The sequence below is a fragment of the Dactylosporangium sp. NPDC000244 genome, assembly GCF_040300725.1.
In the GTDB taxonomy this organism is placed as follows: Bacteria; Actinomycetota; Actinomycetes; order Mycobacteriales; family Micromonosporaceae; genus Dactylosporangium.
The window spans coordinates 1-55,499 of record NZ_JBEPEH010000044.1 but is presented as its reverse complement, the minus strand read 5'-3'; the positions used below and the strand labels follow the sequence as shown (position 1 = coordinate 55,499).

56 protein-coding genes (1 of these 56 running past the window's edge) are annotated in these 55,499 nt (G+C 73.9%); 20 read left to right on the top strand and 36 right to left on the bottom strand.

Features of this window, described 5'->3' with window-relative positions; genetic code table 11:
* The 4 genes from ABT369_RS45970 to ABT369_RS45955 all read right to left on the bottom strand — a co-directional run.
* Positions 1–354, bottom strand: partial view of a cysteine hydrolase family protein gene (locus ABT369_RS45970; protein ID WP_350622854.1) — the 5' portion only. The gene continues 327 nt to the left of window position 1, outside the view; 354 of the gene's 681 nt are visible here — the first part of the coding sequence; it begins with the start codon at positions 352–354; its stop codon lies off the left edge, out of view.
* 11 nt (positions 355–365) lie between these two features.
* Entirely contained in the window at positions 366–1,067 is a 702-nt protein-coding gene (gene biuH / locus ABT369_RS45965) for a biuret amidohydrolase (protein ID WP_350622852.1), read from the bottom strand.
* 70 nt (positions 1,068–1,137) lie between these two features.
* A complete protein-coding gene (locus ABT369_RS45960; RefSeq protein ID WP_350622850.1) occupies positions 1,138–1,776 on the bottom strand; it encodes a GntR family transcriptional regulator in 639 nt (212 codons plus the stop codon).
* 22 nt (positions 1,777–1,798) lie between these two features.
* The gene (locus ABT369_RS45955) at positions 1,799–3,538 is read right to left on the bottom strand and encodes an ABC transporter ATP-binding protein (RefSeq protein WP_350622848.1); all 1,740 of its coding nucleotides are present in this window, start codon (positions 3,536–3,538) and stop codon (positions 1,799–1,801) included.
* 113 nt (positions 3,539–3,651) lie between these two features.
* On the opposite strand from ABT369_RS45955, the gene ABT369_RS45950 reads away from it, so the two are divergent.
* Complete coding sequence (locus ABT369_RS45950; protein ID WP_350622846.1) at positions 3,652–4,287, top strand: hypothetical protein; 636 nt, start codon at positions 3,652–3,654, stop codon at positions 4,285–4,287.
* 78 nt (positions 4,288–4,365) lie between these two features.
* Here the strand turns inward: ABT369_RS45950 and ABT369_RS45945 are convergent, their stop codons facing one another.
* From ABT369_RS45945 to aceB, 4 genes are read right to left on the bottom strand one after another with little or no spacing between them, the layout of a single operon-like run.
* Positions 4,366–5,553 carry a (Fe-S)-binding protein gene (locus tag ABT369_RS45945; RefSeq protein ID WP_350622844.1) on the bottom strand — a complete coding sequence of 396 codons (1,188 nt, stop codon included), beginning with the start codon at positions 5,551–5,553 and terminating at the stop codon, positions 4,366–4,368.
* Entirely contained in the window at positions 5,553–6,746 is a 1,194-nt protein-coding gene (locus tag ABT369_RS45940) for an FAD-binding oxidoreductase (protein WP_350622843.1), read from the bottom strand. The genes ABT369_RS45945 and ABT369_RS45940 overlap by 1 nt, the downstream gene beginning before the upstream one ends.
* 1 nt (position 6,747) lies before the next feature.
* On the bottom strand, positions 6,748–8,202 hold the full coding sequence (locus ABT369_RS45935) for an FAD-linked oxidase C-terminal domain-containing protein (RefSeq protein WP_350622842.1): 1,455 nt from the start codon (positions 8,200–8,202) through the stop codon (positions 6,748–6,750).
* The gene (gene aceB / locus ABT369_RS45930; RefSeq protein ID WP_350622840.1) at positions 8,199–9,758 is read right to left on the bottom strand and encodes a malate synthase A; all 1,560 of its coding nucleotides are present in this window, start codon (positions 9,756–9,758) and stop codon (positions 8,199–8,201) included. Before aceB ends, ABT369_RS45935 begins: the two co-directional genes overlap by 4 nt.
* 256 nt (positions 9,759–10,014) lie before the next feature.
* Here aceB and ABT369_RS45925 point away from each other — a divergent pair, with 256 nt between their 5' ends.
* A complete protein-coding gene (locus ABT369_RS45925; RefSeq protein WP_350622838.1) occupies positions 10,015–10,797 on the top strand; it encodes an FKBP-type peptidyl-prolyl cis-trans isomerase in 783 nt (260 codons plus the stop codon).
* A gap of 57 nt (positions 10,798–10,854) precedes the next feature.
* Here the strand turns inward: ABT369_RS45925 and ABT369_RS45920 are convergent, their stop codons facing one another.
* Positions 10,855–12,057 (bottom strand): hypothetical protein, encoded by a 1,203-nt coding sequence (locus ABT369_RS45920; RefSeq protein ID WP_350622836.1) that lies wholly within the window; start codon positions 12,055–12,057, stop codon positions 10,855–10,857.
* A gap of 65 nt (positions 12,058–12,122) precedes the next feature.
* On the opposite strand from ABT369_RS45920, the gene ABT369_RS45915 reads away from it, so the two are divergent.
* Entirely contained in the window at positions 12,123–13,895 is a 1,773-nt protein-coding gene (locus ABT369_RS45915; protein WP_350622834.1) for a thiamine pyrophosphate-dependent enzyme, read from the top strand.
* Between the two features lie 4 nt (positions 13,896–13,899).
* Positions 13,900–14,160 carry a hypothetical protein gene (locus ABT369_RS45910; protein WP_350622832.1) on the top strand — a complete coding sequence of 87 codons (261 nt, stop codon included), beginning with the start codon at positions 13,900–13,902 and terminating at the stop codon, positions 14,158–14,160.
* A 59-nt stretch (positions 14,161–14,219) separates the two neighbouring features.
* On the opposite strand, the gene ABT369_RS45905 is transcribed toward ABT369_RS45910, so the two are convergent.
* The 5 genes from ABT369_RS45905 to ABT369_RS45885 form a co-directional block, all read right to left on the bottom strand.
* Positions 14,220–14,756, bottom strand: a complete 537-nt coding sequence (locus ABT369_RS45905; protein ID WP_350622830.1) for a gluconokinase — start codon at positions 14,754–14,756, stop codon at positions 14,220–14,222.
* Between the two features lie 92 nt (positions 14,757–14,848).
* Positions 14,849–15,718, bottom strand: coding sequence for a septum formation family protein (locus ABT369_RS45900; protein ID WP_350622828.1), 870 nt, complete (start codon positions 15,716–15,718; stop codon positions 14,849–14,851).
* Positions 15,718–16,041, bottom strand: coding sequence for a DUF952 domain-containing protein (locus ABT369_RS45895; RefSeq protein ID WP_350622826.1), 324 nt, complete (start codon positions 16,039–16,041; stop codon positions 15,718–15,720). The genes ABT369_RS45900 and ABT369_RS45895 overlap by 1 nt, the downstream gene beginning before the upstream one ends.
* Positions 16,038–16,547: a GNAT family N-acetyltransferase gene (locus tag ABT369_RS45890; RefSeq protein ID WP_350622824.1), complete on the bottom strand. Its 510-nt coding sequence runs from the start codon at positions 16,545–16,547 to the stop codon at positions 16,038–16,040. The genes ABT369_RS45895 and ABT369_RS45890 overlap by 4 nt, the downstream gene beginning before the upstream one ends.
* 201 nt (positions 16,548–16,748) lie before the next feature.
* A complete protein-coding gene (locus ABT369_RS45885) occupies positions 16,749–17,747 on the bottom strand; it encodes an LLM class flavin-dependent oxidoreductase (RefSeq protein ID WP_502891911.1) in 999 nt (332 codons plus the stop codon).
* 83 nt (positions 17,748–17,830) lie between these two features.
* Between ABT369_RS45885 and ABT369_RS45880 the strand changes: the two genes are divergently transcribed.
* Genes ABT369_RS45880 through ABT369_RS45870 form a run of 3 tightly spaced genes read left to right on the top strand, consistent with a single transcriptional unit; the run spans position 17,831 to position 20,655 of the window.
* A complete protein-coding gene (locus ABT369_RS45880) occupies positions 17,831–18,673 on the top strand; it encodes a GDSL-type esterase/lipase family protein (RefSeq protein ID WP_350622820.1) in 843 nt (280 codons plus the stop codon).
* A 20-nt stretch (positions 18,674–18,693) separates the two neighbouring features.
* The gene (locus ABT369_RS45875; RefSeq protein ID WP_350622818.1) at positions 18,694–19,830 is read left to right on the top strand and encodes an amidase family protein; all 1,137 of its coding nucleotides are present in this window, start codon (positions 18,694–18,696) and stop codon (positions 19,828–19,830) included.
* Between the two features lie 30 nt (positions 19,831–19,860).
* Positions 19,861–20,655: a hypothetical protein gene (locus tag ABT369_RS45870; protein WP_350622816.1), complete on the top strand. Its 795-nt coding sequence runs from the start codon at positions 19,861–19,863 to the stop codon at positions 20,653–20,655.
* Here ABT369_RS45870 and ABT369_RS45865 read toward each other — a convergent pair whose 3' ends face one another.
* Positions 20,656–21,384 carry a CTP synthase C-terminal region-related (seleno)protein gene (locus ABT369_RS45865; protein WP_350622814.1) on the bottom strand — a complete coding sequence of 243 codons (729 nt, stop codon included), beginning with the start codon at positions 21,382–21,384 and terminating at the stop codon, positions 20,656–20,658. It abuts the gene before it with no gap.
* A gap of 74 nt (positions 21,385–21,458) precedes the next feature.
* Between ABT369_RS45865 and ABT369_RS45860 the strand changes: the two genes are divergently transcribed.
* Positions 21,459–22,325, top strand: coding sequence for a LysR family transcriptional regulator (locus tag ABT369_RS45860; protein ID WP_350622812.1), 867 nt, complete (start codon positions 21,459–21,461; stop codon positions 22,323–22,325).
* Between the two features lie 217 nt (positions 22,326–22,542).
* The gene (locus ABT369_RS45855) at positions 22,543–24,006 is read left to right on the top strand and encodes a PKD domain-containing protein (RefSeq protein WP_350622810.1); all 1,464 of its coding nucleotides are present in this window, start codon (positions 22,543–22,545) and stop codon (positions 24,004–24,006) included.
* A gap of 14 nt (positions 24,007–24,020) precedes the next feature.
* Here ABT369_RS45855 and ABT369_RS45850 read toward each other — a convergent pair whose 3' ends face one another.
* The 4 genes from ABT369_RS45850 to ABT369_RS45835 all read right to left on the bottom strand — a co-directional run bounded on the left by ABT369_RS45850 (position 24,021) and on the right by ABT369_RS45835 (position 27,158).
* A complete protein-coding gene (locus tag ABT369_RS45850) occupies positions 24,021–24,731 on the bottom strand; it encodes a class I SAM-dependent methyltransferase (protein WP_350622808.1) in 711 nt (236 codons plus the stop codon).
* Between the two features lie 16 nt (positions 24,732–24,747).
* Positions 24,748–25,149, bottom strand: coding sequence for a hypothetical protein (locus tag ABT369_RS45845; RefSeq protein WP_350622806.1), 402 nt, complete (start codon positions 25,147–25,149; stop codon positions 24,748–24,750).
* 81 nt (positions 25,150–25,230) lie between these two features.
* Positions 25,231–26,481 (bottom strand): sensor histidine kinase, encoded by a 1,251-nt coding sequence (locus ABT369_RS45840; protein ID WP_350622804.1) that lies wholly within the window; start codon positions 26,479–26,481, stop codon positions 25,231–25,233.
* Positions 26,478–27,158 (bottom strand): response regulator transcription factor, encoded by a 681-nt coding sequence (locus tag ABT369_RS45835; protein WP_350622802.1) that lies wholly within the window; start codon positions 27,156–27,158, stop codon positions 26,478–26,480. Before ABT369_RS45835 ends, ABT369_RS45840 begins: the two co-directional genes overlap by 4 nt.
* A gap of 48 nt (positions 27,159–27,206) precedes the next feature.
* Here ABT369_RS45835 and ABT369_RS45830 point away from each other — a divergent pair, with 48 nt between their 5' ends.
* The 5 genes from ABT369_RS45830 (at position 27,207) to ABT369_RS45810 (ending at position 33,163) form a co-directional block, all read left to right on the top strand.
* Positions 27,207–27,665 carry a hypothetical protein gene (locus ABT369_RS45830; protein WP_350622800.1) on the top strand — a complete coding sequence of 153 codons (459 nt, stop codon included), beginning with the start codon at positions 27,207–27,209 and terminating at the stop codon, positions 27,663–27,665.
* 117 nt (positions 27,666–27,782) lie between these two features.
* The gene (locus ABT369_RS45825; protein ID WP_350622798.1) at positions 27,783–29,519 is read left to right on the top strand and encodes an RICIN domain-containing protein; all 1,737 of its coding nucleotides are present in this window, start codon (positions 27,783–27,785) and stop codon (positions 29,517–29,519) included.
* A gap of 116 nt (positions 29,520–29,635) precedes the next feature.
* Positions 29,636–30,778 (top strand): hypothetical protein, encoded by a 1,143-nt coding sequence (locus ABT369_RS45820; RefSeq protein ID WP_350622796.1) that lies wholly within the window; start codon positions 29,636–29,638, stop codon positions 30,776–30,778.
* Between the two features lie 7 nt (positions 30,779–30,785).
* On the top strand, positions 30,786–31,955 hold the full coding sequence (locus tag ABT369_RS45815) for an AAA family ATPase (RefSeq protein WP_350622794.1): 1,170 nt from the start codon (positions 30,786–30,788) through the stop codon (positions 31,953–31,955).
* Positions 31,955–33,163 (top strand): vWA domain-containing protein, encoded by a 1,209-nt coding sequence (locus tag ABT369_RS45810; protein ID WP_350622792.1) that lies wholly within the window; start codon positions 31,955–31,957, stop codon positions 33,161–33,163. Before ABT369_RS45815 ends, ABT369_RS45810 begins: the two co-directional genes overlap by 1 nt.
* 15 nt (positions 33,164–33,178) lie before the next feature.
* Here the strand turns inward: ABT369_RS45810 and ABT369_RS45805 are convergent, their stop codons facing one another.
* Positions 33,179–34,054, bottom strand: coding sequence for an aldo/keto reductase (locus ABT369_RS45805; RefSeq protein ID WP_350622790.1), 876 nt, complete (start codon positions 34,052–34,054; stop codon positions 33,179–33,181).
* Positions 34,054–34,431, bottom strand: a complete 378-nt coding sequence (locus ABT369_RS45800; RefSeq protein ID WP_350622788.1) for a MarR family winged helix-turn-helix transcriptional regulator — start codon at positions 34,429–34,431, stop codon at positions 34,054–34,056. The genes ABT369_RS45805 and ABT369_RS45800 overlap by 1 nt, the downstream gene beginning before the upstream one ends.
* A 108-nt stretch (positions 34,432–34,539) precedes the next feature.
* Here ABT369_RS45800 and ABT369_RS45795 point away from each other — a divergent pair, with 108 nt between their 5' ends.
* On the top strand, positions 34,540–35,934 hold the full coding sequence (locus ABT369_RS45795; protein ID WP_350622957.1) for an MFS transporter: 1,395 nt from the start codon (positions 34,540–34,542) through the stop codon (positions 35,932–35,934).
* Here the strand turns inward: ABT369_RS45795 and ABT369_RS45790 are convergent.
* From ABT369_RS45790 to ABT369_RS45730, 13 genes are all read right to left on the bottom strand, one after another.
* Positions 35,893–36,492: a hypothetical protein gene (locus tag ABT369_RS45790; protein ID WP_350622786.1), complete on the bottom strand. Its 600-nt coding sequence runs from the start codon at positions 36,490–36,492 to the stop codon at positions 35,893–35,895. The genes ABT369_RS45795 and ABT369_RS45790 overlap by 42 nt on opposite strands.
* Positions 36,489–36,893, bottom strand: a complete 405-nt coding sequence (locus ABT369_RS45785) for a MarR family winged helix-turn-helix transcriptional regulator (protein WP_350622784.1) — start codon at positions 36,891–36,893, stop codon at positions 36,489–36,491. The genes ABT369_RS45790 and ABT369_RS45785 overlap by 4 nt, the downstream gene beginning before the upstream one ends.
* 211 nt (positions 36,894–37,104) lie before the next feature.
* Positions 37,105–37,575, bottom strand: coding sequence for a hypothetical protein (locus ABT369_RS45780; protein WP_350622782.1), 471 nt, complete (start codon positions 37,573–37,575; stop codon positions 37,105–37,107).
* A gap of 13 nt (positions 37,576–37,588) precedes the next feature.
* Positions 37,589–38,401, bottom strand: a complete 813-nt coding sequence (locus tag ABT369_RS45775; protein WP_350622780.1) for an Rv1363c family protein — start codon at positions 38,399–38,401, stop codon at positions 37,589–37,591.
* 18 nt (positions 38,402–38,419) lie between these two features.
* Positions 38,420–39,634 (bottom strand): MCE family protein, encoded by a 1,215-nt coding sequence (locus tag ABT369_RS45770; protein ID WP_350622778.1) that lies wholly within the window; start codon positions 39,632–39,634, stop codon positions 38,420–38,422.
* Positions 39,631–41,001: an MCE family protein gene (locus tag ABT369_RS45765; protein ID WP_350622776.1), complete on the bottom strand. Its 1,371-nt coding sequence runs from the start codon at positions 40,999–41,001 to the stop codon at positions 39,631–39,633. The genes ABT369_RS45770 and ABT369_RS45765 overlap by 4 nt, the downstream gene beginning before the upstream one ends.
* On the bottom strand, positions 40,998–42,161 hold the full coding sequence (locus ABT369_RS45760) for an MCE family protein (protein ID WP_350622774.1): 1,164 nt from the start codon (positions 42,159–42,161) through the stop codon (positions 40,998–41,000). The genes ABT369_RS45765 and ABT369_RS45760 overlap by 4 nt, the downstream gene beginning before the upstream one ends.
* A gap of 1 nt (position 42,162) precedes the next feature.
* The gene (locus ABT369_RS45755; protein ID WP_350622772.1) at positions 42,163–43,134 is read right to left on the bottom strand and encodes an MCE family protein; all 972 of its coding nucleotides are present in this window, start codon (positions 43,132–43,134) and stop codon (positions 42,163–42,165) included.
* A complete protein-coding gene (locus ABT369_RS45750; RefSeq protein ID WP_350622770.1) occupies positions 43,131–44,150 on the bottom strand; it encodes an MCE family protein in 1,020 nt (339 codons plus the stop codon). The genes ABT369_RS45755 and ABT369_RS45750 overlap by 4 nt, the downstream gene beginning before the upstream one ends.
* Positions 44,147–45,412, bottom strand: a complete 1,266-nt coding sequence (locus ABT369_RS45745) for an MCE family protein (protein ID WP_350622768.1) — start codon at positions 45,410–45,412, stop codon at positions 44,147–44,149. The genes ABT369_RS45750 and ABT369_RS45745 overlap by 4 nt, the downstream gene beginning before the upstream one ends.
* Positions 45,409–46,212 (bottom strand): MlaE family ABC transporter permease, encoded by an 804-nt coding sequence (locus tag ABT369_RS45740; RefSeq protein ID WP_350622766.1) that lies wholly within the window; start codon positions 46,210–46,212, stop codon positions 45,409–45,411. Before ABT369_RS45740 ends, ABT369_RS45745 begins: the two co-directional genes overlap by 4 nt.
* Position 46,213: 1 nt before the next feature.
* Positions 46,214–46,963 carry an MlaE family ABC transporter permease gene (locus tag ABT369_RS45735; RefSeq protein ID WP_350622764.1) on the bottom strand — a complete coding sequence of 250 codons (750 nt, stop codon included), beginning with the start codon at positions 46,961–46,963 and terminating at the stop codon, positions 46,214–46,216.
* Positions 46,960–47,895 carry an ABC transporter ATP-binding protein gene (locus tag ABT369_RS45730; RefSeq protein ID WP_350622762.1) on the bottom strand — a complete coding sequence of 312 codons (936 nt, stop codon included), beginning with the start codon at positions 47,893–47,895 and terminating at the stop codon, positions 46,960–46,962. Before ABT369_RS45730 ends, ABT369_RS45735 begins: the two co-directional genes overlap by 4 nt.
* 125 nt (positions 47,896–48,020) lie before the next feature.
* On the opposite strand from ABT369_RS45730, the gene shbA reads away from it, so the two are divergent.
* The 3 genes from shbA (at position 48,021) to ABT369_RS45715 (ending at position 50,572) form a co-directional block, all read left to right on the top strand.
* Positions 48,021–48,593: an RNA polymerase sigma factor ShbA gene (gene shbA / locus ABT369_RS45725; RefSeq protein ID WP_350622760.1), complete on the top strand. Its 573-nt coding sequence runs from the start codon at positions 48,021–48,023 to the stop codon at positions 48,591–48,593.
* A gap of 108 nt (positions 48,594–48,701) precedes the next feature.
* Positions 48,702–49,652: an anti-sigma-D factor RsdA gene (locus tag ABT369_RS45720; RefSeq protein ID WP_350622758.1), complete on the top strand. Its 951-nt coding sequence runs from the start codon at positions 48,702–48,704 to the stop codon at positions 49,650–49,652.
* Positions 49,653–49,813: 161 nt separating this feature from the next.
* Positions 49,814–50,572: a GNAT family N-acetyltransferase gene (locus ABT369_RS45715; protein ID WP_350622756.1), complete on the top strand. Its 759-nt coding sequence runs from the start codon at positions 49,814–49,816 to the stop codon at positions 50,570–50,572.
* Positions 50,573–50,922: 350 nt separating this feature from the next.
* On the opposite strand, the gene ABT369_RS45710 is transcribed toward ABT369_RS45715, so the two are convergent.
* A complete protein-coding gene (locus ABT369_RS45710; protein WP_350622754.1) occupies positions 50,923–51,081 on the bottom strand; it encodes a hypothetical protein in 159 nt (52 codons plus the stop codon).
* A gap of 208 nt (positions 51,082–51,289) precedes the next feature.
* Between ABT369_RS45710 and ABT369_RS45705 the strand changes: the two genes are divergently transcribed.
* Both ABT369_RS45705 and ABT369_RS45700 read left to right on the top strand, forming a co-directional pair.
* A complete protein-coding gene (locus ABT369_RS45705; protein WP_350622753.1) occupies positions 51,290–52,510 on the top strand; it encodes a sensor histidine kinase in 1,221 nt (406 codons plus the stop codon).
* A 412-nt stretch (positions 52,511–52,922) separates the two neighbouring features.
* The gene (locus ABT369_RS45700; protein ID WP_350622751.1) at positions 52,923–53,570 is read left to right on the top strand and encodes a response regulator transcription factor; all 648 of its coding nucleotides are present in this window, start codon (positions 52,923–52,925) and stop codon (positions 53,568–53,570) included.
* Between the two features lie 478 nt (positions 53,571–54,048).
* On the opposite strand, the gene ABT369_RS45695 is transcribed toward ABT369_RS45700, so the two are convergent.
* Positions 54,049–55,323 (bottom strand): ATP-binding protein, encoded by a 1,275-nt coding sequence (locus ABT369_RS45695; protein WP_350622749.1) that lies wholly within the window; start codon positions 55,321–55,323, stop codon positions 54,049–54,051.
* Positions 55,324–55,499 lie beyond the last annotated feature (176 nt).

The following is a 55,499-nucleotide window of genomic DNA, read 5'->3' as shown; positions in this document are numbered from 1 at the left end:
GAGCTCGTCGATGATGCCGTGGCCGCGCTCGCCGCGGATGAGGATGCGGCCCATCGGCCCGGGCGCGCCGATGCGCAGGCTCGGGTCGCCGCGGTTGAGCTTGGCCGGCGGGCAGTCGGACAGGTCGGGCAGGTGCCCTTCGCGGGTGTGCACGACGGTGAGACCGGCCGCGCGGGCGGCCGTGAGCAGGGCGGTGGTCGGGGCGATGGTCCGGCGCAGCTGCCCGACGTCGTTGCCGAGGGTCTCGCCGAAGCCGCCCGGCTCCAGGAAGTCCCGCTGCATGTCGATGACGAGGATCGCGGTGGAGTCCGGGTCGAAGGTGAATTCGGCCGGGGCCGCGGCGAGGGTGGCCACAGTGGACGCCCCTAGCCGGCCGTCGCCGCGATGACGTCCGCGGACGTCGCGACGCAGCCGAAGACGCCGCCCTGCATGGTCACCATGTGCAGCGCGGCGGCGTGGTTGCCGGGGTCGGTGGCGCCGGTGCAGTCGGACAGGATCAGGCACTCGTAGCCGCGGTCGTTCGCCTCACGCATGGTCGTGTGCACGCAGACGTCGGTGGTGATGCCGGTCAGGATCAGGTGCGTGATGCCGTGCGTGCGCAGGACGAGGTCGAGGTTGGTGGCGTAGAAGGCGCCCTTGCCGGGCTTGTCGACGACCACCTCGCCCGGGGCCGGCGCGACCTCGGGCACGATCTGCCAGCCGGGCTCGCCCTTGACGAGGATCCGCCCGCACGGGCCGGTCGAGCCGATCTCCGCGCCGATCCGGGCCGAGCGCCAGCGCTTGTTCGGCGGGAGGTCGGACAGGTCGGGGTCGTGACCCTCGCGGGTGTGCACGACGAGCATTCCGAGGCCGCGGACGTGGTCGAGGAGCTTCGCCGTGGCCGGGAGGCCGGCTCGGGTCAGGCCGATGTCGTACCCCATGCTGTCGACGTATCCGCCCGGTCCGCAGAAGTCCGTCTGCCAGTCGATGCACAGCAGGGCCGTGCGCTCGACCGGGACGCTGCCGTCGTAGGGCCAGGCGTACGGCTGCGCGCCGACGACCGGGCCGATGCTTGCACTACTGGTCATGTCTGTCGATTGTCGACAATTCTGTTACATCGACCGGCATGGCGTGTAACGCGTCGATGTCCGAGTGCTCTTATTCGATGTACGACCGTGCGCCGTGCTCATTCAGCGCGTCCGCCATCGCCCGGACGTCGCGGGCCGAGACGGCGTCGAAGAGGCGCTCGTGGCGGTGCACGCCGTCGTGCGGCCGGGCCACCTCGGCCTCGCGGCGCAGGTTGAGCGCCATGTACAGCTGGATCTTCACCAGCACCGACTCGTAGACGAGCGTCAGCTGGCGGTTGCCGGCCAGCGCCACCACGGCCACGTGGAAGTCGCGGTGCGCGGTCGCCATGTCGAACTGGTCGCCGCGCGCGTCGGCCGCCCGCATCGCCTTCATCGCCGTGGCGATCCCGGCCAGGTCCGCGTCCGGCGGGGTGGCCGCGACCGCATGCCGCTCGAGCACGTCGCGGACCGCGTAGAGCTCCCGGATGTCGGCGTCGGACAGGATCGCCACCCGCACGCCCTTGCGCGGCATGTGCTCGACGAGCCCCTGCTGGGCCAGCAGCCGCAGCGCCTCCCGCAGCGGGGCCCGGCTGATGCCGAAACGCTTGGTCAGCTGCTCCTCGACCAGGCGCTCGCCGGGCTCGGTGCCGCCGCCGAGGATCTCCCGGGTCAGCCGGGACACCGCGAGCTCGACCAGGCTCGCGCTGGCCAGCTCCTCGGTGTCCCTCATCGGCACAGTGTGGCAGACCGGTCTATACCGACTGGAGGCCGTGCAGGCGTGCGAAGAGCCCGCCCCGGGCGATCAGTTCGGCATGGGTACCGAGCTCCGCCAGCCGCCCACCGGCCAGCACGGCGATCCGGTCGGCGTTGCGGATCGTGGCGAGGCGGTGCGCGACGACGAACGTGGTGCGCCCGCGCATGAGCCGCGCCAGGGCCTCCTGCACCAGGGCCTCGGACTCGCTGTCCAGCGCCGAGGTCGCCTCGTCCAGCAGCAGCACCCGCGGGTCGCGCACGAGCGCCCGGGCGATCGCGAGCCGCTGGCGCTGCCCGCCGGACAGCAGCGCGCCGCGCTCGCCGACCATCGTGTCCCAGCCGTGCGGGAGGTCCTCCACGAAGCCCAGCGCGTTGGCGTCGCGCAGGGCCCGCGTGACGGTCTGCTCGTCGAGGTCGCGGCGGCCGTACGTCACGTTCTCCCAGATCGTCCCGTCGAACAGGACGGGCTCCTGCGGTACGACGGAGACGAACTTGCGATAGGTCCGCAGGTCGATCTCCTCCATGTCCCGCCCGTCGAGCCGGACCCGGCCCTCGCTCGGCCGGATGAACCCGATGAGCAGGTTCAGCATGGTCGACTTGCCGGAGCCGGACGGCCCCACGAACGCGATCGTCTCGCCCGCGGCCACGGCCAGGTCGATGCCGGTCACCGCCGGTCCGCCCGACTCCGGGTAGCGGTAGCCGACGCCCTCCAGCACGATCTCGCCGCGCACCGCGCCGACGCGCTCCTTGCCCTCGTTGAGCTCCAGGTCGGGCGCGGAGAGCACCTCGCCGATCGAGCGGATCGACTCGAGGCCCTTGGTCACGATGGGGGCGAGGCCGAACAGGCCGATGACGGAGCTGGTGAGCACCGCGAAGTACGTGCTGAGCAGCACCACGTCGCCCGCGCTCACCGGCGCGACGCCCGTCCACGCGGCCCAGCCCGCGCCGACCAGGCAGGCCGCGCCGAGCAGCTGGTAGGTCACCCAGGACATCGCGCCGAACCGCCCGTTGACCATGTCCAGGCGCAGGCCCGCGGTGCGGACGTTCTCGACGGTGCCGCGCAGCCGGTGCACGGCCTCCTGCTCCAGCGCGTGGGCGCGGGTGATCGGCATCAGGTGGGCCATCTCGTCCACGCGCGCGGAGAGCTCCTCGACCCGCCGCCGGAACTCGGCGTTGCGCGCCCCGGACCGGCGGCGCACCATCGCCACCAGCGCCGCGGTGCACGGCACGACCAGCAGGAACAGCGGCACGAACTGCGGCACCCGCATGGCGGTGAGCGTGAGCGCGCCGAGCAGGGTGAGCACCGCGGAGGTGCCGGAGGCCGCCACCTGCTGCAGCATCAGCTCGACGTTCTCCACGTCGCGCACCAGCTTGGTCTGCAGCAGGCTCGCGCCCGCCCGGGCGTGGAAGGCGATCGACAGCTGCTGCAGCCGCCCGGCGAGCTCGGAGCGCAGGTCGGTGCCGAGGTGGCGCACGATCAGGCTCATCTGGCGCACCCACAGCATGTGCATCGGGATGTTCTGCAGCAGGATCACGGCGAGCACGGCGGCGTTGAGCCACAGCTGCGCGATCGGCCGGTGCTGCACCACGACGTCGATGATGTTGGCGGTGAGCAGGGGCAGCAGCCAGATGGGGCTGTCCTTCACGGCGAACGCGAGCGTGGCCAGGAGCAGTCGCCACTTGCCGGGCGCGAGCAGGCGCATGGTCGTGCGCACCGGACGGCGCCCGTCGAAGTCCATGGGGGTCATTCTTTTCGGTGCTCCGCGACGTCCGGAAGTCGTCCCGGACGTCGACCGCGTCATACCCGAACGCGGGGCGAAAAACGGCGTACCGGCGTTGTAGCCTGCACGTCATGACGCAGCCACCGTATGGAACTCCCAATCCGTATGGGCAGCCGGATCCGTACGGTCAGCAGCCGCCGTACGGTCAGCAGCCGGTGCCGTACGGGCAGTCCGACCCCTACGGTCAGCCCGCGCTGCCCGCCCTGCCGCCGCCGATGTCCGCGCCCCCCGCGTCGGGCGTGCCGGCGTCGGGCCAGCCCTACGGCACCTCCTACCAGCTGCCGCCGGTCTCGGGCGCCCCGGCCTCGGGCGGCGCGTACGCTCCCTACGGCCAGGCCGGATACCCGCAGGCCGCCTACGGCCAGCCCGCGGCCTACCCGGTCACCGTGGCGGCCTACGACCCGCTGACCGGCCAGCCCTACTCTGACAAGAGCAAGCTCGTCGGCGGCCTGCTGCAGCTGCTGCCGGGCCTGTTCTTCTGCCTCGGCGGCATCGGGCGGCTCTACGCGGGCAACATCGCGCTCGGCGTGACCCAGCTCGTGCTGAGCGTCGTGGTCGGCTGGACGTCGATCGTCTGCGGCTGGATGCTGTTCTTCGTTCCGTGGCTGGCGGCCATCGGCCTGTGGCTGTGGTTCGTCATCGACGGCATCATGATGCTGGCCGGGCGCCCGGTCGACGGCCAGGGCCGCCCGCTGCGCCCGAACTGAGCACCGCCGCACGACGTGATGCCGGGGCCGCGCCCGTTCGCGACCCCGGCGTCGTCGTGTCCGGCCTCCGGCGGCGGGTCAGGGGCGCACGCCGCGGATCGAGGCGTCCAGGACCTCGGCGGTGTGGGCCAGGCGGATCGAGGCGCCGGCTCGCCGTACCGCGGCCGCGATCTGCATCAGGCAGCCCGGGTTGGCGGTGACGAGCAGCGACGCGCCCGTCGACAGGACGTCCCGCGCCTTGCGGTCGCCCAGCTCCGCGGCCGGGCCGGGGTTCAGGACGTTCCAGATGCCGGCCGACCCGCAGCAGATCTCCGCGTCCGGGATCTCGCGCAGGTCCAGTCCCGGGACGGCGCGCAGCAGCGCGCGGGGCTGGGCGCGCACGCCCTGGGCGTGGCCCAGGTGGCAGGCGTCGTGGTACGCGGCGGTCACCGGCACCGGATGCCGGGGCGCGACCGGGCCGAGCTCCACCAGAAACTCCGACAGGTCCCGGGTCCGCGAGGCCAGCTCCCCGTGCTCCTTGAGCGACGAGCCGCACCCGGCCGCGTTCACCACCAGCGCGTCGACGTCCGCGAACACGCGATCGAGGTCCGCCGAGAACTTGTCGGCCTCGGCGGTGCGGCCGCTGTGCCGGCTCAGCGCGCCGCAGCAGCCCTGCTCCGGCGGGATCACCACTTCGCAGCCCTCGGCGGCCAGCACCCGGGCGGTCGCGGCGTTCACGCCGGGGAAGAACGCCTGCTGCACGCAGCCGGTGAGCATGCCGACCCGCGCGCGGCGGCGGCCCAGCGCCGGGACGACCGCGGGGAGCCGGACCGACCGGCGCGGCGCGGGGGCCAGGTCCAGCAGCGTGCGCACGGTCGCGGGGAGGTTGCGGCGGAAGGGGCTGCCCATCCATCGGTACCCCACCAGGGGCGCCTTCGCCGCCTCGAGCCGGCGCCGGTACGGGAAGAGGGCGAACACGGCCGCCCGCAGTGCCCGGCCCGCGGGCGGGCGCACCTGCTCGACCATCGCGCGGGTCTCGGTGATCAGCTTGTCGTACTGCACCCCCGACGGGCACGCGGTCACGCACGCCATGCAGCCCAGGCACGCGTCGAAGTGCCCGGTCATGGCGGGCGTCAGCGGCTCGCCCTCGGTCTGCTGGAGCATGAGCTGGATGCGCCCGCGCGGCGAGTCCATCTCCTCGCCCCACAGCACATAGGTCGGGCAGGTCGGCAGGCAGAACCCGCAGTGCACGCAGTCGCCGATGAGGTCCCGCCGCTCGTCGCTCATCAGATCCCCCCGACGAACCGGCCCGGCGCGAGGGTGCCGGCCGGGTCGAACTGCTCCTTGACCCGCCGCATGAGGTCGAGCCCGTCGACGTGGCCCCAGACGTCGACCCGCGTGCGGACCGGCGGCGGGGCGGTCAGCACCACGCAGTGCCCGGCCCCGGCCCGGGTCGCGGCGCGCAGGTCGCTGATCACCCCGGCCACGACGCCGGGGTCGGTGTCGCCGGGCAGGCCCGCGTAGAGCACCCCGGTGCCGGCCGAGCCGCGCACGCGCACCGGCACGTCGTGCAGGCGCGCGGTGACGCCGGCCGCGGTGAGCAGGTACGGCACCCGCGACAACGCGCAGGTGAGCTTGATCCCGACGTCGCCCGGCGCCCACGGGTAGGTGCCCCAGCACGGCGGCGGCGACTCGGCCTGCTCGGTCTCCTCGCCGAGCAGTTTGCGCAGGTCGGCGGCGCGCCGGTCGACGCCCGCCGGCACCCCCTCGACGAGCGCGGTCACCGTGAGCGGGCCCTCCCCGGCGGCCATGTCGACCTCCAGCGCGCTCGGCACCACCTGTGCGGCGAGCACGGACGCCACCGCCCGGCCGGCCTCGTCGGGCCCGGCCGCGGGGGCCGAGACGTAGCGGGCCGCGGCGGGCAGCGGGTGCAGGCGGAAGGCGCACTCGGTGATGACGCCGAGGGTGCCGTACGAGCCGGCGACGAGCTTGCCGAGGTCGTAGCCGGCGACGTTCTTGACGACCTTGCCGCCGGCCTTGGCCACGACCCCGTCGGCGCGCACCACGGTGACGCCGATGAGCAGGTCGCGGACGGTGCCGTAGAGCATGCGGCGCGGGCCGGACGCGTTGACCGCGACGGTGCCGCCCACGGTCGCGCCCGGCAGCGGCTCGTCGAGGGCCAGCTGCTGCCCGGCCGGGCGCAGGGCCTCCTGCACCTCGCGCAGCGGCGTCCCGGCGCGCACGATCGCCACCAGGTCCCCGGCGGCGTGCTCGACCAGGCCGCACACCCCGCCCAGGTCCACGATCAGGTCGAGCCGCTGCGGCGGCAGCGCCCAGTCCTGCCGCGTGCCGGCCCCGCGCACCACGAGCGCGAGCTCGTCGGCGGCCGCGCCGCGCACGACGTCGGCCACCTCCGCGGTCGAGGCCGGCTCGGCCACCGCGGCCGCGGGGACTCCGGCGATCTCATCGACGACCGTCACCTCAGAACACCTCCACGCCCGCGTCGTGCCAGGGGTTCGGTCCTTTGCGCCGGCCGGGCACCTCGCCGCACAGCCGCGGGGTCGGGAACACCTTGCCCGGGTTCGCCAGGCCCCGCGGGTCGAACGCGCACCGCAGCAGCTGCATGGTGTCGAGGTCGGCCTCGGTGTACATCCTCGGCATGTGCTTGGCCTTGTCCACGCCCACCCCGTGCTCGCCGGTGATCGACCCGCCGTGCTCGACGCAGATGTCCAGGATCGCCCCGGACACCGTCTCGGCCCGCTCGGCCTGCCCGGCCACCGCCTCGTCGAAGAGCACGAGCGGGTGCAGGTTGCCGTCGCCGGCGTGGAAGACGTTCGCGACCCGCACGCCGTGCTCCCGGGCCAGCTCGCCGATGCGCGTGAGCACCTGCGGCAGCGCGGTGCGGGGGATGACCCCGTCCTGCACGATGTAGTCGGGGGAGATGCGCCCGACCGCGGCGAACGCGGACTTGCGGCCCTTCCAGAACAGCGCCCGCTCGGCGTCGTCGGCGGCGATGCGGATCTCGAACGCGCCGTGTGCGCGGCAGAACTCCTCGACCGCGGCGAACTGGGCCTCGACCTCGGCCGCGGGGCCGTCGAGCTCGACGATGAGCACCGCGCCCGCCCCGGCCGGGTAGCCGCAGTGCACCGCGGCCTCCGCCGCCTCGATCGCCAGGGCGTCCATCATCTCCACGGCCGCGGGCACCACGCCGGCCGCGATGATCGCCGAGGTCGCCGCGCCGGCCGCGTCCGTGCCGGTGAACGCGGCCAGCAGGGTGCGCACGGTTTCGGGCAGGCGCACCAGCCGTACCGTCACCTCGGTCGCGATCCCGAGCGTCCCCTCGGAGCCGACGAACGCGCCGAGCAGGTCGTAGCCGGGCGCGTCGGGAGCCCGCCCGCCCAGCCGCACCAGCTCCCCGTCGGGCGTCACGATCTGCACGCCGGTGACGTGGTTCGCCGTGAAGCCGTACTTCAGGCAGTGCGCCCCGCCCGAGTTCTCCGCCACGTTGCCGCCGATCGAGCAGATCTGCTGGCTGGACGGGTCGGGGGCGTAGTAGTACCCGTGCGGCGCGGCGGCCTTCGAGACCTGCAGGTTGATCACGCCGGGCTCCAGCACGGCCCGCTCGTCCTGGGGCGCGACCTCGCGGATGGCGCGCAGCTGGGAGGTGACGATGAGCGCGCCGTCGGCGTGCGGCAGCGCGCCGCCGGACAGGCCGGTGCCGGAGCCGCGGGCCACGAACGGCACCCCGTGCGCGACGCAGGCCCGGACCACGGCCGCGCACTCCTCGGCCGTGCGCGGCAGCAGCACGATCCCCGGCACGACCCGGTAGTGGGCCAGCCCGTCACATTCGTACGTCCGCAACCGGGCCCGGTCCGTGATGATCTGATCTTCGGCCAGCCGGCTGTGCATCGCCGTAGCGAGCGCGCCGATGCTCATGGCATCCGTTCGTACGCCGGAATCGTCAGGAAGTCCACGAATTCGTCGGCCACGGCCACCTCCATGAACAAATCGCGCGCCGCGCTCAGGTCGCCGCCGAGCCCGGCCAGCTCCTCGTCCGCGATCCGCTCGACCAGCTCGCGGGTCACCAGCTCCCCGGTGTCGTCGAGCTTGACGCCGTTGTGCAGCCACTGCCACACCTGCGAGCGGGAGATCTCCGCCGTCGCCGCGTCCTCCATCAGGTTGTCGATCGCGACGGCGCCGCTGCCCCGCAGCCACGCGTCGAGGTACTGCACGCCGACGCTCACCGCGCTGCGCAGCCCGGCCTCGGTGCGCCGCCCGGGCGTGGCCGCGACGTTGAGCAGGTCGGCCTCGGTGACGCTCACGTCCTCGCGGAGCCGGTCGAGCTGGTTGGGCCGATCCCGCAGCACGCCGTCGAAGATCTCCCGGCAGACCGGGACGAGATCGGGGTGCGCGACCCAGGAACCGTCGAAGCCGTCGCCGGCCTCACGGGTCTTGTCCGCGGAAACTTTCTCGAACGCGGCCCGGTTCACGGCGGCGTCGCGGCGGCTCGGGATGAAGGCCGCCATCCCGCCGATCGCGTGCGCGCCGCGCTTGTGGCAGGTGCGCACGAGCAGTTCGGTGTACGCCCGCATGAACGGCACCGTCATCGTCACCGAGTTGCGATCGGGCAGCAGGAAGTCGCGGCCGCGCGTGCGGAACTTCTTGATGACGCTGAACATGTAGTCCCAGCGGCCCGCGTTCAGCCCGGCGGAGTGCTCGCGCAGCTCGTAGAGGATCTCCTCCATCTCGAAGGCGGCCGGGAAGGTCTCGATCAGCACCGTGGCCCGGATCGTGCCGGTCGGGCGGCCGAAGCGCTCCTCGGTGTGGGCGAACACCTCGTTCCACAGCCGGGCCTCGAGGTGCGACTCCATCTTGGGCAGGTAGTAATACGGCCTGGTGGCGAGGTGGTTGTGGAAGAAGTAGAGCCCGAAGTCGGTCAGCGAGCCCGACGTGGGCTGCCCGTCGACCAGGATGTGCTTCTCCGGCAGGTGCCAGCCGCGAGGGCGCACCACGATCGTCGGCCGGGGGCCGTCCGTCAGCCGGTAGTCCTTGCCCTCCGGCGACGTGAACGCCAGCGTGCCGGCCACCGCGTCGCGCAGGTTGAGCTGGCCCTGGACCACGTTGTGCCACAGCGGCGTGTTGGCGTCCTCGTGGTCGGCCAGCCACACCTTCGCGCCCGAGTTCAGGGCGTTGATGGTCATCTTCGCGTCGGTCGGCCCGGTGATCTCGACCCGCCGGTCGGTCAGGCCGGGCGCCGGTTCGGCCACCCGCCATTCGGCCTCGCGCACGCCGAGGGTCTCGGGCAGGAAGCCCAGTGTGCCCCCGGCCTGCAGCGCCGCCTCGCGCTCGTCGCGCAGCGCGAGCAGCTCCAGCCGGCGCGCGTCGAAGCGGCGGTGCAGATCTGCCAGGAAACTCAGAGCCTCTTCGGTCAGGATCTCAGCGAAGCGATCGCCGAGCGGTCCGGTAATCTCGACGCCCGTAGCGTTGCCCATACGACCGACCTTAGGCCATATCGCGGCCTACCCCGGTGCGTGCCGCGAGGCGTGTGGTATGGGAAGCTTCGCCGAACGAAACTCAGGTCCGTCTGTGTGCGGGGCCGTCCACCAGGGGAGTCGACGAATCGTGAGCGATCGGGGCAGGAACCGCCGCCCGGCAAGGTCGACCAAGGCCACCCCGCCGAAGGCGGATGCGGCCGAGGCGGAGGAGACGACCACAGCGGACGACGCGGCTTCGGTCGAATCGGACTCCGTGGACATCATTGACTCCGCGGACGAACCGGACACTGTGGACGATTCGGAGGCCGCGGAGTCCGGCGAGGACGGCGACGAGGCCGAGGAGGCCGAGGAGGCGGAGAAGAAGCCGGCCAAGAGCAAGGGCCCGGCCCCGCTGACGAGGGCGGAGAAGCGCGCCGCCGCGCGGGTCGCCGCCGCGAAGTCCGCCCGCCGCCGCCGCGTCGGCCAGGCCATCGCCGGCACCGTGATCGTCCTGCTCGCCATCGGCGGCGCGTTCGCCGGCGTGTGGTATTTCGGCGACCGCGCCGAGCAGCAGAAGACGGAGTGCAAGAAGCCGGACCAGAGCGCCTACCCGCCGTTGCTCGGCGGCTTCGACAAGCGCCTGGCCGACGAGCCCAAGACCGAGGCGGGCACCGAGCAGAGCGTCGGTGTGCGCACGGTCAAGACCCTGATCCAGGGCAAGTGCAAGACCGTCAAGGCCGGCGACACCGTCGTGGTCAACTACGTGGGCCTGACCTACAAGGACGGCAAGGTCTTCGACTCGTCCTGGCAGCACAAGCAGACCTTCCCGGTGCAGGTCGGCATGCTCGAGCAGGGCCAGCAGGCCCAGGTCATCGAGGGCTGGGACCGCGGCCTGGTGGGCCTGAAGGTCGGCAGCCGGGTCATCCTGGACATCCCGGTCAAGGAGGCCTACAACAACGCCGACGGGTATCCCCAGGGCGACCTGCGCTTCTACGTCGACATCCTGGACATCCAGGCCGCCGACGCCAGCGGCGGATTGCAGATCCCGGGCAACTAGCCCCCGGCTCCACGCGCGCACAGGGCGGCCTCGGTCTCGAGGCCGCCCTGTGGTGGCTCAGGGGCGGGTCGCCACCCGGCGCAGGCGCTCCACCACGCCGGGGTGGGGCCACTCGCGCAGGCGGTAGCGCTCCGGGTCCAGGCCCGGCTCCGGCTCCAGGTCGACCTCGCGCGCGACCGAGTCCCAGGCCACGAAGAACGGCTCGGCGCCGTCGGACGGGAACGCGACGTAGTCGGCCCGGGGCAGCAGCGTGTCCACGCCCTCGGCCCAGCTCGCCACCGTGAAGACCGTCCCGTCCGGGCGCTGCGCGCTCGTGCACGAGGCCACGAACGCGTCGGACTCCAGGTGGGCGGCCTGGGCGGCGTACTCCGAGGCCGCGGTGATCACCTCGGTACGGTGCGTGACGCCGTGCATCGGGTGCCCCGCCGGCACCAGGAAGGGCACCACGGCGCCGGTGTCGTCGACCGTGAGCGCCATCGGGGAGATCGGGCGGGCCGCGTCGCGGTACTCCTGCTCGGCGAGCTCGAACACCTTGCCCAGCGTCTCCGGGGTGTCCTCGGCGCCGCGGCCGACGAGCAGCATCCCCGTCGTGTCCGCGACGAAGGCGAGCGGCACCCCGCCGAGCCGCGAGCGCTGGGCGGCCAGCCAGCCGTCGACGAAGAGGTGCGAGGCCCAGTACGCGTCGCCGTCCTCGACCATCCGGACCAGCGGGCGCGGCCCGGGGGCCTCGTCCGTCCCGCTGCCGGCCCGCGCGATGGCGGCCATGTTGCGCCGTGCCCGGTCGAACACCGTGCCCTCGGTGACGCCCCAGTCCTGCAGCTGCCGGTCGGTCACGTACATCACCGACGTCGGCTGGTCCACGACCACGAACTCGGCCAGGTACGCCCACGCCGGGCGGCGCAGCGGCCGCGGCGCGGCGGCGGGCATCCCGGTGCCGAACGTGACCGTGCGCAGCAGCGGCCGCAGCAGCGGGGCGACCTCCTCCCAGCTGTTCGGCGCGCCCGGGTTGAACACGACGGCGCTGAGGAACGACGCGATGCGCTCCCGGCGCTCGGCCCGGCCGGCGCGCTCGCACTCGCGGTAGATGTTGCCGAGGTAGGCGACGGCCGGCTGGGCCTGGGCCGAGTCGCGGCGGACCTCGATGGCGAACTGGTCGGGCAGATACCGCGCCGAGGCCACCCCGGCATCGCGCATCGCGGTGAGCACGCGGCGGGCGAATCGCTCCTGTGGCGTGCCGCGAAGCCGGTCGAGCATCCCCATGTGGCCGTACGGTACCGGATCACCGCGAGGGGTTTGGACCCGGCGGATCCGGCAAGCCATACGGTATGGCGAAGCAACCGACCGTCGGCGAGGCGATCATCGCGCGGCTGGCCGCCTGGGGCGTCGACACCGTGTTCGGCCTGCCCGGCGACGGCATCAACGGGCTCATGGAGGGCCTGCGGCGCAATGCGGACCGGGTGCGGTTCGTGCTCGTGCACCACGAGGAGGCGGCCGCCTTCATGGCCGTCGCGCACGCCAAGGCGACCGGGCGGCTGGGCGTGTGCCTGGCGACGTCGGGCCCGGGCGGGATCCATCTCGCCAACGGGCTGTACGACGCCAAGCTCGACCACGCCCCCGTGCTGGCGATCACCGGCATGCAGGAGTCCGCGGTGCTCGGCACCGGCTATCAGCAGGAAGTACACCTTGATCGGCTCTTCGAGGACGTGGCCGAGTACAACGAGCCGATCGTCAATCCGGCCCAGGCGCCCGCGCTCGTCGACATCGCCGTGCGCACCGCCCTGGCCCGCCGCGGGGTGGCCCACCTGACCGTGCCCAACGACGTGCAGGTGGCGGCCGCGGGCGACAACCCGTTCGAGGACGTCGGCCCGGTCCGCACGCCGGCCACCTCCCCGGTGTGGGTCCCGCCCCCGGTCCGCCCCGCCGACGACGACCTGCAGGCCGCCGCGGACCTGCTCAACGTGGCCGAGCGCCCGGCGATCCTGGCCGGCATCGGCGCGCGGGGCGCCGGGGCGCTGGTCGAGCTGACCGCGGACGTGCTCGGCGCGCCGATCGTGAAGTCGCTGCTGGGCAAGATGGTGGTGCCCGACGACTCCCAGTACGCGCTCGGCGGCCTCGGGCTGCTCGGCACCGCGCCGAGCGAGGACCTCATGGCCGAGTGCGACGCGCTGCTCATGGTCGGCACCAACTTCCCCTACACGAAGTTCCTGCCCGAGCCCGGCCAGGCCCACGTGATCCAGATCGAGGCCGAGGCGGTCCGCGCCGGGACCCGCGTCCCGACCGACGTGCCGCTCGTCGGCGACGCCGCGGCCACCCTGGAGTCGCTGCTGCCCCGGCTGAAGCGGCGCACCGATCGGCGGCATCTGCAGCGGTACCAGGAGAAGATGCACGACTGGCGGGAGGGCTTGGCCGCCCTGGAGAGCGCGGAGCGGGACCCGATCGCGCCGCAGTACCTGGCCGCGGCCCTGGACCGGGTGGCCGCCGACGACGCGATCCTGTGCTGCGACTCGGGCACCGTGGCCACCTGGGCCGCCCGGCACTGGCAGATCGTCGGGGGCCGCGAGTTCTACCTGTCCGGCACGCTCGCCAGCATGGCCCCGGGGCTGCCCTACGCGATCGCGCTGCAGCACGAGTACCCCGGCCGCCAGTGCATCGCCTTCGTCGGCGACGGCGGTTTCGCGATGCTGATGGCCGAGTTCCACACCGCCGCGCGCTACGGCCTGCCGGTCAAGGTGGTCATCAACAACAACAACGCGCTCGGCATGATCGTGTGGGAGCAGATGGTGCTCGGGCTGCCGGAGTACGGCGTGCGCTTCGGCGACCCCGCGCCCGACTACGCGGCCTGGGCCCGCGGCTGCGGCGGCTTCGGCGCCCGCGTGACCTCGCCCGGCGCGCTGGAGGAGACCCTGCGCGACGCGCTCGCCTTCGCCGGCCCGGCCGTGGTCGACGTCGCCGTGGACGCGAACGAGCCGCCGATGCCGGCGAAGGTGACGTACCAGCAGGCGGTCCGCTTCGCCGAGTCCTTCCTGCGCGGCCAGCCCCACCGCGCCGCCATCGCGACCACGATCCTCAAGGACAAGATCACTCAGCTGAAGGGATGATCTCGTGATGCGCGCCCAGCCCCGCGGGGCCCGCGGCACCTTCGGGCACCCGTACTCCGCCCTGAACCTCCGCCTCGTCCTGGCCACGTTCGGCTTCTTCACCAGCGCGGTGCTGGGCGCCCTGGCCCTGGCCGCCGGCTTCGTCTGGCTCGGCGTGCTCCTGCTGGTGCTCGCGGCGACCGCCCTGGTCGACTCGGTCGTCGTCGAGCTGCGGCGGCGGGCCCGCTTCCGCGAGGGCGGCGGCCGCGGCTCCCTCTTCGAGTAGCCCGGTCCGCTCACGCGTCGGTGGCGACCGGCTCTCGCTTCGAGTAGCCCCGGCCGGGCTCACGCGTCGGTGGCGGCCTCGCGGAGCGCTTCGGGGTGCGCCCGGAGGATGGCGTCCACGATCTCGGTGGGCGGCGGCTCGACCGACACCTCCGTCACGCCCTCGCCCGGCCCCGGCGGCTCCAGGGCGGCGAACTGGCTGCCGAGCATCTCCGCGCGCATGAAGTGGCCGTGACGGGCCGCGAGCCGGCGCGCGATCAGCTCGCGGGAGCCCTCGAGGAACACCATGCGCACCTGCGGGCGGCCCTGGCGGAGCCGGTCGCGGTACGCGCGCTTGAGCCCGGAGCACGTGACGACGCCGGGCTCGCCGGCCGCGGCGCGCTCGTCGAGCCAGCGTCCGATCGCCGCCAGCCAGGGCTCCCGGTCGGCGTCGGTGAGCGGGACGCCCGCGGCCATCTTCTCGACGTTCGCGGGCGGGTGGAAGTCGTCGGCCTCGGCGTAGGTCCAGCCCAGCCGCCCGGCCAGCATCGCGCCCACGGTGGTCTTCCCGGTGCCGGCGACACCCATGACGACGAATACCGGCGGCGCGTCAGCCATGGCCACACCGTACCCTCACGGCCGCCGGCGCTAACGCGCGTTACCCTCACGGCCGCCGGCGCTGACGGGCGTTGTCCTCACGGCCGTCAGCGCTAACGCGCGTTGGACAGCGGCACCCCGTTGCCCTTGGTGCCCGCCACCGAGCCGGTCATCGTCCGGCCCTGCCACAGCACGAAGTAGCACTGCGTGACGGTGACGCCGTAGCCGTGGAGCTCCTGCGACCGGTACCCGTCGTAGCCCCACTTGTCGTCGACCGCCTTGGCCGTCACGCCCATCTGGTCGGCGACCTCGTCGCGGCAGGCGGCGGCGTACGGCTTCCAGGTCTCGTCGTCCGCCGGCACGGGCGCGGCGAACCCGGCCCGGACCGCGCCCATGTACTCCGCGGCGTGCTTGCCGGTGCACGGGGTCTCGGTCATGCCCGCGGTCGTGCCGGCCTTGGCGAGGTTGAAGCAGTGCCCCGGGAGCGGCGTCCGGCCGCCCGCGAGCGTGCCCTTGGTCGTGGCGAAGGCGGCCCGGCCGGGGGCGGCGTCGACGACGACCGCCTCGCACGCGTACCAGCGGCTGCCGGTCTGCCAGTCCTGGTCGGCCGGCAGCCCGATCTCGAGCGTGGCGCCGTGGCGGCCGAGCGGGGTGCCGAGGAACGCGGCGGTCTTCGTCCGGCAGTCCGCGTCGGCGGCCGCGAGCGACGGGTCGTTCGGCTGCGGCGGCGTCGCGGACGACACCCCGGTCAGGGTGCCGACGGCGGCGATCTCGGACTGGTGCTCCTGCGCGCAGTCGACCTTCGCGGGCGGCGAGAGGGTGGTGCGCATGGGCTTGTCGAAGCAGTCCCCGGCCTTCGGCTCGGCGAGCATGGCCGCGGACGGCGGCGGCGAACCCGCGGCAGTGGCGGGCGGGGCCGCGGCCTTGCCCCCGCACGCGCCCGTCAGCAGAACCGCCGCGAGCACGAGTGTCAGCCCGCGCATCAGTCGGCCAGATTCTGTAGGTCGGCGACGTCGGTGATGTGGCGCACCTTGGTGACGGCGGCCAGCGGGAGGCGAGCGTACAGATGCGGGAACGTCCCGTGCTCGTTGGCCTCCCACCGCAGCGCCTCACCCAGCGGCCCGGGGTCGACCGAGAGCACCACGAGCTCGGGCGCGCCGGCGAAGAACCGCGTCGCCGTGCGGTGGACCTGTTCCGCGGTGGAGAGGTGGACGTACCCGTCCCCGAGGTCGAGCGGCGAGCCCGCGAACGCCCCGGCCGCCTCGAACTCGGCCCACTCGGCCGGCAGCAGGATCTTGTAGATCACCGGTCGCCGCGCAGCCGGCCGTAGACGAGCACGTCGCGCCAGGCCCCGTCGCGGAACTCGGCCGAGCGCAGAATGCCCTCGCTGAGGAAGCCGACCTTCTCGAGGGCCTTCTGCTCGGCGATGTTCTCGGGCTGCACGCGCGCCTCGATCCGCTGCGTCGGCGTGCTCGCGAACAGGTAGTCGCACAGCAGCGTCTGCGCCCGCCAGCCGACCCCCCGGCCGCGCCACTCGGGCAGCAGCACGATGCCGACGCCCCAGTACTGCGCCGGCCCCGACCCGATCGCGAACCACTGCACGAACCCGGCGGCGGTCTCGTCCGCCTCGACCATGAGCCGCCCGTCGTCGGCGCCGAGGTAGCCGTCGAGCGCGAAGCGCCGGGCGGGCCCGTTCGGCTCGTGGTACCCGGTCCAGGCGGGACCGGCGAGGCCCGGCTCGGTCGCGAACCGGCGGAACATGGCCAGGTCCCCCTCGACCACCGGCCGCAGCCGCACCCAGGTCTTGTTCACACGCCCCCACCTCACTCGACCAGCAAGATCGCCCGCCATCTTCGCCGAAGTTCGCGGGTGACGCTACCGCGCGGGGGCGCCACTTGGTCACCCCGGGCGCGCGAGGCTGCCCCGCGGCCAGGCTCGGGACGCACTGAGCGGACCGATCCGGGCACCCACCTCAGGCGCGCGCGGTCGCGCGGCCTGGGCCGGGCGGGGGCGCTACTTCGTGAGGGCGGGAGCGACCTCCTTGCGGATCAGCTCGAACGACCGGGCCCGGGCCTCGAGGTCGTACACCATGCAGGTCAGCATGAACTCGTCGGCCTGGGTGGCCGCGAGCAGGTCCGTGAGCTGCTGGCGGACCGTCGCGGGTGAGCCGAGTGCCTGGCCCTCGCGGCGGGAGAGGACGAACTCGCGTTCACGGTCGCTGTACGCATACGCCGCCGCCTCCTCCGGTGTGGCGAGCGGCTCGGGGCGGCCGGAGCGCAGGCGCAGGAAGGACAGTGCGCTGGGGCCGGAGAGGAACTCGGCCTCCTCGTCGGTCTCGGCGGCGATCGCGCTCACCGCGACCATCGCGTAGGGCTCCTCGAGCCACTGCGACGGGCGGAAGTTCTGGCGATAGAGCCCCAGCGCCGGCAGTGTGTTCTGCGCGCTGAAGTGGTGTGCGAACGCGAACGGCAGCCCGAGCAGGCCCGCGAGCTGTGCGCTGAAGCCGCTCGAGCCGAGCAGCCACACGTCGGGCTTGGAGCCCTTGCCGGGCGAGGCGAGGATGCGGGTGTCGCCCTCGAAGTAGGCGATGAGGTCCTGCAGCTCCTCGGGGAAGTGCTCCGCCGAGAGCCCCTCCATGGTGCGGCGCAGGGCGAGCGCCGTGTGCTGATCGGTGCCGGGCGCCCGCCCGATGCCGAGGTCGATGCGGCCGGGGTGCAGCGCCTCCAGGGTGCCGAACTGCTCGGCCACGACCAGTGGCGCGTGGTTGGGCAGCATCACCCCGCCGGAGCCGACCCGGATCGTCGACGTCGCCGCGGCCAGGTGGGCCAGCAGCACGGCCGGCGAGGAGCTCGCGATCGCGGGCATGTTGTGGTGTTCGGCGACCCAGAACCGGCGGTAGCCGAGGGCCTCGACGCGCCGGGCGAGCTCGGTCGTGTGCCGCAGCGCCTCCCCGGTCGAGCCGTTGACGGCGACGGGGGCGACATCGAGCACGGAAAGCGGAAGTTCCCTCACAGATCAAGGTCAACACCGACTCCCGCGACAGTATTCCCATTGCCGGTACACTGTTGCCCATCGTCAATATCTGGGCACGGAGCGTGGGCAAGCGCGGGTGGAGCCTGCTGCTGGCCGGGCTGGCGCTGCTCGCGATCGCGTGCGACGCCGAGGCCGGGGCGCAACCGGGGGCGTCCGCGCGCCCGACCGGCGGTCTCACCGCCATGGCCGCGCTCGGGGACTCCATCTCCAACGGGTTCGCCTCCTGCCTGGCGCCGAGCCCGTGCCCGCGCAACTCCTGGGCCACCGGCGACGGCACCAAGGTGAACAGCCACTACAAGCGCCTGCTCAAGGACGATCCGGGGCTCAAGGGTGGCAACCACAACTACGCCACGGCCAACGCGCGGGCCGACGCGCTCGCCGGGCAGGCCACCGAGGCCGTGCGGGTTTCGCCGCGGTACGTCACCATCCTCATCGGCGCCGACGACGCCTGCCGCGGCCGTCTGGCCGACATGACGCCCGCCGACGAGTTCCGGCGCGGCGTCGACGCGGCCCTGGCGGTGCTCAAGCAGCGGGCGCCCGACGCGCGCGTGCTGGTCGCGAGCATCCCCGACATCAACCGGCTCTGGGAGATCGGGCACACCAGCAAGCTCGCGGTGCAGGCGTGGAACTTCGGGCTCTGCCCGGCGCTGCTGGCCGAGCCCACGTCCAACGCGCCGGACGTGGTCGCCCGGCGCAACGCCTTCGCCGAGCGCGTCGACGCCTACAACGAGCAGCTCGCCGCGGCCTGCCGGGCCTACGGGCCGCGCTGCCGCACCGACGGCGGGGCCGTGCACCGGGTCCGGTTCACCCTCGACATGGTCGTCGCGCAGGACTTCTTCCACCCGAACGCCGCGGGCCAGACGGCGCTGGCATCGGCCGCCTGGGCCGGTTCGCCAACGTGGTGAATGCGCGTAGTGTGCTCGGCGTGACAGCTGACCCCAGCGTGTGGCGGGTCAAGGGCATGCCTCTGGCACCGGCCACCGGGCACGGTGTGCTGGACGGCATGCGGCTCGCGGTCAAGGATCTCTTCGCCGTGACCGGGTTCGCCGTCGGGGGCGGCAACCCGGCCTGGCTGGCCGAGGCGCTGCCCGCCGCCGAGGACGCGCCGGCGGTGGCCCGGCTGCGGGCCGCGGGCGCGGTCGTGCAGGGCATCGCGCACACCGACGAGTTCGCGTACTCGCTCTCCGGCGCCAACGCGCACTACGGCGCCCCGCCGAACCCGGCCGCGCCCGACCTCGTGACCGGCGGCTCGTCGAGCGGCCCGGCCTCGGCCGTCGCGACCGGGCACGCCGACATCGGCCTCGGCACCGACACGAGCGGTTCGGTCCGCGTGCCGGCGTCCTGCTGCGGGCTGTTCGGCCTGCGGCCCACGCACGGGGCGGTCCCGACCGAGGGCGTCCAGCCGCTCGCGCCGTCGTTCGACACCGTCGGCTGGATCACCCGCGACGCGGCGACGCTCGCGGCGGTGGGGGAGGTGCTGCTGCCGCCCGGGCCCGTGGCGGCGCCGCGGCGGTTGCTGGCGATCGGCGGCACGGCCGCGGACGCCGCGCGCCTCGGGCTTCCCGTGCTCGAGACGTCCCTGTCCACCTGGGACGATCCCGACCCGCTGGTGCTGGCGTTCCGCCGGGTGCAGTCGGCCGAGGCGTGGCGCGTGCACGGGGCATGGGTCGAGGCGCACCCGCGCGTGCTGGCCCCCGACGTCGAGGGCCGCTTCCGGTTCGGTGCGGCGGTGACCGCGGCGGAGGAGGCGGACGCCCGGGCGCGGCTCGCCGCGTGGCGGGCCGAGCTGCTGGACCTCCTCGGCGACGAGGCCTGGCTGGTGCTGCCCGCGGGCGGCCCGGGCCACGCGCGCGACCTGGGCCTCGCGGGCCGCGACGCCTGGCGGCGGGACATCCTGCGCTGCTCGGTGCCGGCCAGCGCCTTCGGGCTGCCGAGCGTGTCCCTGCCCACGGGCGCCTCCCCGCCGGCCGGGATCGCGCTCGTCGCGCCGCCCGGCCACGACCGCGCCCTGCTGGCCCTGGCCGCCGCCGAGCCGGCCGGGGGACCGCGACTGGCCCGGTAAGCCAGGTCCCCGCCTGCCATACTGCCGTTCGTGACGTCGCCGCAGTTCGACCCGTACCAGCCGCAGTACCCCGCGCCGCAGCCACAGCCACAGCCGCCGGTGCCCGGGCCGTACTCGGCGGCGCCGTTCCCGCCGCAGGCCGGTTACCAGCAGCCCGCCGGTTACCAGCAACCTGCCGGTTACCAGCAGCCCGTCGGCTACCAGCAGCCGGTCGGCTATCAGCCGCCGCCCGCGCCCACGCCGTTCCAGCCGAAGACGGGCGTGCTCCTGGCGGTCGTCGGCGGCCTGCTCGCGCTGTGCGTGATCGGCGGCTCGACGGCCGCGTACGTCATCGAGAACGGCCTGGGCGGCATCGGCGGCGGGAACGCCAACGTCGCCCACCGCCAGCCCACGGACCCGTGCGCCCTGCTGAACAAGGACGCCTTCGGCACCGACCTCGGCGGCACCCTGGAGAAGTCCGCCAAGGGCGAGGCCGGCACCTGCGACTACACCTTCCAGCACGACTCGCACAGCCCGGAGGCGACCGGGAGCAAGCTGCGGCTGTACGTCGAGGTGAGCACGTCGGCCGTGGCCAGGTACGAGTCCCAGCAGGGCGGCGCCGGCCTGTCCCGCCTGCCGGTCGAGTGCGGCAAGCAGGCGGTCGCGGGCCACAAGGTCGACGGCGCGGGCGAGAACGCCGACGCCAAGCTGTGGTGCGTGGACAGCGACGTTTTTGTCATGCTGACCTTCCACGGCTACAACCGGCAGCGCTTCAACGCCCTGGAGCTCGACGACATCATGGCCCGCATCGGCCGTACGGCCCTGGGCAACGTCCCGACGAAGTAGCTAGACGGCCGCGGCGGAGCGGGCGGCGCCCACGGACACGGCGGCCTCGGCGAAGGCCCGGATCACCGCGTGCACCCGCGTGCCGTCGCCGGCCAGCTCCGGCTGGAACAGCGTGCCCAGCATGAACGGGTGCCCGTCGAGCTCGGCCACCCGCACCTCCCCGTCGTCGTCGTGCCCGGTGAAGCGCAGCCCGTGGGCCTCCAGCGCGGGCAGGTAGGCCCGGTCGAGCCCGTACGAGCAGTGGTACTGCTCGACCGAGTGCTCCACCCCGAAGACGCGCTCGGCCAGGCTGCCCCGCCGCAGGGTCACCGCGCCGGAGCGGCCGACCAGCGAGCACGCGAGCGGGACGATGAGCGGCCGCTCGCCGTCCGGGTCGGTCTCGGCGTGCACGACGTCCGGCAGGCCGGCCAGGTCGCGCGCCACGGAGAGCATGAGGTGCTGGAAGCCGCCGCAGGTGCCGAGGAAGGCGATGCCGTGCTCCCGGGCCGCGCGGACGGCGGCGAGGGCGCCGTCCTCCGAGCGGTACGGCGAGCCCGGGACCAGCCAGATGCCGTCGAACCCGGCGAGGCTCGCCCCGTCGGCCTCCTCGGACGGGATCCAGTACGCGTCCAGCGCGAGCCCGTGCTGCTCGCGGAGAACCTCGATGAGGGCCGGGATGCGGGTGTGGGAGCGCACGTGCGGCGAGTGGTCGCCGACGAGCGCGATGCGGGCGGTGCGAGTCGTCGTCATGTCCTCAGCCTGCGTCCGGCCGCGAGATTAGTCCAACGACTGTTTGCGGTACCGAGATAAGCAATCATGATGTCGTGGACCCCCATCTGCTGCGCACCTTCGCCGCCGTCGCGCGGCTGGGCTCGTTCTCCGCGGCCGCGGACGAGCTCGGCTACACCCAATCCGCGGTCTCCCAGCAGATCGCCGCGCTCGAGCAGGACGTCGGCGCCCCGCTGCTGCGCCGCCGGCCGGTCGCGCTCACCGACGCCGGCGCGCGGCTGCTCGAGCACACCGGGCCGATCCTGCTGCGGCTCGCCGCGGCGCGGGCCGACGTCGCGCGGCTGTCCGGCCCGCCGCCCGCCGCGGTCGTCCTGGGCGCGACCCCGCTGTCCGGCGTCGACGCCGCCGCCCTGGTGCGGGTGCAGCGGGCCATGCCGCGGGTCACCTTCACGCTGCACGTCGCGGGCGCGGCCGCGGTCGCGACCGGGGTCGCCGTGGGGGAGCTGGACCTCGGGCTCGTCGACGGCGTCACCGCGCCCAGCGACCCGCTGCCGCTGCCCGACACCGGCCGGCTGACGACCGCGCCCGTCGCCGAGCGCCCGGCCGTCGTCGCGCTGCCGGCCGGGCACCCGCTCGCGGGCCGGCGCGGGCTGCGCCTGGCGGACCTCGCCGACGCGGTGTGGCTCGACGCGCCCGAGATCGCCACGCCGCTGGAGCGGTTGCGGGCCCTGGCCCGGGCGGAGGGCTTCCGGGGCGGGCTGGCCTATCCCGGTACCGATGCCGCCGTCTTCTCGTCCTTGATCGCCGCGGGCGCGGGACTGGCGCTGCTCCCGGAGTCGGCGCTGACCCCGGGCGTGCGCGGCGTCCCGGTCGCCGAGCCCCGCCTGGTGCACCGCACCGACCTCGTCCACGGCTCCCTGACCGAACCCGCCGCGGCCGTGCGCGACGCGCTCATGTCCTGAGCCGGTGCCGCCGGGCTCGTGCGGCACCCGGAATGGGGCGCACGTCCGGCCGATCTGCGGTGCCGAACCGGCCGCGTTGCGCCGCTCGGGCGGCGCTCCCGCGCGCCGCTCGGGCAGTTCTGCCGCCGGGCCGCAACGGAAGCCGTCGCCGCCGCCCACACTGTCGGTGCCGGGGTTCCCGGCGCCGTCGTCCGGTCCCGGAAAGGTCGTCGTCGCGATGCGCGGATTCCTCTTGTCCATCCGTGGCCGGGCCGCCGCGCCGTTGCGCGCGATCGTCGTGGCGGTGGCGGTGCTGTCCACGCTCATCGCGAGCGGTTCGGCGGCGAGCGCCGCGGACGACTGGACCTACGAGCTGCATCCGTCGGGGGTGACGGACTGCCTGATCGTGAGCCAGTCGGCGCCGTTGACGTTCACGTTCACCTTCGATCAGAACCGGCAGCCGTACTGCTTCCCCGACGCGGCCGACTACTACTACGACGAGTACCTGTTCGAGTTCACCCGCTGGGGCACCGACTACTGGGCCGCGGAGCCGGTGTGGACGAGCGGGCCCACGCACACGGTCACGTTCCCCGGCCCGGGCCGCTACGAGGTCCAGGTCGGCGCCGGGAACTCGACCGGGCGGTGGTGGCCGGCGATCGCGGTGTACGGGCAGGGCTACCTGACCATCGGCGGCACGACCACGACCACGCCGCCGACCGTCGACGCCGGCCCGGACCGCACCGTGCCCGGCAGCCGCTCGGCCACCCTGGCCGGAACCGTCACCGCGGCCACGGCGACCGCCTGGACGACGGTGTCGGGGCCGGGCACCGCCACGTTCTCCGGCGGCGCGCCCGACGCGACGGTGACGGTGTCCGCGCCCGGCACCTACACCTTCCGGCTGACCGCCACCGGCACCGGCGGCACCGCGTCCGACCAGGTCACCGTCACCTTCCTCGACCACTACCGGATCGAGCTGAAGTCGTGGATCCCGCAGCAGACCGTCGTCGATCCCTACCACCCGGTCGCGTACAACCTCCCGGTCGGCCGCGACGGGCGCCCCGTGTGGACCACCGACGTGCCGGCGTACTGCAAGCCGCAGGGCTGGCGCCGGGTCCGGGTCGAGTCCAGCTTCCGCGGTGACGGGCACACCCAGTTCCAGGGCGCCACGGCCGACGACGCCCGCATCCTGTCGTGGGTGGAGTTCGACTGGGACGGCCGCGCCACGTCCAGCCCGCGGACGGGCAGCAAGCCGAGCCGCAGCATCCGCGACTGGCGGCTGACCAACCTCGACACCGGCCAGGTCTTCCCGTGCGAGGAGCCGGGCCGCGAGGTCGCCGCGCAGCCGACGACCGCGTCCGTGAGCGGCAACGGGTTCACCATCCGCCACCAGCACGCGACCAACCTGGTCGTGCCGGCACCGCCGCTCACCGCGATCCTCGGCGGGACGCTGTCCGGCAACACCATGACGCTGAACCTGACCGACGCCACGATGTTTCCCAGCCACGGCTACCGGATCGTCCGCAACGGGCAGACCCAGGCCGTGCGCACCGCCTTCAACGTCTCGTGCGTCAACACGCGCGGCCCCGTCGGCTTCGTGAACCTGCTGGTCCTGCTGCCGGCCGTGCACGCGCCGGCGCGGTACACCGTCGACCTCACCCGGCCCTCGGCGGAGCAGGTCGCCGCCTGCCGGGGACTGTTGTAACGGGAGCGGCCGGGCTACGCGGGCCTGCCGTTCGTGCGGCGATAGTACGAGTGCACGGCGTCCTGGCCGGTGTAGTTCGGGCCCGCCCGGTCGTCCGCGCCCAGGTAGGTGTAGGGCAGCTCGACGTCGCCGCGGTCGTCCCGGCCGATCCGGCGCCGCCGGCCGTCGTAGCTGAAGCCGGCCTCGCGCAGGTCCGCGGCCAGGCGGCGACCGGCGGGGGCGCCGTCCTGCAGCCGTACGGCCGCCAGGTCCAGGTCGGCGACCAGCCTTCCGCCGTCCGTGAGCCAGCCCGCCGCCCGGGTCAGCAGGCCCAGCTTGTCGCCCACGTAGTGCAGGCCGTGGATGCTGGTGATGAGGTCGTACCGGCGGCGCGGCGCCCAGGCGAGCACGGGCGCCGCGGTCAGCCGTAGCCAGGGCACCTCGGGCGCGGGATCGAAGGCGTCGACGAGATCGACGCCCTCGACCAGCACCCGGGCCGCCACGCCCTGCTCGTCGAGGCGGGCCGCGGCCTCGACCAGTGCGCGGCCGGAGCCGCAGCACAGGTCGAGCCACGCGACCGTGTCCGGCGCGCCGGTGACGCGGGCCAGCGCCGTGATCACCTCGACCGGGTTGAAGCCGAGCTCGCGCTCGTAGCTGTTGACACCGTCGAGGCCGCGTTCGCGGTTCATCGCGGAGTTCGCCACCACTGCCGATCCGGCGAGGGCGTCGTCGTCGAGCAGAGGCACGGCGACATGATCCCAGTTATCGGCGGTGGCGGGAACCCCCATGATCGTCACCGGGGCGGTCGTCGCCGCCGCGGCCGTGCCCGCCGTGGTCGTCGCCGGGCTCGGCGGTGCGCCGGCCGCCGTGGTCGTCGCCCGGCTCCGCGGTGCGCGTCGTGCGGAGTCCGCCGTGGTCATCGACGCTGGGGGCGGTCGACGGGGTGGCCGTCGGGCTCGCCGTCGGGTCCGTCGAGGCGGTGCCGTGCGAGGTCGGGTTGTCGTCCACGCCCCGGGACGGGTTGTCCTCGGCGCCGGCACTGGTGCTGACCACTACGTGGGACGGGCGGTCGTCGTGGCGGCCGGAGCCCGAGGACGCCAGCGCCGTGCCGCCGACCGCCAGGACCGCCGCGGTCGTCGCGCCGAAGATGATGAGTCTGCGCATAGGAGGTACACCTTCCTGATCGCTTGTTGCCTGTGCGACCAAATCTCCCGGCGCCTTCGTCAACGGGGTCCTGGCTTGACCCTAAAGATCGGTTAAGAGCTCGAGGGCGACGCGGGACCCGGCGATGGCGAGCCGGCCCCCGGTCGCCTCCGCGGTGCGCCGCGCGATGTCCAGGCCCAGCCCGGTCGAGCCGCCGCCGCTGACGCCCCGCTCGCCCGCCGCCGGGTCGAAGCCCGGCCCGTCGTCCTCGACGGCCAGCTCGATCCGGCCGGGGCCGGCGCGCAGCGAGACCGCGAAGCCGACGCCCTCGTCGGTGTGCGCGAAGACGTTGCCCAGCAGGGCGTCCAGGGCCGCGGCCAGATCGGCGGCGGCCACCGCGACGGGCAGCGGGCCGGGGTCGAGCGCGGTGCGCACCGCGCGGCCCTGGTCCTCGGCGAGCACCGACCAGAACGCGACCCGCTCGGCGACGACCGCGGCCGCGTCGCACTCGGGCGCGGACCGCTCCCGCCGGGCGTCCTCGATGACCGCGGTGAGCGCCCGGTCCAGCGCGCCGACGTGCTCGAGCATCCGCGCGGCCTCGGCCGGGTCGGCGAGCCCCTCGGCGTCGAGGCGCAGGGCGGTCATCGGGGTGCGCATCCGGTGCGACAGGTCGGCCGCGGCCTCGCGCTCCTGGCGCAGCAGGTCGCGGATGCGCCCGGCGAGGCGGTTGAGGGCCGCGGCGACCGCGCGCACCTCGCCCGGCCCGTCGCCGGCCGGGGCGCGGCGGTCGAGGTCGCCGGCGGAGAGCCCCTCGGACACGGCGGCGAGGGTGCGGATCGGGCGCACGACGGCGACCGCGAGCCGGTCGGCCACGGCCAGGCCGAGCAGCAGCAGGCCGAGCCCTACGGCGGCGAGGATCAGCCAGGAGCGGGTGACGCCGCGGCGCAGGTCCTGTTCGGGCACGAACGAGCGCACGACCGCGGTGCCGCCCGGCAGGCCCTGAACGGCGACGAGGACCTCGCGGCCGTCGGCGTGGGCGACGCTGAGGCTGCCCCGCTGGGCGGCCAGGCGCACCGCGGGCGTCGCCGCGACCTGGGCGCCGACGACGCTGCCGTCGCCGAGGAACACCGTCACCGGGTGCGCACCGTCCACATTGGCCTGCTCGACGGTGAGCCGCAGCGCGGTCGCGTCCGCGGTGGCCACGAGCGCGGCCAGGGACCGCGCCTGCGTGGTGGCCGCGGCGACCGCGCGGTCCTCGGCGGCCGAGCGCAGCAGCAGCGCGAGCGGCACGAGGAAGGCCACGAGCATCAGGGCCATCGCGGCCGCGACGAGCAGGGCCAGCCGGCGTCTCATGTCAGGCCGAACCGCACGCCGACGCGCCGCACGGTGTGGATGCGCCGCGGCTCCTGGGCCGTCTCCCCGAGCTTGCGCCGCAGCCACGACAGGTGCACGTCGACGGTCTTGTCGGCCGCCGTGTAGGCCACCTGCCACACCTCGGTCAGCAGCTCCCGCTTCGTGACCACCTCGCCGGCCCGGGCGACCAGATAGTGCAGCAGGTCGTACTCCCGCGGCGTGAGCTCCAGCGCGGCCCCGTCGAGCGTCGCCGTGCGGGCCCGCGGGTCGATCCGCACCCCGTCGGCCTCCACGACGAGCGAGACCGGCTCCGGCCGGGCCGTCCGGCGCAGCACGGCCCGGATCCGGGCGTCGATCTGCTCGGCCCCATAGGGCTTCACCACGTAGTCGTCGGCCCCGGCGTCCAGGGCCCGCACCATCTCGCCCTCGGTGCGCCGGGCGGTGACCACGATCACCGGCACCTGGCTGACCGCCCGGAGCATGCGCAGCGCCTCGCGCCCGTCGAGGTCGGGCAGCCCGAGGTCGAGCAGGACCACGTCGGGCGCCTCGGCGACGGCGAGCTTGAGCCCGTCGAGGGCGGTCGCCGCCGCCACGACCACGTGCCCCCGCCCCGCGAGCGCCTTCAGGACCCCGGTGCGAATCGTCGCGTCGTCCTCCACGATCAGCACCTTCGCCATAGGGCGAGCTTAACCGCGCGTTATCGTCGTGCGGCGGACACTGGAGGCATGCGAATGCGCTGGCCCTTGGCGATCGCGGCGTGGCTGGCGGCCGCGGCGCTGGCGACGGCCGCCTCGATCGGGGCGGTGGGCTCGCTGAGCCGTGGCCTCTTCGGCCCCTCGGACGCGGCCATGAGCGAGGCCGACGTCCAGGCCTACCTGACCCCGACGCCCGCGGGCAGCCCGACGCCCGCGGGCAGCCCCACACCCGCCCCGTCGGCGACGCCCACCGGGACGAGCCGCGCGCTGAGCACCGCCGGGGGCAGCCTCGTGGCCTCGTGCCCGGGCGGGCAGGCCTACCTCGACTCCTGGATCCCGAGCGCGGGGTTCGAGGCCGACCACGTGCAGCGGGGTCCGGCGGCCGCGGCGTCGCTGCGGTTCAAGGCGCGCTCGGGCGGCGGCTCGGTGCGGGCCCAGGTGACGTGCGCCGGCGGCGAGCCGGGGCTGACGATCCTCGGCGACGACTGAGTACCTTTCACGCTCCTTGCACGGCCGCGGCCGCCGGCGGCGCGAAAACCGTTATCGATCCGTCCGGCCGGCATCTCTCGTAGCGACTCCCCGCCTCACGAGAGAAAGGACCGTTCGATGCGAAAGAGCGTCGTGCTCGTGGTCGCCGCCGCCGCGGGACTGCTCGCCACCGCGGTCGCGGTCTGGCCCGCCGAGGCCGCGACCACCCCGGTCGCCGGCGGCACGTACACCCTCGCCTCCGGCGCGTCCGGCAAGTGCCTCACCGTCAGCGGCACCGGGACGGCCAACGGCGACCCGCTGGTCCAGGTCGCGTGCGCCAACCAGCAGTTCAAGGTCGTCGCCCAGAACGGCGCCTACGGCCTGACCAGCGTCGCGAGCGGCAAGTGCGTCGACGTGCCGAACTCGTCCACCACCGCCGGCACCCAGCTGTGGCAGTGGACGTGCGGGGCCGGCGCGAACCAGACCTGGCAGCTGACCGCCTCGACCGCGGCGGCCGGGAAGTACCTCGTCAAGAGCGCGCAGAGCGGCCTGTGCATCAGCGACAAGGACGGCTCCACCGCCAGCAACAACCCGATCGTGCAGGAGAGCTGCTCCGACATCGCGCGGATGCAGTGGGCCTTCAACCTCGTGAGCGCACCGCCGCCGAGCGGGCCGGTCGTGGCGTTCCCCGGGGCGGTCGGCTTCGGGGCGGCGGCCACCGGCGGCCGGGGCGGCAGCGTCTACCACGTGACGAACCTCAACGACAGCGGCTCGGGCTCGTTCCGCGACGCGGTGAGCGCGTCGAACCGCATCGTGGTGTTCGACGTCGGCGGGTACATCACCCTGTCCTCCGCCGTCTCCGTCAAGAGCAACCTGACGATCGCCGGGCAGACCGCCCCCGGCGGCGGCATCGGCATCATGGGGCGCGAGGTCTCGTTCGCGAACTCGGCCAACGTGATCGTGCGCAACGTCCGCTTCCGCCAGGGCGACCTCGACCCGGACGAAAAGAAGAGCGGGCTGAACTTCTACAACGGCAGCACGCTCATCTTCGACCACGTGTCGATCGAGTTCGCGCAGTGGAACAACATCGACTCGGTCGGCGCCACGAACATCACCGTGCAGTGGTCGATCGACGCCGACCCGATCGGCCAGCAGTTCGCCGCGCACACCGAGACCGGGCCCTACACCTGGTACAACAACCTCTTCGCCAACGCGCACAACCGCTGCCCGCTGGCCAAGGCGAACACGCAGTACATCAACAACGTCGTCTACGACTACCAGGCCGGCTACACCGCCGGGAACTCCAGCGGCCACTTCACCCACGACGTCATCGGCAACTACTTCATCACCGGGCCGCGCACGACGAACGCGAGCAACGCGTACTACCAGATGGGCAACCAGGCGGTCTACAACTCGGGCAACGTCATCGACTCGAACAAGGACGGCGCCCTCAACGGCTCCGCCCTCGGCCTCGGCGGCGGCGCGACCGCGCTGTCGAGCCCGTGGTCGGCGACGACGAACGGCATCCCGGCCACGAGCGCGGCGACGGCCTACGCCAACGTCGTGGCCAAGGCCGGCGCCCTGCCCCGCGACCAGGTCGACACCCTCGTGGTGCGGGACGTGCAGTCGCTGGGCAAGTCCGGCGACCTGTGGGCGCACCAGACGAGCACGGGGCTGGCGAACAACGGCTACGGCACCATCGCCGGCGGCACCGCGCCCGCCGACACCGATCGAGACGGCATGCCCGACGCGTGGGAGAGCGCCCACGGCCTCAATCCGACCAGCGCGAGCGACGCCACCGGCGACTTCGACCACACCGGCTACACGAACGTGGAGAAGTACGTCAACGGCCTCCTCGACGGGACCTACCACTAGGAATTGAGGTGTCCCGCGCCGGGCGCGCCTGGCCCGGCGCGGGACTTGCCGCTACGCTGGTGCGCGATGGCTACCAATGTGAGATTGGGGGTCCCGTCCGCAAAAGGTGAGTGCTGATGCACCCATCCCTTGCGAACGGAGAGACCCGGCTCGACCTGTGGCTGCGGGTGCGTGAGTTCGCCGTCCCGCCGCCGATGATCGAAACGTCCACCGCCCGGCGCCTCGCCGGAGACTGGGCCGGAGCCTGCGCGGCCGCCCGCGTCGACGTGGACCTCAACCTGCGGTCGCTCGCCCGCCTGCGCGGCCCCGACATAGCCGCGCGCGTCCGCGCCGACCTGCGCCACCTCGCCCCCGACCTGCTGCGCTGGCACCTGCCGCGGATCGGCCCCGGCGGCCTGCTGCGGCCCGGGCTCACCATCGCGCTGGCCCGCTACGACGCGGAGCTGCACCTGGTCGCCCGCACCCCGCCGGCGTGGGCCGCGGGCGGGCAGCGCTTCAGCCTGGCCCTGTGGGACGGCACCGGCGGCGGCCCGCATCCGGACCGGTACTTCCGCCTCGACCTGCACCGCCACCTCTGGGACGCCCGGCGCTCCGGTGAGCTGCGCGCCCGGGCCCGGCCCGACTGGGCGGCCGAGGCGGCGCTGCTGCGGACCGGCGGCCCGGTGCTCGTGAGGGCGGCGGGGCGACGGCTGCTCCTCGACTCCCGAACCGGCACGACCCGGCCGGCCCGCACCCGGGACGGCCGCGTGCCCGTGCTCCCGTACGCCTCCACCTATCCGGCGCCCGACCTGGAGCTGCTGGAGGCGGACGCGATCGACCCGGGCGCCCTGCACCCGCTGGTCGCCGAGGCGCTGGCTCCGGGTTCGGTACTGCTTCCCGGGCCGGAACCGGGCGCCGCCACGAGGTTCGTCGAGTGCCGGGGCGCGGAGCATCGCATCGCGCTCGTCGACGGCGTGCTCACCGCGCTCGACCACGACCCGGCCCAGCTGCGCCGCGAGGAGCTGCTGGTCGCTCTGGGCGGGCCGCCGCTGCCCTGCCTGCGCGCCATCGACGTCGTGCACCGCACGCCCGAGCGCCTGGACGACATCCGGGCGCGGCTCGACCACGGCGACGCGGCCGGTGCGCTGGCCGCCGTCGAGAGCCTGCTCGGCCCGAACGCGCTGCTGCGCGCCGGGGCCCTGCGCGAGGCCCTGGAGGCCGCCGCGCGGCAACGCATCCTGCATGGACTTTTCCGTAACGGCCTGACTCCCACAAGGTGATGCCCGCATGCCTACTTTGGACACTGCCGCCGATCTGCTGAAGCTGTTGTACGACACCGAGACCGAGCACCGCGACGACACCCAGCTCGAGGCGCTCACCCTGGCCGTGGCCGCGGACCTGCCCGTGCTGCTGTGGGGCGAGCCCGGCATCGGCAAGACCGCCGCCCTCAACCAGCTCGCGGAGGCGCTCGACCTGCCGCTCACCACCGTCATCGCGAGCGTGCACGAGCCCTCGGACTTCGCCGGGCTGCCGGTGCTCGGCGACGACCCCGCCGTGCAAGGGGTGCCCATGGCCCCTCCCGACTGGGCCGTGCGGCTGGTGCGGGCCGGGCGCGGGCTGCTGTTCCTCGACGAGCTGTCGACCGCTCCGCCCGCCGTCCAGGCCGCGCTGCTGCGAGTGGTGCTGGAGCGGCGCGTCGGGGCGCTCACGCTGCCGGAGGGGGTGCGGATCGTGGCCGCGGCCAACCCGCGCGGGTCCGCGGCCGACGGATGGGAGCTCAGCGCGCCGCTCGCGAACCGGTTCGTGCACCTGCAGTGGGCGTTCCAGCACGACGTCGTGGTGCGCGGGCTCGGCGGGGTCTGGCCCCGGGCGCAGCTGCCCGAGCTCGACCCGGGGCGGCTGGGCGAGGCGGTCGCCTTCGCGCGAAGGGCCGTGTGCGGGCTGCTGGCGGCCCGGCCCAAGCTCGTACACCAGCTGCCGTCGAGCGAGACGCGCCGCGGCGGGGCGTGGCCGTCGCCACGGAGCTGGGACATGGCGCTGCGCCTGATCGCGTTCGGCACGGCCGCCGCAGCGTCGCGGGAGGCGCTGTCGATGCTGGTCCGCGGGGCGGTCGGCGACGGGCCGGGCCTGGAGCTGCTGGCGAGCCTGGACCGGATGGACCTGCCGGACCCCGAGGAGCTTCTGGCCGAACCCGATTCCGCGGTACTGCCCGACCGCGGCGACCTGCGCCAGGCCGTCCTCGACGCCGTTGTCGACGCGGTCCGGCGCCGCCCGTCGCGGGAGCGCTGGGACGCGGCCTGGGCCGTGCTCGCCGGGGCCCTGTCGAGCGGCGCGCCCGACCTCGTCGTCGTGCCCGCGCAGACCCTGGCCGCGCTGCGCGAGGACGACTGGGAGCTGCCCGCCTCCATCGAGCGCCTGGCCGGCGTCGTGTCCATCTCCCTCGCGGCGGCCCGCTGATGGACTCCGACAAGCTCTACGCGGCGCGGCTGTTCGCCACCCGCGCCCGGCCGTACCTCGCGAGCGCCCTCTTCGCCCTGCACCCGATCGAGTCGCGGCTCGTGCCGACCATGGGCGTCGACCGGTACTGGCGCTGCTACGTGAACCCGGCCTTCGTCGACGCCACCCCGCTGGAGGAGCTCGCCGCGGTGTGGGTGCACGAGGTCTCGCACCTGCTGCGCGACCACCACGGCCGCGGCGACCGGGTCGCCGCGGCCGAGGGCCTCGACGGGCCGGGCGAGCGGCTGCGGATGAACATCGCGGCCGACTGCGAGATCAACGACGACGCGTTCGGCGACGGGCTGCCGGCGCCCGAGGGCGCGGTGTACCCGCACCGGCTCGCGCTGACGCCGGGGCAGCTCATGGAGGAGTACCTGCCGCAGTTCCGGCTCGGGCCGCACACCCAGGACCACGCGTGGCTGGACTGCGGCAGCGGCGCGGACGGGCTCGCGCGCCCCTGGGATCTCGGCCCCGCCGGGGCGCACGGGCTGACGCCGCAGGAGCGCGACGCGGTCCGGTTCCGGGTGGCGCAGGCCATCCGGGGCGCGCCCGGCAGCGCCCCGGCGGGCTGGCAGCGCTGGGCCGACGAGGCGTTCCACCCGCCGCAGCCGTGGCGTCGGCTGCTGGGCGCGGCCGTGCGCACGGCGGCGGCGAGCGCGGGGGCGGGGGACGACTACACGTACGGCCGCCCGGCCCGCCGCTCGGCCGCCCTCCCCGGCGTCGTGCTGCCGAGCCTGCGCCGCCGCCCGCCCCGCGTCTGCGTCGTCATCGACACCTCCGGCTCGGTCAGCGACGCCGAGCTGGGCAGCGCGATCCTGGAGGTCGCGGCCATCGGCCGCGCCGTCGGCGGCCGCCGCGACCTCGTCACCGTGCTGCCCTGCGACGCGGCCGCGCCGCTGGCGTTCACGCTGTGCCGGGCCGAGGGCATCGCGCTGGTCGGCGGGGGCGGGACCGACCTGCGGGCCGGCTTCGAGCGCGCGCTGCGGCAGAGCCCGCGGCCGGACGTGGTCGTGGTGCTGACGGACGGGCAGACGCCGTGGCCGGAGCGGGCGCCGCGGTGCCGCACGGTGATCGGCCTGTTCGCGCGCCCCTCCCAGTGGGACGAGGATGACCCCGACTACGTGCCCGATTCCCCGCCGGAGTGGGCGAAGGTGGTCACGATCGGCTGAAGGTGCGGCTCGTCGTCAGGACCATGCGAGGGAGGATCTGGTGCGCCAGTAGTCGTCCGGCGGTTCAGGGCCCGGGTCGCGGGCGGGGGCCGTGTCCAGGGCGCGCAGGTTGCTCGTGAGCTGGGCGATGGTGGCGGCTCCGGACAGTACGACATCCGTGAACGGCTCGGCGAGCACCGCCGCCAGGGCCTCGGCGTCGCGGGTGGCCAGGCGGCCGTTGGCCATGCCCTCCTTGATGATCACGCGGCGGCCGTCCGCGTGGGCCTCGCGCAGGGCCGGTCCCGCGGAGCGCTCGAGCAGGTTCCACGTCGCCTGTACCGTCCGGAAGAGCGGCGCCCCGTCCACCTCGACGCGCAGGGCCGCGCGGATCGCCTCGGCCTGGCCCGGGCCGCTCACCGAGAGCCCGACGGTGACGCCGGTCGCGGCCAGGTCCGCGAGGAGCCGGTGCAGCGTGCGGTCGGTGAGCGCGGGGCTGTCCGGGGTGACCGAGTGGATCTGGTACAGGTCCAGGCGATCGCCCAGCACCGCGCGGGACTCGGCGAGCTGGCGCTCGAAGGTCGCGGGGGAGTGGTCCTTGGCCTCGTGCACCTCGGCGTCCACGCGCCAGCCGGCGGTGTAGGTGTACCCCCACTTCGAGCCGACCACCACGTCGTCGTGCCCGGGGAGCCAGGCGGCCAGGAACTCCTCGGCGCGGCCGTAGGACCGCGCGACGTCGACGTAGCGGACCCCGGCGGCGTACGCGGCGTCGAGCAGCTCGTGGCTGCGGCGGCGCAGCGCGTCGACCGAGCGCTGCGCGGGCAGGTCGTGGTCGCGGCCCAGGTTGATGTAGCCGGGCCGCCCGACGGCGGCCAGGCCGAGGCCCATGCGGCAGGACGGCGCGATGAACGGCATCAGGCGGGCTGCAGGTGCTCGGCCAGGATCGCCAGGTGGGTCCGGCGGGCGGCGGTGTGCCGCGCCAGGCCCTGCTCGGTGAGGTTCACGAACACGCCGCGGCGGTCGGCCTCGCACAGGGCGCGGGCGACGAGGCCGTGCTTCTCCAGGCGGGCGACGGCGCGGGAGAGGGCGCTCTGGCTCAGGTACATGTCGGCGGCGAGGTCCTGCATGCGGCGCTTCTCACAGTCCTGCGCGACGAGCCGGTCGAGGATCTCGAACTCGCTCAGCGTCAGGCCGTGCTCGTCCGACAGCGCCCGCTCCAGGTGGCCCGCGACCTCGTTGTAGCTGGTCAGCAGCGAGCGCCAGCGCTCGATCAGGGCTCCCTCGGACCTCATGGGCGGCATCCTACTCCTCCGCCCAAGATATTGCACACGCATTAAATGTACGAGGATTTAGTGCGTGGACATTGAATGCGCATGCATCTAGTGTCGCCTCTCGTGACCATGACCCTGACGCAAGCCGAGCGAACCCGGACCCCGCAGCGACTCTGGGGCGTGCTCGCGGTGCTGTGCGCCGTGCTGTTCCTCGACGGCCTCGACGTCTCGATGGTCGGCGTGGCGCTCCCGTCGATCGGTGCCGAGCTCGGCCTGTCCACGACCTCGCTGCAGTGGATCGTCAACGGCTACGTGCTCGGGTACGGCGGCCTGCTCCTGCTCGGCGGCCGTACCGCGGACCTGCTCGGCCGGCGCCGCGTCTTCCTCGTCGCGCTCGGCGTCTTCGCCGTGGCCAGCCTCGTCGGCGGGCTCGTCGACGACGGCGGCCCGCTGATCGCGACCCGCTTCGTGAAGGGCCTCGCGGCCGCGTTCACCGCCCCGACCGCCCTGTCCATCCTCACCACCACGTTCCCGGAGGGCCCGGCCCGCAACCGCGCGCTGTCGGTGTTCTCGGTCTTCGGCGCGAGCGGCTACTCCTCCGGCCTCATCCTCGGCGGCCTGCTCACCAGCGTCGGCTGGCGCTGGACGTTCCTGATCCCGGTGCCGCTCGCGGTCGCGGCCCTGGCCGCCGGCATCGCCCTCATCCCGCGCGACCGCCCCGCGGCCGACGGCGGTCACGACCTGGTGGGCGCCGCGACGCTGGTCGGGGGCATGCTGCTGTCGGTGTACGCCGTCGTCTCCGCCCCCGCCCGGGGCTGGCTGCACCCGGCGACCCTCGGGCTCGCCGCGGCCGCGGTGGCGCTGCTGGCCGCGTTCCTCGTCGTCGAGCGCCGCGTGCCCCATCCGCTCATCCGGCTGAGCATCCTGCGGGTCGGCTCCATCGTGCGGGCGAACCTGGGCATGGTGGCGCTGTTCGGGTCGTACCTCAGCTTCCAGTTCATGATGACGCTGTACCTGCAGGACGTCCTGCACTGGTCGCCGCTGCGCATGGCGCTCGCCCTGTTGCCGGCGGGCCTGCTGGTCGCGTTCGGGTCGCCCTTCGTGGGGCGGCTGATCACGCGCTTCGGCACCGCGCCCCTCATCACGGGCGCGATGCTCTCGATGAGCCTCGGGTACGGCTGGTTCCTGCTCACCGCCGGCGACGCCCCGCACTACGCGATCACGACGCTGCCGACGATGCTCCTGCTGGGCGGCGGCTTCGCGTTCGGCTTCAGCTCGATCATGGCCCAGGCCACGGACGGCATCGCGGACGCCGAGCAGGGCCTGGCCTCCGGGCTCGTGCAGACCTCGGGACAGGTGGGCGCGGCGCTGGTCCTGGCCGTGGTGACGGCCCTGGTCGCGGCGGCGAGCCCGGCCTCGCGCGCGGACTTCAGCCAGTTCCACCCGGGTGTCAACCTGGTGACCGGCGTGGCCGTGGTCGGGCTACTGCTGAGCCTGACGCCGCTGGTCCTGCGCCGCCGCTAGAAAGCCCTCGGGATCGTCGGCGTAGCACCGTACCTCGGTGACCGGCCCGCTCGAATCGTCCACGGTGGTCGGTTCGCGCAGCACGACCTCGACGTTGGTCTGCCCCGAGACCGGGATCGACAGCGCGCGCCCGGCGGCGTGCTCCTCGACCTGCAGCATCTCGCTGCCGGCGAGGAGCCGCCGCCGGGCGCGCACCTCGGCGATCGCGGCGCGCGGGACCGTGAGATCGGCGAAGAGGCTGTGCCGGATGCGGATGCCGTCGTCGGTGAGCCGGTGCGGATACACCCGGTAGGACGCGACGATGCCGAGCATCCACAGCAGCCCGTACACGCTGAGCACGTCGACCACGACGCGCACGGCGAGCCACGGCAGGATGAGGTGCACGGCCACGGTCTCGACCGCGGAGACGATCACGAACGCCCACAGCAGCGGCCGGACCGGCCCGGCGTAGCCGAACCCGTCGCGCGGGCCGCGCCGGGTCACCCACCGGATCAGCGCCTGCCACATCCGCCGTTCGAGCGCCGCGTACCGCCGCATCCGGCTTTCGCGACTGGTCATCCACGCATCCTTTCCAGGATCTCGGCGAGCCCGCCGCCGAGCGCGTCGAGCCGCTCGGCGGGCATGTCGTCGAACAGCAGGCCCGCGAACTCCCGCTGCTCGTCCTCGAGCCGCTCCACCAGGCGCGTGCCGGCCGGGGTGAGCGTGACGAGCGTCGCCCGCCGGTCGGTGGGGTGCGGCTCGCGCGTGACGTGGCCGGCGGCGGCGAGGCCGTCGACGAGGCCGGTGACGTTGCGCGGGGTGACGGCCAGCGCTGTGGCGAGCTCCCGCTGCGTCACCGGCCCGCGGGCGCGCAGCGCCCACAGCACTCCGGCGCGCGCGGCGGTGAGATCGTCACGGGCGAGCCGCCGCTGCATGTCGTCGCCGACGAACACGACGAGCTCGAGCAGCAGCCCGAGCACGCCTTCCGGCTGGGTAATGGTGTGCCTCCTACATAGTGCAGTGGCTTCACTATATCCGTCCGGCTAGCCTTCCGCGAGGGCCTGCAGCGGCTGATGCCCGTCTTCTGGGAGGTAAGCGGTGGTCACCCCGCTTGCCGACCTCGCCGCCGGCAAGGTTGTGCGATGGCCGCCGCGCGGTCATGCGGGCCCACTGCGTGCGGCACGGGGGCGGTCAGACGGCGATGGCGTGGGAGACCTTCCACGCGCCGGCGACCGGGATCATCGTCAGCACCACGCGGTTCTGGTCCACCTTCTCGCCCGTGATGTTGGCGTTGCGGCGGTACTGGTTCACGTAGAGCAGCAGCTCGACGCGCGAGGGGTCGGCGGTCACCACGCCCGTCGCCGAGACCGACGCGCGCACGATCGCCTGCTCCGCCACCGCGTTCGACTTCAGCGCCGCCGTCGTCTGCGCGTACTCGTCGGCGAAGCCGCCCGTCGTGAAGCCCTTCCCGTTGGCCACGCTCGCGTCGAAGCTGCGGTAGTCATAGGAGAAGATGGCCTGCGCCGCGGCGTTGGCGGCGGCCGTGGACTGGCGCACGGCCACGTCCCGGCGGTGGTGCTCGTCCGAGGAGTACCAGCCGGCGCCGGCCAGGCCCAGGGCCACCACGATTGCCGCCACCAGCGCCCAAGAGCGACGAGTCATGACACTACCCCTCTCACCCGACGAACTGGAGTTTGGCGACCTGCCAGCGACCCGAGTCGCGGTCGCGGGCCATGTCCACCTGGATGCGGTAGTGCGAGGCGCGGCCCTCCGGGGCCTTGCTGTTGCGCACCGTCGCGTCGACGGCCACGAGCACCACCGCCGCGTCGCGGTCGCCCGAGACGAGGGCGGCCCGCAGCACGGTGCCCTTCGAGTCCACGTTGTTCTCCACCACGGCGGCGCGGACCTGCGCCTGGCCGCGGGTGAACTCGTCGCGGAAGTCGCCCGTCGCGCCGGCCACGATCCGCTGCAGGTCGCGGTCGACGCTCGCCGCGCTCACCGAGACGAAGTCGACCGTCGTCTGCTTGGCCGCGGCCAGCGCCTGCTGGTGGGCCCGGTCCAGGGTGCGGGCGTCGTACCAGCGGTTGCCCAGCACCGCGGCCGCGGCCAACGCCGCGCAGACCAGCAGGGCCAGCAGCGCCGTGGTGAGCGACGGGCGCGCGAGCCGGAGGCGGGGCTTCGGCTCCCGGCGCCGCACCGAGCGGGCGGGCCCCCGCCGGTGCGGCGCCGTTCGCCGGCGAGGACGCTTCCCGGCGTCATCCTCGTCGAGAGCAACGTCTGTGTCGTCCACAGTGGACTTGGGCTCCGCGACGACCGGCGACAGCACCTCGGGCTCCTCGTCCAGGTGGGACAGGACGTGGGTGAGGGTGTCGCGGCGCTTGGGGATCCGGCGGCGGGTGGCGGCCCGCTGCCGGACGCTTCGGGGGGCGGCGGGGGAGTCGGCGCCGCCCGGCACGAGCCGCAGGCCGCGCTCAGGGGATTCGGACACGGAAGCCTCCAACCAACATCATGGTGCGAGCCCGGCGAGCAGCAGTTGTTTCCAGGACTGGTCCCCGGCCAGCGCGTACTGCCCGCCGGTCGACCCGAACAGCAGCGGGTTGCCGTCCGAGCCGAGCACGGTGCCCGACCCGGGGTCGTACGAGGGGTCATACGCGGGGTCGCCCGACGAGCCGGGGCGCGGCGCGTTGTTGGTGCCCCGCACGCTCGAGCCGGCCGCCTGATCCGCGCCGCTGCAGCGCGTCGAGCCCGCGTACTTGCACGGCGGCGGATCGTCCACATTGAGCACGAGCCCGAAGTGGGCCGTCCCGTCGCCGGGCGTGACCGTGAAGCCACCGGATACGGCGAGCGGGTACACCACCAGGATCTGCTCGATGCCGGGCAGGCGCCGGGCCGCGACCCCGTTCACGGCGATGAGGTTGCCCAGCAGCGGGCCGATCGACGGCTCGACCCCGTCGAGCAGGGAGACGAGCTCGCGCGCGGCGGGCGGTGCGTCGGCGATGATGCGGCGCAGGTCGGCGTCGGAGGAGCGCAGCGTCTCGGCGATGCGGGCCAGGCCGGACGCCCACTGCCGGATCGCCTCGGCCGAGTCCTGCTGGGTCCGCAGCACCGTGCGGCCGTCGGCGAGCAGCGTGCGGGTCTGGGGGAGAGTCGCGCTGGCCGAGTCGAGGATCGCCTCGCTCGCGTCGAGCAGGTGCCGCAGCGCCTGCTCGTTGCCCTCGAACGCGGTGCCGAGCTCGTCGATGACGACGCTCAGCGCCTTCGGGTCCACCGACCGTACGAGCGCGTCGAGGTTGGCCAGCAGCGTCTCCGGCGCGAGCGGGACGCCGGTGCGCTCGCGGGGGATGACCGAGCCGTCGCGCAGGTACGGGCCGGTGTCGCCGTCCGGGCGCAGGTCCAGGAACTGCTCGCCGACCGCCGAGCGCTGCCCGACCACGGCCCGGGTGCCGGCCGGGACGAGCACGCCGTCGTCGAGGTGCAGCCGGGCGCGGGCGCCGGCGTCGTGCAGCGTCACGGATTCGACCCGGCCCACGGGCACGCCGCGGTAGGTGACGGGCGCGTTCGCGAAGAGCCCGCCGGCCTGGGCCAGATCGGCGTAGACGACGGTGCCGCGGCCCAGCAGGCGATCGCCCAGGCCGACGTACTCCAGCCCGACGTACACCATCCCGACGAGCCCGACCACGAGGAAGGCGAGCACCTGCAGCTTGGTGGAGCGACCGATCACGGCAGCAGCCCTCCGCCCAGAACGTCGGTGAGGCCGCCCTGCTGCCCGTTGGTCTGGCCGGTCACCGGGGCCAGCAGGCAGGCGGGGGACAGCGCGGTGCCCGGCGGCAGCAGCGTGCCGGGCGGGAAGACGGTGCCGGGCGGCACGATCCCGCCGGGCGGGATCAGGCTCCCCGCCGGCGCCTTGCTGCCCGGGGGCAGGACCTGGCAGTCCTTCGGCAGCTCGCAGCCCTTCGGCGGCACCCAGCCGGGCGGCAGCAGACCGCCGATCGGCAGGCAGCCCAGCGGGAGCACGCCGACGATCGGCGGGGTGGTGACCGGCGGCTTCGTCTTGTCCGTCGTACCGCCCTTCGGCTGCGAACCGGACGACGACTGCCCGGCGGGGGACGAAGTCTGGGCCGGGGGAGCGGTCTGCACGAGCAGGTTGGACAGGATCGTGGTGGCGTCGAGGTCCGCGGTCGCGCCGAGGTTCACGTAGTCGCCGACGATCGCGCCGCTGACGTTGGGCGGGAACGGGAACGACAGCAGGAAGTCCAGCGACTTCGGCAGTGCGTCCCCCGCCTTCACCAGCTGCTCGAGGAGCGGCTGGAGCGCCTTGAGCGAGGCCAGGGTGTCGTCCCGGCTCTGCTCGATCACGCGGGTGCCGACCTTGCCCAGGTCCCCGAGCGCGGTCAGGGTCGCGGTGAGCTGCTCGCGCTGCTCCTCGAGCACGGTCAGCCCGGGGGCCAGCGACGACAGGGCGGTACCGATGACGTCGCGCTGCTTGGACAGGGACGTGGTGAGCCGGTCCAGCGCGTCGAGGGCCCGCACGATGTCGGCCTTCTGCGCGTCGAGCCCGCCGACGAACGTGTCGAGCTGGTGCAGCGCGTCCTTCGCGGCCGGCTCGCGGCCCTGGAACGCCTTGGCCAGCTCCTCGTTGATCGTCTTGAGCTGGGCCAGCCCGCCGCCGTTGAGCAGCATGCCGAGCGCGGCGAGCACCTCCTCGACCTCGGCCGAGCGCCGGGTGCGGCTCAGGGGCACGACCGAGCCGTCGCCGAGCCGGCCCTGCGGCGCCTCGGTCGTCGGGGCCTCCAGGGCCACGTACTTCTCGCCGAGGAGGCTGGTCTGGCGCACCGCCGCGGTGGCGTTGCCGGGCAGGCTCACCTTCTTGTCGACCCGCAGCCGCACGCGGGCGGTCCAGCCGGACAGCGAGATCTGCTCCACGCTGCCGACGGTCACGTCGTTCACCTTCACGGCGGCCTGCGGGACGAGGTCGAGGACGTCGGAGAACTCGGCGGTGACCGAGAAACCGTCGCCGGCCGGCGCGCCACCGGGGAGGTTGCAGCCCCCCACGAGCAGGCAGGCCGCGATGACCAGTGCCCGTCTCATCGCACACCCCGCAGGATCCCGCCCAGGGTCAGGTCCTGGGTGACCTCGGGCAGCACCGGCAGCGCGGGAGCCTTGGACTGGGTCGCGGGCGTCGAAGGAGACTGCGCGGGGGCGGCCGCCGGGAGGCCCGGGGTCTGGCCGAGCGCGATGCACTCCTTCGGCAGCTGCGGGACGGCCTGCCGCAGGACGCTGCACACGTAGGTGGCCGCGTCGTAGGGGCCGAGGGCGTCGTCGCGGGTGTCGAGGGTGCCGGAGCGCGGGTTGTACGCGAGGTTGAGGTTCGACAGCGCGAGCGGCGCCAGGTCGAGGATCTGGATGATCGCCTTCTGCTGCTTGGCGAGGATGCCGGTGACGTCCGCGAGCGCGTCCACGTTGGACACCAGCTCGTCCTTGTTGTCCCGGATGAACGCGGTGACCTGCGACAGCGCCGTGGCCAGCCCGCGCAGGGCCGCGGCCAGGTCGTCGCGCTCGCCGGCGAGCTGCCCGGCGACCTCGGCGAGGCGCTGGTTGAACCCGCGCACCGCGGCGTCGCTGCGGGCCAGGGCGGTCGTGAACGTCTGCAGGTTGACCAGGGTGCCGAAGAGGTCCTGGCGGCCGTCGGCGACGGTGGTCAGCGCCTTGTCGAGCCCCTCGATGGTGGTGTGCAGGTTGTCGCCGTTGCCCCGCAGGTTGGCCTGGCCGGTCCGCACGAGCTGCTTGAGCGCGCCGTCGGCGTTGGCGCCGCCGGGGCCGAGGGCCTCGTTGAAGTCGTTGAGGGCCTTGTAGATGTCGTCGATCTCCATCGGCACGGCGGTGCGTTCGACGGGGAGGTCCGCGCGGTCGGCCAGGGCCGGGCCGCTCGTGTAGGCGGGGGTCAGCTGGACGTACCGATCGCTGACCACGCTCGGCGGGATGATCAGGGCCTGCGCGTCGGCCGGGATGGGCCAGTCGGCGTCGTAGGTCATCTCCACGCGGACCGTCCGGCCCTGCGGGATCACCGCCGTCACCTCGCCGATACTGACCCCGAGCACCCGGACCGAGGAGCCCTCGTGGATGCCGACCGTGCGGGTGAAGTGGGCGACGAGGCGCCGCTGCGGGTGCCCGGTGGCGGCGATGACGAGGGCCACGGCCGCGCCCACGAGCACGGCGGCGGCGAAGGCGATGATGCGCTTGCGGGTCATGTCAGCCACCACTCCCCGGCAGGAGACCGGCGAGGTAGGAGTCGAACCAGCGCCCGTTGCCGGTGACGTTGGCGAACGCGGCCACGAACGGTCCCATCCGCTGCAGCGTGAGCTCCAGGTTGTCGCGGTTGCGCTGCAGGATGCCGACGACCCCGCGCAGCTCCTTGAGGGCCGGCTCCAGCCGCTGCTTGTTGTCCGACACCACCCCGGCCAGCTGGTTGGCCAGGGCGTTGGTCCCGACGAGCAGGTCGTGGATCGCGTCCCGGCGCTTGCTCACCTCGGTCAGCAGCGCGTCCCCGTCGGCGACGAGCTTGCGGAACTCCTCGTCGCGCTGCGCCAGCACCCCGGTCACCTCGTGGGCGCGGGTCAGCAGCGTGCGCAGCTCGGCGTCGCGGTCGGAGACGGTCTTCGACAGCCGCGACAGCCCGTCCAGCGACGCCTGCACGCTGCCCGGGGTGTCGGCGAAGGCTTGGGCCAGGGTGGTGAACGCGTCCGCGAGCTGGGTGCTGTCGATCTGGTCGAGGGTGTCGGCGAGCCCGGTGACCGCCTGCACCACGTCGAACGGGGCGGCGGTGCGCTCGAGCGGGATCTCGGCGTCCTCGGCCAGCGTGCCACCGCCGGCGGGCTCCAGCGCGAGGTACTTCTGCCCGAGCACGGTCTTGATGCGGATCGTCGCGCGGGTGGCGGTGCCGAGCCGGACCCCGTCGTCCTCCAGCCGGAACGTCACGCGCACGTAGGGGCCGCCGCCGCCCCGGGCCAGCCCGACGCCGGTGACCTTGCCGACGCGCACGCCGGCGACCCGGACCTCGTTGCCCGGCGTGAGCCCGCTCGCGTCGCGGAACGCGGCCCGGTAGCTCGTGGCGGTCAGCCCGGTGACGGCGTCGACCTTGAACGCGCCGAGCACGAGCGCGCCGAGCACGGCCAGACCGATCGCGCCGACGACGAGCGGGTTGCGCTCCCGCAGGGATTTCACGCGGCGCCTCCCGTGCTGCAGCGGGCGGCCGTCGAGGTGAAGGTCGCGGGGTTGACCTTCTGCCCGGCCAGCGTCACCTGGCCGTCGAAGTCGCACAGGTAGAAGTTGAACCACGAGCCGTAGGAGGCGACGCGGGTCAGGTCCGAGTACCGCTGCGGCAGTCCTTCGAGGGTCTTGTCGATGACGCCGGCGTTGTCGTTGAGCGTGCCCGACAGCGTGCCGAGCCGGTCGATGTCGGCCTGCAGGGAGGGCCGGGCGTCCTGCAACAGCGAGGCGGTGGCCCCGGTGAGCGTGCTCGCGTTGGCGAGGGCGTCGCCGATCGCGGTCCGGTCGGCGGCCAGGCCGGAGACGAACTGCTGCAGCATGACGATCGTGGTGTCCAGGTCGTCGCGGTGGTCGTCCAGTGTGGACAGCACGCTGTTGAGGTTGGTCACGACCCGGCCGATGACCGCGTCCCGGTCGGCGAGCGTGCCGGTCAGCGACGCGGTGCTGCGCAGCAGGCTCGCGACCGTCCCGCCCTCGCCCTGCAGCACCTGGATGATCTCGTACGCGAGCTGGTTCACCGCCTGCGGGGTGAGCGCGGTGAACAGCGGCCGGAACCCGTTGAACAGCACGGTGAGGTCCAGCGCCGGGGTGGTCTGCGACTCCGGGATCGTCTGCCCGGTGCGCAGCGTCTGCCCGCCGCCGGGGCCCTCGCTGAGGGCGACATAGCGCTGGCCGACGAGGTTGCGGTACCGAATCGTCGCCCGCACGCTCGTGGTCAGCGGGATGTCGTCGTCCACGGTGAAGGCGACCTCGGCGACCCGGTTGTCGGCGACGCGGATGTCGCTGACCTCGCCGACCTTCACGCCGGCGATGCGCACGTCGTCCCCGGCGAGCAGCCCGGTCACGTCGGTGAAGCGGGCCCGGTAGCGGGTGCCGCCGCCCGAGAAGGCGCCGAGGGTCTGCGCGAGCAGGGCGGTGAGCAGGATCGTCACCGCCGCGAACGCGGCGAGCTTGAGCAGGTCCCTGATCACTTCGCGTTCACCACCACGCCGCGCAGCAGCGGGCCCCACAGCAGGATCGCGATGTCGGGCACCTCGGCCGGCGGCACGCCGGTGGCCGCGCCGATCAGCGGCTCGAGCAGCTTGCGCTCCTCCTGCGTGCCCGCCTCGGCGGAGGGCGGGGCGACCGTCCCGACCGTGCCGACCGGGAGCTTGGCGGGGCCCGGGCGGGCGGCGCCGTAGTCGTATCCGTCGTTGATCGGCACGCCGGGCGCGGGCATCTTCGGGTCGGGCAGGCCGCGGCACTCGGGCCCGTTCTTCGCCCCGTAGACCGGCTGGTCGCCGTTGACGTACTTGCCGTTGTCCCGCGTGATCTCCAGCGTGATGTGCATCCGGCCGCCGGAGAACACCTGCTCGACCCGCGGCTGCAGCGCGACCAGGCCCTGCATCAGGCACGGGTACTCCGGGGCGTACGCGGCCAGCAGTTCCAGCACCGGGCGGCTGACGTCGCCGACCTTGATGAGCTGGTCGCCGTGGCGCTGCAGGAAGTACGTCGTGGTGTCGGCCGCCGCCGTGGTGTCCGCGTAGAACGTGGCCAGCTGGGCGCGCTGGTCGACCACGGTGTCCGCGGTGACGGAGACGTTGCGCAGCAGGTCGAGCAGGTCCGGCAGGACGCCGTCGTACACGTCCAGCACCGCCGCGAGCCGCCGCACGTCCTCGGCGACGATCGGCATGTCCTGGTTCAGGGCCTTGAGATAGTCGTCGAGGGTCACCAGGTCGCGGCCGATCTGCTCGCCCTTGCCCTCCAGGGCCGTCGCGAGCGCGCCCAGGGTCGCGGCGAGCTTGTCCGGCTGGATCGCCTGCAGCAGCGGCAGGGCGTCGTCCAGGACCCGCTCGAGCTCGACGGCGCTCGCGGAGCGGTCCTGGCCGATGACGTCGCCGCCGCGGATGGCCCGGCCGGCGGTGCCCGGCGGCACCAGCGCCACGTACCGCTCCCCGAACAGCGTCTTGGGCAGCAGCCGGGCGCTGACCGCGGCGGGGATCTGGCCGGTGAGGGACGGGTCGAGCGCGAGCCGCAGCGTGGCTCCGGAGCCGTCGCTGGCGATGTCGCGCACCTCGCCCACGACGACGCCGTAGTACTTCACCTCGGCGCCCGGGCTCAGCTGCAGCCCGGTGTGCGCGGTCTTCAGGGTCACCCACGTGACGGGCGTGAAGACCTTGTTGTACTGCAGCACCGCCAGCCCGAGCGCGGCGGTCAGCAGCACGATGAAGGCGAGCCCCAGCAGCCGTCTCATCCGGCGATCCGTACCGTCGTCGTCGCGCCCCAGATGGCCAGCGACAGGAAGAAGTCCACGATGTTCACCGCCACGATGGCCAGCCGCACCGCGCGCCCGACGGCCACGCCGACACCGGCCGGGCCGCCGCTCGCGGTGTACCCGTAGTAGCAGTGCACCAGCACCACGATCACGCTGAACACCAGCACCTTGCCGAACGACCACAGCACGTCGCCCGGCGGCAGGAACAGGTGGAAGTAGTAGTCGTACGTGCCCGCCGACTGTCCGAAGTAGACGATGGCCATGGTCCGCGTGGCCAGGTAGCTCGACAGCAGCCCGATCACGTAGAGCGGCATCACCGCGATGAGCCCGGCGATCATCCGGGTCGTGACCAGGAACGGCAGCGACGGCACCGCCATCACCTCGAGCGCGTCGACCTCCTCGGAGATCCGCATCGCGCCGAGCCGGGCGGTGAACCCGCAGCCGACCGTCGCCGACAGTGCGAGCGCGGCGACCAGCGGGGAGATCTCGCGGGTGTTGAAGTACGCCGAGACGAACCCGGTGAAGGCGCTGGAGCCGATCTGGTCGAGGGCCTGATAGCCCTGCAGGCCCACCTCAGTGCCGGTGAAGAACGTCATGCAGCAGATGACGCCCACGGTGCCGCCCGCCACGGCGAGCGCGCCGGTGCCGAAGCTGACCTCGGCGAGAAGGCGGAGAATCTCGCGCTTGTACCGCACGATCGTGCGCGGCGCCCACGCGAACGCGCGCAGGTAGAACGCGAGCTGCCCGCCGAGGTCGTCGAGCCGTTGCAGGATGGCCATGTCAGCTCCCCTTCTGCGGCACGATCTGGAAGTACACGGCCGTGATGACGAAGTTGAGCGCGAACAGCAGCATGAACGTGATGACCACACTGTGGTTCACGGCGTCCCCGACCCCCTTCGGCCCGCCCTTCGCGGTCATCCCCTTGTACGAGGCCACGAGCGCCGCCACCGCGCCGAACACGAGCGCCTTGATCTCGCCGACGACGAGGTCCGGCAGCTGCCCGAGGGCCTGGAAGCTGGCGAGGTACGCGCCCGGCGTGCCGTGCTGCAGCACCACGTTGAAGAAGTAGCCGCCCGACACCCCCACGACGCTCACGAGCCCGTTGAGCAGCACCGCGACCAGCATCGTGGCCGCCACCCGGGGCGCGACCAGGCGGTGCAGCGGGTCGATGCCCAGCACCTCCATCGCGTCGAGCTCCTCGCGGACCTTCCGCGCGCCCAGATCGGCGCAGATCGCCGAGCCGCCGGCGCCCGCGATGATGAGCGCGGTCACGATCGGGCCGGCCTCGCGCACGACCGCGAGCACCGACGCGGCGCCGGTGAACGACTGCGCGCCGAGCTGACGCACCAGCGACCCGAGCTGCAGCGCGATCACCGCCCCGAACGGCACCGAGACGAGCGCGGCCGGCAGGATCGACACCGAGCTGACGAACCACGCCTGCTGGATGAACTCCCGCACCTGCCACGGTCGCCTGGCCAGGCCGCGCAGCGCGTCCAGCGCGAAGACGAAGAACAGCCCCGTCGCCCTCATGACCGGAACGACCCCTCGGGCGGGGTGACGCCGTTGGCCGCGCACCACTGGCCGGGCGGGCGCTCGGCCCTGCGGCGGCCGCGGTCCGTCGGCTGCAGCTGCAGCGGGATCGGCGGCAGGGGCGGCGGCTCGATGCCCGCCTCGGCCTCGGCCTTGAGCTCGTCGGCGTCCTTCTCCTCGGACATGCCGATCGGGCCGATCCGCTGGGCGTTGAGGAACTGCCGCACCACCGGCTCGGTGCTGGACAGCAGCATCTCGCGCGGGCCGAACATGGCCAGGTGGCCGTGGTAGATCAGCCCGATGTTGTCCGGGACCGTGCGCGCGGTGTTGATGTCGTGCGTGACGATCAGGAACGTGGCGTCGATCTGCTGGTTGAGGTCGATGATGAGCTGGTTGAGGTACGCGGTGCGGACCGGGTCGAGGCCCGAGTCCGGCTCGTCGAACAGCACGATCTCCGGATCGAGCACGAGCGCGCGGGCCAGCCCCGCGCGTTTGCGCATCCCGCCGGAGATCTCGCCGGGCAGCTTGCCCTCGGCGCCGGTCAGCCCGACCATGTCGAGCTTCTCGGCGACGATCTCGCGCACCTCCCGCTCCGGCTTGCGCGTGTGCTCGCGCAGCGGGAAGGCCACGTTGTCGTAGATGTTCATGGACCCGAACAGCGCGCCGTCCTGGAAGAGGACGCCGAAGAGCTTGCGGACCTCGTACAGCTCCCGCTCCCGCAGGCGCGTGAGGTCGTGCTCGCCGATGAGGATCGCGCCCCGGTCGGGCTTGAGCAGCCCGACGAGCGTCTTGAGGAACACCGACTTGCCCGTGCCCGAGGGTCCCAGCAGCACCGAGATCTCCCCGGCGGGCAGGGTCAGCGTGACGTCGGACCACACGGGCTGGGCGCCGAAGGACTTCGTCAGCCCCTCCACGTGCACCTCGACGCCCATGTCGCTCCTCCGGTGGTAGCGCGGTTCATGGGTTGCATCGCGGCTGCCGCGCCGGGCGTAACAACCGGCGCGAAAAATTTCTCCGAGTGGTGCTCCCGGTCCGGTCCGGTTACCGTGCGTTCACGATGACGGCCACAATCGACCCGGGGCTCGTCGGCCGCGCCGTGCGGTCCGAGCCGGAGGCCACGGCGGAGCTGCTGGTGCAGCTGCGGCCGGGCGTGGTGCGCTACTGCCGCGCCAAGCTCGGGCGCGTCGGCGGCGCGTACACGACCGCCGACGACGTGGCCCAGGAGGTGTGCATCGCGCTGCTGCGGGCTCTGCCGCGGTACCGTGACCAGGGCCGTCCCTTCACCGCGTTCGTCTACGCGATCGCCGCGCACAAGGTCGCCGACGCCCAGCGCGCGGCGGTGCGCGACCCCGGCCCGATCCCGACCTTCCCCGACAGCCCCGACGGCGCGCCCGGGCCCGAGCAGCAGGCCCTGAGCACCGACCTGGCCCGGCGCCTCTCGGCCCTGCTCGCCCGCCTGCCCGAGGCCCAGCGCGAGATCGTCGTGCTGCGGGTCGCGGCCGGCCTCTCCGCCGAGGAGGTCGGCGTGATCGTCGGGATGTCGGCGGCGGCGGTGCGGGTGAACCAGTCGCGCGCCCTGGCCAAGCTGCGCACCATGGCCGGGGACTCGCTGGGGGAGGTGGCGGCGTGACGGCGCTTCCCTTCGGCGGTCCGATCGTTGGTCCGGGCGCCCGCTTCGGCCTGTCTACGCTGGTGGGGGGATGACGGCATGACGGATCGAGGTGACTTGCGAGGTGACATGGACAGCAGCGGCGAGGCGCCGGTCGATCTGGCGACGGTTCGCGCCGACGACGCACTGCTGGACGCCCTCGCCCGCGGCTCGCGCCCCGCGTCCCCGTCCCCGTCTTCCGACGACGACGCGCTGGCCGGCCTGCTCGCGGACTGGCACGACGACCTCTCGGCGGATCTGCCCGACTTCGACCTGTCGTCGGAGCCCTCATCCGGCGACGCGCTGCCCGACCTCCCCGAGCTGCGCACCGCCTTCGATTTGTCGTCCGAGCCCTCATCCGGCGACGCGCTGCCCGACCTCCCCGAGCTGCGCACCGCCGCCCCGGAGACCGACGGCACCCAGGAACTGCCGGTCGTCGCCCCGCGCCCGCGCCGCCGCCCCGGCTCGGGCCTGCGCCGGACCTTCGCGGCGGTCGCGGCCGCCGTCGTGATCCTCGGCGGCCTGGCCCTGGGCGCCGAGCGGTCGAGCCCGAGCAGCCCCCTGTGGCCCTTGACCCAGGTGTTGTACCCGGAGCAGGCCCACGCCCGCGCCGCCGAACAGGCCATCGCCGAGGCCGCGGACGCGATCGCCGCCGCGAGGTGGGACGACGCGCGGCGCCTCCTGGACACCGCCACGGGCGAGGCCGAGCAGGTCGACACCGCCGGCACCCGCCGGCGCCTCCTGGACCGGATCGCCGACCTGCGCTCCCAGCTGCCGTCCTTGACCCCGCCGTCCCCGTCGCCGACCACCCCGCCGGCCCCGACCACGGAGGCGGCCCCCGCGACCCCGACGCCGGCCCCGGGCGCGACGACACCGGGGGCGAACCCCGGCGGCGGCGGGGGCGCGACGAAGACGCCGGGCGGCAACGGGGAGATCCTGCCCGGGCTGCCGACCCAGATCGTCCCGACGGGTCCGGGGGGCCTGCCGCTGCCGACCCGGATCCTCCCGTCCGTCCCGGGCCTGCCGCTGCCCACGCTGTGAGCATGCTGCCCAGATCCGGCCGCGCCTGGGTCGGGCCGGGTGGGCGCGCTGGCCACGCTGTGATCGTGTTTCCCGGACCCGGCTCCCGGGTCGCGCCGGGCGGGCGACGTGATCGCGGAAATCGGTTGCGCGCCCGGCCCGGTGGGGTATCGGGTGACGACATGGACGTGAACGAGATCCTCGCCCGCTTCGACCGGGAGATTCGCCAGCAGCCGCGGGAGGGCCCCAGCGCCCTGGTCGAGCACGACCCCGGCGTGGTGCGCGTGGTCAACGCCGCCGACGGCTGGACCGGCATTGCGTGGTCCGGCCTCGGCGACCTCGACACGGACGCGGTGATCGCGGCCCAGATCCAGCGATTCGCGGAGGCCGGCGTCCCCTGGGAATGGAAGCTGTACTCCCATGACCAGCCCCGCGACCTGGCCGACCGTCTCCTGGCCGCCGGCTTCGAGCCCGGCCCGGCCGAGGCGCTGCTCGTCGCCGAGGTCGACGCCCTGCCACGGGAGCCGAGCCTGCCCGAGGGGGTGCGCCTGGTACCGGTGACCGACGCCCAGGGAGCCGAGCTCGTGGTCCGCATCCACGACGATGTCTTCGGCGGCGACCATGCCGCCATCGGCCGCACGCTGCTGGAGCGCCCCGACGACGTGAAGGCCGTCGTCGCCATGGCCGGCGACCGCCCGATCTGCGCTGGCCGGATCGAACTGCACCGCGGCACCGAGTTCGCGAGCCTCTGGGGCGGCGGCACCGACCCGGAATGGCGCGGTCGCGGAGTCTTCAAGGCCGTGGTCGCCTGGCGGGCCGCCCTGGCCGCGGAGGCCGGGTTCCGCTACCTGCAGGTCGACGCGAGCGATGACAGCCGGCCGATTCTGCAGCGGCTGGGCTTCGAGCGCCTGGCCACCACGATCCCGTTCGTACACGACTGACGAGCCCTCCCACAGCACCGCCCTCCCGCACGTCCTTCCCGCGCGTTTGCGCAGCACCTCACGCACGCGCGCCCTTTGCGTGCGCGTGCGCGGCGACCGCCCTCCGCACGTCCTTTCCCGCCTCCCGCACCTCCTTTCCCGCGCGATTGCGCAGCACCTCGCGCACGCGCGCACGTTCATGCGCGTTCGCGCAGCGCCTCGCCCGCGCGTGTCTGTTCGTGCGCGCCTGGCGTGCGTTTCTGCCGCGGCTCGGCCGCTTGCGGCACGTTCGGACATGGCGCGTTGCGCACTCGTGCAGGTCGCGGTGCGTCCGCGTGGGTAACGCGCGTCGCCCACGCGGCAACGGGGGACTAGGACTGGCCGCGGTAGTGGCGTAGGACCAGGGTGCCTCCGCAGGCGAGGACGACCACGCCGAAGACGGCGCCCAGGAGCGGGTTCACAGTGGACAGTGCGGCGTTGAGCACGGCCGCGACGGCGAGGGCGATCCACAGCATTCGGTTCTTCGTCATGCCGATGACGCTACGGCCGCCGCGGGTCGCGATCGATGCCGTGCGCTGCCCGCTCGGGGTACAGCAGGCTGTACTTTCCGGCATCCCGGCCGGCCGCGGCCCGAGCCGCATTCGCGCAGGTGGGGCGGCTTCTCGGCGGGGTCCTGGCGGCGTTCGGGGCGGCGAGAGCACCGCGCGGGGCGGGGACGGGAGGCTGTACGTTCGGCGCATGGCTCAGGTCAGGCTCCGAGCCGCCCTCGATGCGCTGGAGCGGCTCGTCGGCGGGCTCGGCACCGCGTTCCTCGCGCTCATCGCGCTGCTCACGACCGCGGCGACGGCGATCGCGTGCGTGGTCGGCATCGGCATCGTGCTGGTGCCGTTCGCGGTACGGCTGGTGCGCGTGGTCGCCGACCGGGAGCGGGACCGGCTCTCCAAGACCGGGCCGGAGCTGCTCGGCCATCTGCCCGCCCCGACCCGGCTGCGCGACGCCGTCGCCGATCGCGCGGTTCGGCGGGAGCTGGCGTGGGCGGCGGTACACGGCAGCGCCGGTCTTCTGCTCGGCATCTTCGCCATCGCGCTGCCGATCAACGTGCTGCGCGATGGTTCGTTCCCGCTCTGGTGGCGGCTCGTCCCGCCGGACGGGGCCACCTCGTCGATCGGCTTCCCGCAGGTCCACGACACCCGCGGCGCGCTCTTCGTGTCGGCCCTCGCGCTCGTGTGGCTGTTCCTGGTCTTCTACGCCACGCCGCTGATGGCCCGCCTCCAGGAGGCGCCCGGCCGGCGGCTGCTCGCGCCCGCGCCCGGCACCGATCTGCTGCTGCGCGTCGCCGAGCTCACCGCGACCCGAGCCGCCGCGCTCGACGCCCACGCCACCGAGCTGCGCCGCATCGAGCGCGCGCTGCACGACGGCACCCAGAACCGCATCGTCGCGGTGAACGTGCTGCTCGGCGCCGCGCGGCGGGCCGTGGCCAAGCACCCGGAGCGGGCCGACGAGATCCTGGAACGAGCCCAGGGCGCGGCCGAGGCGGCCCTGGCCGACCTGCGCGCGGTGGTCCGCACCATCCTGCCGCCGGTGCTGACCGACCGCAGCCTGCCCGACGCGCTGCGCTCCCTGGCCGCGAACTGCGCCGTGCGGGTCGACGTCGACGCGGACCTGCCGGTGCGGTGCGCGGCCTCGGTGGAGGCGACCGCGTACTTCGTTGCCGCCGAGGCCCTCACCAACGTCGCGAAGCACAGCGGCGCGGAGCATGCCACGCTCCGCCTGCGCCGTACCGGCGACCGCCTGCACCTGACCATCACCGACGACGGGCACGGCGGCGCGGACGAGCATGGCGGCTCCGGCTTGACCGGCATCCGCCAGCGCGTCGCGGCCCACGACGGGACCGTGGAACTGAGCAGCCCACCGGGCGGCCCAACGGTCCTGAGCGTGAGCATCCCGTGCGGATCATGACCGCGGGCAACGCCACAGACGCCGCGCACGACGGTGCATGCAACGCCACGCGCAACGGCGCGTCTGACGGCGCGAGCCGCACGGGCGCGGCGACACGCGCAACGGCGCGCTGGAGAGCGCGAGGAGCAGCGTGGGTGGCGACACGCGCAACGACACGCGTGACGCCGCACGAGGCGGTGGGTATGGCGACATGCGAGACGGCGCGCGAGGCGGCGCGCGCGATGGTGCGCGCGAGGGTGCGGGAAGCGGCGTGCGTGGCGGCGCGCGCGAGGCGGTGCGGGCAACAACGTGCGTGGCGATGAGCGAACCTGCGCGAGGAGCGGCGCGTGGCGGCGTGCGAAGTGGCGCGAGAATCGTGGCGAGAAGCGTCGCAAGCGGCGGCGTACCTGGCGAGCCTGAGAGTGAGCATGCTGTGCGGATCGTGATTGCCGAGGACGACGCCCTGCTGCGGGAGGGGCTCGCGATGCTCCTGCGGGCCGAGGATCTCGACGTCGTCGCCACCACTGACAACCCGACCACGTTCCTCGCCGCCGTCGACGAGCATCAGCCCGACGTCGCGATCGTCGACGTGCGGATGCCCCCGACCCACACGGACGAGGGCATCGTGGCCGCGGTCGAGGCTCGTCGCCGCCGGCCGGAGCTTGCGGTGCTGGTCCTTTCGGCGTACGTCGAGCAGGCCTTCGCCACCGACCTCCTCACCAGCGGGGGCTCACGGCTGGGCTATCTGCTCAAGGAGCGGGTCGGCCGCGTGGAGGAGTTCCTGACCGCCCTGCATCGAGTCGCCGACGGCGGCACCGCGATCGACCCGGACGTCGTCGCGCAGCTGCTCAGCCGCAGCCGGCCCGACGCCCGGCTGGAGCGGCTGAGCGCCCGCGAGCGCGAGGTACTCGCCCTGATGGCCGAGGGCCTCGGCAACACCGCGATCGCCGAGCGCCTCTTCGTCACCGAGGGTGCCGTGCACAAGCACATCCGCAGCATTTTCGCCAAGCTGGAGCTGGCTCCCGACGACCGCACCGACCGCCGGGTGGCCGCGGTGCTGCACTACCTCGAAGCCTCCTGAGACGGGAGCCGCGACGACGAATACGGCCGCGAACGCGCACGACGCAGCCACAAACGTGCACGGCGCGGCGGCGAAACGTGCGCGCCGAGGTGTGGCGACGGAGATGCGCGGTGCGGCCACAAACGTGCACGATACGGCGGCGAAACGTGCGCGCCGAGGTGTGGCGACGGAGATGCGCGGTGCGGTCACAAACGTGCACGATGCGGCGGCGAACGCTCACCAAGCGGCCAGGAACATGCCCGGCAGGGACGCGGCCATGAACGTGTGCGGCGGGGGCGCAAGAATCGAGCGTGCGCGGTGCGGGCGCCAGGAACTCGGCGTGCGCGGTGCGGGCACCAGGAACTCAGCGTGCGCGGTGCGGGCACCAGGAACTCAGTGTGCGCGGTGCGGGCACCAGGAACTCAGCGTGCGCGGTGCGGGCACCAGGAATTGAGCGTGCGCGGCGGGGGCGCAAGAAACGAGCGCCGCGTGGCGGGTGTCAGGTCAGGCGCGTGATCGCGGCGAGCAGCTCGGCCTGCGTGATCGGGGCCGCCGACCCGCTGCGAGCCTCGCTCATCGCCTTGTCCAGCTGCGCCCGCCGCAAGGCCTCCTTGAGGTCCGCGCCCGTCAGGCCCGTCGCCGCGGCCGCGAGGGTGTCGAGGTCCACGTCGTCGGCGAACATGCGGAAGGCGGCCGTCTCGTGCCGGGCGATCAGACCCCGGATGAGTTTGCCCAGGATCTCCGCTCGGGCGCGTGGGCCCGGCGGGGGCACGGCCAGCTTCAGGTCGAAGCGGCCGGAGCGCACGAGTGAGGCGTCCACGCGGTCCGGGAAGTTCGTCGTCGCTACCACGATGACGTTCGGGTTGGCCTCGATGAGCGTGTTCATCTCCTGCTTGAAGATGCCCGCCACCGCGTTGATCATCTGGCCGGCGGCGTCGAAGGCGGCGCCCGTGTAGGTGATGATCGAGTCGAACTCGTCGAAGAGCAGGACCGTCGGGCGGCGCAGGGAGCGGGCCTCGGTGAAGATGCGCTGGATGTTCTTCTCCGAGTTGCCGACCCACTTGTCGAGGATCTCGGGGGTGCGGATCTCGCGCAGGTCGCCGTCGATCTCGTTCGCGAGGGCCTGGGCGAGCATGGTCTTGCCGGTGCCGGGCGGGCCGTAGAGGAGGATGCCCTGCGGCCGGGTGGCGCCCCAGCGGGCCATCACGTCCGGGTGGCGGAACGACACGGCGACGTCGCGGAACTGTGCCACCACGTCCTCGAGGCCGCCGACATCGTCCAGGCGCACGCCCTCGGGGCCGGCCGGGGCGGCGGCCGCGGGGCTCACCGTGACCGGGCCGGGGGAGCCGGTGAGCTCCATGACGGCGAGGACGAGGGCGGGGAGGGAGGCTGAGCGTAGTACGAGATCCGGGCCGTCCTCTTCGACGTTGACTGCCGGATCGTGCACGTCGGCGGCGCGGGCGGGGCGGGCACTGCGCGCGAGGCCGACCGCGATGATCGTGCCGAGCACGGCGCCGGGCAGTCCGAGCAGGCGGAACAGGGCGCCGCCGGCCGCGCCGCCCGCGAAGACCTTCGCGAACGCGGGCAGGTTGAAGACGCCGCGGACCCAGCGGGCCCGGTAGCCCTCGCCGTCGACGACGATCTCGACTCCGCGGTGCGGCAGGTCGTGCCCGACCACGTCGCCGGCCGTGAGCAGGTGCCCGTCGACGACGCGCACCACCCGCCCGCCGACGTCGACGACCTCCACCGCGGGCCGCAACTGCTTGTCGGCCATGTGTTCGAGTCTGCCACGGCTCGTCGGCGTTCGATGCCGCCCGAGGTGCCCGCCCGGGCGACGGTGGCGGGGCCGCGGCCAGGGGCCGGCGGTGGCGGGGCCGCGGCCGGGGGCCGGCGGTGGCGGGGCCGCGGCCGGGGGCCGGCGGTGGCGGGGCCGCGGCCGGGGGCCGGCGG

Coding starts and splice junctions, on each gene's coding strand:
- aceB (WP_350622840.1), bottom strand. CDS start 9,758: ATGGGCAACGCTACGGGCGTCGAGATTACCGGACCGCTCGGCGATCGC.
- ABT369_RS45730 (WP_350622762.1), bottom strand. CDS start 47,895: ATGGGCGTCGAGGTGCACGTGGAGGGGCTGACGAAGTCCTTCGGCGCC.
- ABT369_RS45795 (WP_350622957.1), top strand. CDS start 34,540: ATGACCCTGACGCAAGCCGAGCGAACCCGGACCCCGCAGCGACTCTGG.
- ABT369_RS45720 (WP_350622758.1), top strand. CDS start 48,702: ATGGACAGCAGCGGCGAGGCGCCGGTCGATCTGGCGACGGTTCGCGCC.
- biuH (WP_350622852.1), bottom strand. CDS start 1,067: ATGACCAGTAGTGCAAGCATCGGCCCGGTCGTCGGCGCGCAGCCGTAC.
- ABT369_RS45810 (WP_350622792.1), top strand. CDS start 31,955: ATGGACTCCGACAAGCTCTACGCGGCGCGGCTGTTCGCCACCCGCGCC.
- ABT369_RS45800 (WP_350622788.1), bottom strand. CDS start 34,431: ATGAGGTCCGAGGGAGCCCTGATCGAGCGCTGGCGCTCGCTGCTGACC.
- ABT369_RS45715 (WP_350622756.1), top strand. CDS start 49,814: ATGGACGTGAACGAGATCCTCGCCCGCTTCGACCGGGAGATTCGCCAG.
- ABT369_RS45865 (WP_350622814.1), bottom strand. CDS start 21,384: ATGACGACGACTCGCACCGCCCGCATCGCGCTCGTCGGCGACCACTCG.
- ABT369_RS45960 (WP_350622850.1), bottom strand. CDS start 1,776: ATGAGGGACACCGAGGAGCTGGCCAGCGCGAGCCTGGTCGAGCTCGCG.
- ABT369_RS45955 (WP_350622848.1), bottom strand. CDS start 3,538: ATGGACTTCGACGGGCGCCGTCCGGTGCGCACGACCATGCGCCTGCTC.
- ABT369_RS45845 (WP_350622806.1), bottom strand. CDS start 25,149: ATGCGCAGACTCATCATCTTCGGCGCGACGACCGCGGCGGTCCTGGCG.
- ABT369_RS45825 (WP_350622798.1), top strand. CDS start 27,783: ATGCGAAAGAGCGTCGTGCTCGTGGTCGCCGCCGCCGCGGGACTGCTC.
- ABT369_RS45820 (WP_350622796.1), top strand. CDS start 29,636: ATGCACCCATCCCTTGCGAACGGAGAGACCCGGCTCGACCTGTGGCTG.
- ABT369_RS45915 (WP_350622834.1), top strand. CDS start 12,123: ATGGCGAAGCAACCGACCGTCGGCGAGGCGATCATCGCGCGGCTGGCC.
- shbA (WP_350622760.1), top strand. CDS start 48,021: ATGACGGCCACAATCGACCCGGGGCTCGTCGGCCGCGCCGTGCGGTCC.
- ABT369_RS45830 (WP_350622800.1), top strand. CDS start 27,207: ATGCGAATGCGCTGGCCCTTGGCGATCGCGGCGTGGCTGGCGGCCGCG.
- ABT369_RS45760 (WP_350622774.1), bottom strand. CDS start 42,161: ATGACCCGCAAGCGCATCATCGCCTTCGCCGCCGCCGTGCTCGTGGGC.
- ABT369_RS45765 (WP_350622776.1), bottom strand. CDS start 41,001: ATGAGACGGGCACTGGTCATCGCGGCCTGCCTGCTCGTGGGGGGCTGC.
- ABT369_RS45695 (WP_350622749.1), bottom strand. CDS start 55,323: ATGGCCGACAAGCAGTTGCGGCCCGCGGTGGAGGTCGTCGACGTCGGC.
- ABT369_RS45835 (WP_350622802.1), bottom strand. CDS start 27,158: ATGGCGAAGGTGCTGATCGTGGAGGACGACGCGACGATTCGCACCGGG.
- ABT369_RS45790 (WP_350622786.1), bottom strand. CDS start 36,492: ATGACCAGTCGCGAAAGCCGGATGCGGCGGTACGCGGCGCTCGAACGG.
- ABT369_RS45780 (WP_350622782.1), bottom strand. CDS start 37,575: ATGACTCGTCGCTCTTGGGCGCTGGTGGCGGCAATCGTGGTGGCCCTG.
- ABT369_RS45710 (WP_350622754.1), bottom strand. CDS start 51,081: ATGACGAAGAACCGAATGCTGTGGATCGCCCTCGCCGTCGCGGCCGTG.
- ABT369_RS45815 (WP_350622794.1), top strand. CDS start 30,786: ATGCCTACTTTGGACACTGCCGCCGATCTGCTGAAGCTGTTGTACGAC.
- ABT369_RS45745 (WP_350622768.1), bottom strand. CDS start 45,412: ATGAGACGGCTGCTGGGGCTCGCCTTCATCGTGCTGCTGACCGCCGCG.
- ABT369_RS45905 (WP_350622830.1), bottom strand. CDS start 14,756: ATGGCTGACGCGCCGCCGGTATTCGTCGTCATGGGTGTCGCCGGCACC.
- ABT369_RS45935 (WP_350622842.1), bottom strand. CDS start 8,202: ATGAGCATCGGCGCGCTCGCTACGGCGATGCACAGCCGGCTGGCCGAA.
- ABT369_RS45840 (WP_350622804.1), bottom strand. CDS start 26,481: ATGAGACGCCGGCTGGCCCTGCTCGTCGCGGCCGCGATGGCCCTGATG.
- ABT369_RS45945 (WP_350622844.1), bottom strand. CDS start 5,553: ATGAGCGACGAGCGGCGGGACCTCATCGGCGACTGCGTGCACTGCGGG.
- ABT369_RS45805 (WP_350622790.1), bottom strand. CDS start 34,054: ATGCCGTTCATCGCGCCGTCCTGCCGCATGGGCCTCGGCCTGGCCGCC.
- ABT369_RS45705 (WP_350622753.1), top strand. CDS start 51,290: ATGGCTCAGGTCAGGCTCCGAGCCGCCCTCGATGCGCTGGAGCGGCTC.
- ABT369_RS45735 (WP_350622764.1), bottom strand. CDS start 46,963: ATGAGGGCGACGGGGCTGTTCTTCGTCTTCGCGCTGGACGCGCTGCGC.
- ABT369_RS45950 (WP_350622846.1), top strand. CDS start 3,652: ATGACGCAGCCACCGTATGGAACTCCCAATCCGTATGGGCAGCCGGAT.
- ABT369_RS45855 (WP_350622810.1), top strand. CDS start 22,543: ATGCGCGGATTCCTCTTGTCCATCCGTGGCCGGGCCGCCGCGCCGTTG.
- ABT369_RS45920 (WP_350622836.1), bottom strand. CDS start 12,057: ATGGGGATGCTCGACCGGCTTCGCGGCACGCCACAGGAGCGATTCGCC.
- ABT369_RS45900 (WP_350622828.1), bottom strand. CDS start 15,718: ATGCGCGGGCTGACACTCGTGCTCGCGGCGGTTCTGCTGACGGGCGCG.
- ABT369_RS45740 (WP_350622766.1), bottom strand. CDS start 46,212: ATGGCCATCCTGCAACGGCTCGACGACCTCGGCGGGCAGCTCGCGTTC.